Annotated in this window: 50 protein-coding genes and 1 pseudogene (1 of these 51 running past the window's edge); 27 read left to right on the top strand and 24 right to left on the bottom strand. The window is 64.4% G+C overall.

Annotated features, from left to right (window positions below):
* Positions 1-60: the beginning of a UDP-glucose 4-epimerase family protein gene (locus tag CO675_RS26745; RefSeq protein ID WP_097674830.1), read on the bottom strand. Its footprint begins 870 nt before the window's first position; 60 of the gene's 930 nt are visible here — the first part of the coding sequence; it begins with the start codon at positions 58-60; its stop codon lies beyond the left edge, outside the window.
* 36 nt (positions 61-96) lie between these two features.
* Positions 97-972, bottom strand: coding sequence for a dTDP-4-dehydrorhamnose reductase family protein (locus CO675_RS26740; protein WP_097674829.1), 876 nt, complete (start codon positions 970-972; stop codon positions 97-99).
* Between the two features lie 383 nt (positions 973-1,355).
* On the opposite strand from CO675_RS26740, the pseudogene CO675_RS41555 reads away from it, so the two are divergent.
* Positions 1,356-1,913: pseudogene (locus CO675_RS41555) on the top strand (transposase); the annotation flags it as partial.
* 250 nt (positions 1,914-2,163) lie between these two features.
* On the opposite strand, the gene CO675_RS26730 reads toward CO675_RS41555, so the two are convergent.
* A complete protein-coding gene (locus CO675_RS26730) occupies positions 2,164-2,682 on the bottom strand; it encodes a D-glycero-alpha-D-manno-heptose-1,7-bisphosphate 7-phosphatase (RefSeq protein WP_097674827.1) in 519 nt (172 codons plus the stop codon).
* Positions 2,683-2,765: 83 nt separating this feature from the next.
* Entirely contained in the window at positions 2,766-3,989 is a 1,224-nt protein-coding gene (locus CO675_RS26725) for a phenylacetate--CoA ligase family protein (RefSeq protein ID WP_097674826.1), read from the bottom strand.
* A gap of 95 nt (positions 3,990-4,084) precedes the next feature.
* Between CO675_RS26725 and CO675_RS26720 the strand changes: the two genes are divergently transcribed.
* Entirely contained in the window at positions 4,085-5,236 is a 1,152-nt protein-coding gene (locus CO675_RS26720) for an AGE family epimerase/isomerase (RefSeq protein WP_097674825.1), read from the top strand.
* Between the two features lie 64 nt (positions 5,237-5,300).
* Here the strand turns inward: CO675_RS26720 and CO675_RS26715 are convergent, their stop codons facing one another.
* The 6 genes from CO675_RS26715 to CO675_RS26690 form a co-directional block, all read right to left on the bottom strand.
* Positions 5,301-6,140, bottom strand: a complete 840-nt coding sequence (locus tag CO675_RS26715; protein WP_097674824.1) for an ABC transporter ATP-binding protein — start codon at positions 6,138-6,140, stop codon at positions 5,301-5,303.
* 180 nt (positions 6,141-6,320) lie between these two features.
* Positions 6,321-7,604: an ABC transporter substrate-binding protein gene (locus CO675_RS26710; RefSeq protein ID WP_097674823.1), complete on the bottom strand. Its 1,284-nt coding sequence runs from the start codon at positions 7,602-7,604 to the stop codon at positions 6,321-6,323.
* 53 nt (positions 7,605-7,657) lie between these two features.
* The gene (locus CO675_RS26705; protein WP_097674822.1) at positions 7,658-8,731 is read right to left on the bottom strand and encodes a branched-chain amino acid ABC transporter permease; all 1,074 of its coding nucleotides are present in this window, start codon (positions 8,729-8,731) and stop codon (positions 7,658-7,660) included.
* Positions 8,732-8,835: 104 nt separating this feature from the next.
* On the bottom strand, positions 8,836-9,729 hold the full coding sequence (locus CO675_RS26700) for a branched-chain amino acid ABC transporter permease (protein WP_097674821.1): 894 nt from the start codon (positions 9,727-9,729) through the stop codon (positions 8,836-8,838).
* A gap of 205 nt (positions 9,730-9,934) precedes the next feature.
* A complete protein-coding gene (locus tag CO675_RS26695; RefSeq protein ID WP_097674820.1) occupies positions 9,935-11,863 on the bottom strand; it encodes a long-chain fatty acid--CoA ligase in 1,929 nt (642 codons plus the stop codon).
* Positions 11,860-12,681 carry an ABC transporter ATP-binding protein gene (locus tag CO675_RS26690; protein ID WP_097674819.1) on the bottom strand — a complete coding sequence of 274 codons (822 nt, stop codon included), beginning with the start codon at positions 12,679-12,681 and terminating at the stop codon, positions 11,860-11,862. Before CO675_RS26690 ends, CO675_RS26695 begins: the two co-directional genes overlap by 4 nt.
* A 400-nt stretch (positions 12,682-13,081) precedes the next feature.
* Between CO675_RS26690 and CO675_RS26685 the strand changes: the two genes are divergently transcribed.
* The 3 genes from CO675_RS26685 (at position 13,082) to fcl (ending at position 15,921) form a co-directional block, all read left to right on the top strand.
* The gene (locus CO675_RS26685; RefSeq protein WP_097674818.1) at positions 13,082-13,756 is read left to right on the top strand and encodes a Crp/Fnr family transcriptional regulator; all 675 of its coding nucleotides are present in this window, start codon (positions 13,082-13,084) and stop codon (positions 13,754-13,756) included.
* 142 nt (positions 13,757-13,898) lie between these two features.
* Positions 13,899-14,984 carry a GDP-mannose 4,6-dehydratase gene (gene gmd, locus CO675_RS26680; protein ID WP_097674817.1) on the top strand — a complete coding sequence of 362 codons (1,086 nt, stop codon included), beginning with the start codon at positions 13,899-13,901 and terminating at the stop codon, positions 14,982-14,984.
* On the top strand, positions 14,956-15,921 hold the full coding sequence (gene fcl, locus CO675_RS26675) for a GDP-L-fucose synthase (RefSeq protein WP_097674816.1): 966 nt from the start codon (positions 14,956-14,958) through the stop codon (positions 15,919-15,921). Before gmd ends, fcl begins: the two co-directional genes overlap by 29 nt.
* 181 nt (positions 15,922-16,102) lie before the next feature.
* Here the strand turns inward: fcl and CO675_RS26670 are convergent, their stop codons facing one another.
* Positions 16,103-16,945: a uroporphyrinogen-III synthase gene (locus tag CO675_RS26670; RefSeq protein ID WP_097674815.1), complete on the bottom strand. Its 843-nt coding sequence runs from the start codon at positions 16,943-16,945 to the stop codon at positions 16,103-16,105.
* A gap of 135 nt (positions 16,946-17,080) precedes the next feature.
* On the opposite strand from CO675_RS26670, the gene purU reads away from it, so the two are divergent.
* Entirely contained in the window at positions 17,081-17,944 is an 864-nt protein-coding gene (gene purU, locus CO675_RS26665; RefSeq protein WP_097674814.1) for a formyltetrahydrofolate deformylase, read from the top strand.
* Between the two features lie 103 nt (positions 17,945-18,047).
* Here the strand turns inward: purU and CO675_RS26660 are convergent, their stop codons facing one another.
* Positions 18,048-18,404, bottom strand: a complete 357-nt coding sequence (locus CO675_RS26660) for a hypothetical protein (RefSeq protein WP_502693410.1) — start codon at positions 18,402-18,404, stop codon at positions 18,048-18,050.
* Positions 18,405-18,693: 289 nt separating this feature from the next.
* Between CO675_RS26660 and CO675_RS26655 the strand changes: the two genes are divergently transcribed.
* The 6 genes from CO675_RS26655 (at position 18,694) to CO675_RS26630 (ending at position 24,483) form a co-directional block, all read left to right on the top strand.
* Positions 18,694-19,875: an ABC transporter substrate-binding protein gene (locus CO675_RS26655; protein WP_097674813.1), complete on the top strand. Its 1,182-nt coding sequence runs from the start codon at positions 18,694-18,696 to the stop codon at positions 19,873-19,875.
* Between the two features lie 103 nt (positions 19,876-19,978).
* Positions 19,979-20,848: a branched-chain amino acid ABC transporter permease gene (locus CO675_RS26650; protein ID WP_097674812.1), complete on the top strand. Its 870-nt coding sequence runs from the start codon at positions 19,979-19,981 to the stop codon at positions 20,846-20,848.
* A gap of 7 nt (positions 20,849-20,855) precedes the next feature.
* Positions 20,856-21,887, top strand: coding sequence for a branched-chain amino acid ABC transporter permease (locus CO675_RS26645; RefSeq protein ID WP_097674811.1), 1,032 nt, complete (start codon positions 20,856-20,858; stop codon positions 21,885-21,887).
* Positions 21,884-22,636 (top strand): ABC transporter ATP-binding protein, encoded by a 753-nt coding sequence (locus CO675_RS26640; RefSeq protein WP_097674810.1) that lies wholly within the window; start codon positions 21,884-21,886, stop codon positions 22,634-22,636. The genes CO675_RS26645 and CO675_RS26640 overlap by 4 nt, the downstream gene beginning before the upstream one ends.
* Entirely contained in the window at positions 22,629-23,345 is a 717-nt protein-coding gene (locus tag CO675_RS26635) for an ABC transporter ATP-binding protein (protein WP_097674809.1), read from the top strand. The genes CO675_RS26640 and CO675_RS26635 overlap by 8 nt, the downstream gene beginning before the upstream one ends.
* A gap of 19 nt (positions 23,346-23,364) precedes the next feature.
* Positions 23,365-24,483: a cobalamin-independent methionine synthase II family protein gene (locus tag CO675_RS26630; protein WP_097674808.1), complete on the top strand. Its 1,119-nt coding sequence runs from the start codon at positions 23,365-23,367 to the stop codon at positions 24,481-24,483.
* A gap of 105 nt (positions 24,484-24,588) precedes the next feature.
* Here the strand turns inward: CO675_RS26630 and CO675_RS26625 are convergent, their stop codons facing one another.
* A complete protein-coding gene (locus tag CO675_RS26625) occupies positions 24,589-26,319 on the bottom strand; it encodes a caspase family protein (protein ID WP_097674807.1) in 1,731 nt (576 codons plus the stop codon).
* 200 nt (positions 26,320-26,519) lie between these two features.
* On the opposite strand from CO675_RS26625, the gene CO675_RS26620 reads away from it, so the two are divergent.
* The 3 genes from CO675_RS26620 (at position 26,520) to ahcY (ending at position 30,686) form a co-directional block, all read left to right on the top strand.
* Positions 26,520-27,875 (top strand): hypothetical protein, encoded by a 1,356-nt coding sequence (locus CO675_RS26620; RefSeq protein ID WP_092115496.1) that lies wholly within the window; start codon positions 26,520-26,522, stop codon positions 27,873-27,875.
* A gap of 60 nt (positions 27,876-27,935) precedes the next feature.
* The gene (gene metK, locus CO675_RS26615) at positions 27,936-29,132 is read left to right on the top strand and encodes a methionine adenosyltransferase (protein ID WP_097674806.1); all 1,197 of its coding nucleotides are present in this window, start codon (positions 27,936-27,938) and stop codon (positions 29,130-29,132) included.
* A 126-nt stretch (positions 29,133-29,258) separates the two neighbouring features.
* Entirely contained in the window at positions 29,259-30,686 is a 1,428-nt protein-coding gene (gene ahcY / locus CO675_RS26610; protein WP_092115494.1) for an adenosylhomocysteinase, read from the top strand.
* A 315-nt stretch (positions 30,687-31,001) separates the two neighbouring features.
* Here the strand turns inward: ahcY and CO675_RS26605 are convergent, their stop codons facing one another.
* Genes CO675_RS26605 through CO675_RS26590 form a run of 4 tightly spaced genes read right to left on the bottom strand, consistent with a single transcriptional unit; the run spans position 31,002 to position 35,527 of the window.
* The gene (locus CO675_RS26605) at positions 31,002-31,808 is read right to left on the bottom strand and encodes an IclR family transcriptional regulator (RefSeq protein ID WP_097674805.1); all 807 of its coding nucleotides are present in this window, start codon (positions 31,806-31,808) and stop codon (positions 31,002-31,004) included.
* A 29-nt stretch (positions 31,809-31,837) separates the two neighbouring features.
* Positions 31,838-32,602: an SDR family NAD(P)-dependent oxidoreductase gene (locus CO675_RS26600; RefSeq protein WP_097674804.1), complete on the bottom strand. Its 765-nt coding sequence runs from the start codon at positions 32,600-32,602 to the stop codon at positions 31,838-31,840.
* Positions 32,599-34,317, bottom strand: coding sequence for an FAD-dependent oxidoreductase (locus CO675_RS26595; RefSeq protein WP_198964752.1), 1,719 nt, complete (start codon positions 34,315-34,317; stop codon positions 32,599-32,601). Before CO675_RS26595 ends, CO675_RS26600 begins: the two co-directional genes overlap by 4 nt.
* Positions 34,318-34,327: 10 nt before the next feature.
* Positions 34,328-35,527, bottom strand: a complete 1,200-nt coding sequence (locus CO675_RS26590; protein WP_097674945.1) for an ABC transporter substrate-binding protein — start codon at positions 35,525-35,527, stop codon at positions 34,328-34,330.
* 360 nt (positions 35,528-35,887) lie between these two features.
* Here CO675_RS26590 and CO675_RS26585 point away from each other — a divergent pair, with 360 nt between their 5' ends.
* Complete coding sequence (locus CO675_RS26585; RefSeq protein WP_097674802.1) at positions 35,888-36,817, top strand: aspartyl/asparaginyl beta-hydroxylase domain-containing protein; 930 nt, start codon at positions 35,888-35,890, stop codon at positions 36,815-36,817.
* Between the two features lie 91 nt (positions 36,818-36,908).
* On the opposite strand, the gene CO675_RS41110 is transcribed toward CO675_RS26585, so the two are convergent.
* On the bottom strand, positions 36,909-37,064 hold the full coding sequence (locus tag CO675_RS41110) for a hypothetical protein (protein ID WP_198964751.1): 156 nt from the start codon (positions 37,062-37,064) through the stop codon (positions 36,909-36,911).
* 293 nt (positions 37,065-37,357) lie between these two features.
* On the bottom strand, positions 37,358-38,695 hold the full coding sequence (locus CO675_RS26580; protein WP_245452928.1) for an MFS transporter: 1,338 nt from the start codon (positions 38,693-38,695) through the stop codon (positions 37,358-37,360).
* Between the two features lie 397 nt (positions 38,696-39,092).
* On the opposite strand from CO675_RS26580, the gene CO675_RS26575 reads away from it, so the two are divergent.
* From CO675_RS26575 to CO675_RS26560, 4 genes are all read left to right on the top strand, one after another.
* Positions 39,093-40,790, top strand: a complete 1,698-nt coding sequence (locus tag CO675_RS26575) for an NAD-dependent malic enzyme (RefSeq protein ID WP_097674800.1) — start codon at positions 39,093-39,095, stop codon at positions 40,788-40,790.
* 310 nt (positions 40,791-41,100) lie between these two features.
* Positions 41,101-42,783, top strand: coding sequence for a gamma-glutamyltransferase (gene ggt, locus CO675_RS26570; RefSeq protein ID WP_097674799.1), 1,683 nt, complete (start codon positions 41,101-41,103; stop codon positions 42,781-42,783).
* 186 nt (positions 42,784-42,969) lie between these two features.
* Entirely contained in the window at positions 42,970-44,307 is a 1,338-nt protein-coding gene (locus CO675_RS26565; RefSeq protein ID WP_097674798.1) for an MFS transporter, read from the top strand.
* A gap of 25 nt (positions 44,308-44,332) precedes the next feature.
* The gene (locus CO675_RS26560; protein ID WP_245452927.1) at positions 44,333-44,710 is read left to right on the top strand and encodes an SPW repeat protein; all 378 of its coding nucleotides are present in this window, start codon (positions 44,333-44,335) and stop codon (positions 44,708-44,710) included.
* Positions 44,711-44,713: 3 nt separating this feature from the next.
* On the opposite strand, the gene CO675_RS41550 is transcribed toward CO675_RS26560, so the two are convergent.
* Entirely contained in the window at positions 44,714-45,142 is a 429-nt protein-coding gene (locus tag CO675_RS41550) for a hypothetical protein (protein ID WP_245452926.1), read from the bottom strand.
* Between the two features lie 50 nt (positions 45,143-45,192).
* Between CO675_RS41550 and CO675_RS26550 the strand changes: the two genes are divergently transcribed.
* Together CO675_RS26550 and CO675_RS26545 are read left to right on the top strand one after the other, a co-directional pair.
* Complete coding sequence (locus CO675_RS26550; protein ID WP_097674796.1) at positions 45,193-45,426, top strand: hypothetical protein; 234 nt, start codon at positions 45,193-45,195, stop codon at positions 45,424-45,426.
* Positions 45,427-45,605: 179 nt separating this feature from the next.
* Positions 45,606-45,872 (top strand): hypothetical protein, encoded by a 267-nt coding sequence (locus CO675_RS26545; protein ID WP_097674795.1) that lies wholly within the window; start codon positions 45,606-45,608, stop codon positions 45,870-45,872.
* 59 nt (positions 45,873-45,931) lie between these two features.
* Here CO675_RS26545 and CO675_RS26540 read toward each other — a convergent pair whose 3' ends face one another.
* Positions 45,932-46,633 carry a fumarylacetoacetate hydrolase family protein gene (locus CO675_RS26540; RefSeq protein ID WP_097674794.1) on the bottom strand — a complete coding sequence of 234 codons (702 nt, stop codon included), beginning with the start codon at positions 46,631-46,633 and terminating at the stop codon, positions 45,932-45,934.
* Between the two features lie 153 nt (positions 46,634-46,786).
* Here CO675_RS26540 and CO675_RS26535 point away from each other — a divergent pair, with 153 nt between their 5' ends.
* Positions 46,787-47,974 carry a dipeptidase gene (locus tag CO675_RS26535; protein WP_097674943.1) on the top strand — a complete coding sequence of 396 codons (1,188 nt, stop codon included), beginning with the start codon at positions 46,787-46,789 and terminating at the stop codon, positions 47,972-47,974.
* A 3-nt stretch (positions 47,975-47,977) separates the two neighbouring features.
* Here CO675_RS26535 and CO675_RS26530 read toward each other — a convergent pair whose 3' ends face one another.
* Complete coding sequence (locus tag CO675_RS26530) at positions 47,978-49,789, bottom strand: ABC transporter ATP-binding protein (RefSeq protein WP_097674793.1); 1,812 nt, start codon at positions 49,787-49,789, stop codon at positions 47,978-47,980.
* A 108-nt stretch (positions 49,790-49,897) separates the two neighbouring features.
* Entirely contained in the window at positions 49,898-50,911 is a 1,014-nt protein-coding gene (gene galE / locus CO675_RS26525) for a UDP-glucose 4-epimerase GalE (protein ID WP_097674792.1), read from the bottom strand.
* A 137-nt stretch (positions 50,912-51,048) separates the two neighbouring features.
* Between galE and CO675_RS26520 the strand changes: the two genes are divergently transcribed.
* On the top strand, positions 51,049-52,089 hold the full coding sequence (locus CO675_RS26520; RefSeq protein ID WP_097674942.1) for a glycosyltransferase family 4 protein: 1,041 nt from the start codon (positions 51,049-51,051) through the stop codon (positions 52,087-52,089).
* Here the strand turns inward: CO675_RS26520 and waaF are convergent.
* The gene (gene waaF, locus CO675_RS26515) at positions 52,071-53,135 is read right to left on the bottom strand and encodes a lipopolysaccharide heptosyltransferase II (protein ID WP_097674791.1); all 1,065 of its coding nucleotides are present in this window, start codon (positions 53,133-53,135) and stop codon (positions 52,071-52,073) included. The genes CO675_RS26520 and waaF overlap by 19 nt on opposite strands.
* A 135-nt stretch (positions 53,136-53,270) precedes the next feature.
* Here waaF and rfaD point away from each other — a divergent pair, with 135 nt between their 5' ends.
* Genes rfaD through CO675_RS26500 form a run of 3 tightly spaced genes read left to right on the top strand, consistent with a single transcriptional unit; the run spans position 53,271 to position 57,010 of the window.
* Positions 53,271-54,251, top strand: a complete 981-nt coding sequence (gene rfaD / locus CO675_RS26510; protein ID WP_097674941.1) for an ADP-glyceromanno-heptose 6-epimerase — start codon at positions 53,271-53,273, stop codon at positions 54,249-54,251.
* A gap of 18 nt (positions 54,252-54,269) precedes the next feature.
* Positions 54,270-55,742, top strand: coding sequence for a D-glycero-beta-D-manno-heptose-7-phosphate kinase (rfaE1, locus tag CO675_RS26505; protein ID WP_097674790.1), 1,473 nt, complete (start codon positions 54,270-54,272; stop codon positions 55,740-55,742).
* A complete protein-coding gene (locus CO675_RS26500; protein ID WP_097674789.1) occupies positions 55,739-57,010 on the top strand; it encodes an O-antigen ligase family protein in 1,272 nt (423 codons plus the stop codon). The genes rfaE1 and CO675_RS26500 overlap by 4 nt, the downstream gene beginning before the upstream one ends.
* Positions 57,011-57,083: the final 73 nt, after the last annotated feature.

Here is a 57,083-nt window from a genome sequence, read left to right as displayed (position 1 = left end):
TAGTGCCCCAAGCAAGGGGAGACCGACAAATCCTGTTGCTCCGGTAATCAGGATGTTCACTGTCGTCCGCTTATTGTTTTGAGAGGGATTTAATCGTTAGCCAAACTTCGCCATTGTTTCGATCAACTCCTGCCATGTAGGAGGAGAGTAACCGGTTGCCGTGCGAAACCGATTCGAGTCAAGCGAGCGGTCGATCACAAGGCTATCGTCAGGAACAATCTCGATCCTCTTGCGATAGATATCAGCCACAAGTCGAAGCAGATCGAATTTGGCAATGGGTTCGGCGGAAACATGATAGACCCCGCGCAGTTCTGGCCGCGGTAACACGTAGTCACCGATGACACGCGCCAGCTCGACGGTCGGCAGTCCCGAGAAGATAGCCCTGGTGAATCCTTTCACGCTACCCTCTTGGGACAGAAACCAACCAATCAGAGCATGCGCGCTGTCGAGTTCATGTCCAATGATCGACGTACGCAGCGTTACCGCATGCGGGTAATCAACCTCGCCCAGATATTTGCTGCGGCCATAGAGATCCTTGGCATCCGACAATTCTTCCTCGCGATAGAGACCTTTGGCTCCTGAGTAGACACAATCGGTACTGATGTGGACCAATCTCGCCTTGGCGACTCCGCAAATATGGGCGAGCCGATGCGGCAGTTCCGCATTTATCGGTAGGGCCACCAGTGGGTTATTGGCCTGCGCCAACTGCTTGACGAGGCCAATGCAATTGATCACGGCGTCGGGCCGAGCAGTGGAAAAAGCCGAAAGCAAGCTATCGACGTTCTCCACGTCCACGCCCGGTAGGATACTCTCATGCAATTCCGGGACAAAGAAACGGCGTGTCGCGGCCGAGCGCGCGGTCCCAGTCACGTGGAACTCCATGGGCCTACTGGCCAGATAACGAAACACGGTGTTGCCGAGCATACCCGAGACACCGAGCACCATGACCCGTTTGGGTGATGTTGTCGTCATGCTTCCTTCGTCCTCCGGCAAAAACGTCGCTGCATATGACAGCGCATTCCAGGAAGCTGCCCATCGTGCCACCTTTGGTTCGCATCCTGTTAAGGCGTACGCATTCTCCTGGTCGCAGGGTGCGCACTGACAGTACGCTTGCGCCTTTGTCAATGGCCGAGCTTCGACGGAGGTTGGGATCAAATCACAGCTGAAGCGTATTTAAGTCTTTGTTCTTGATATATTTTTTTGATTCGTGCTCTCGCTGCAATAGGAGAGAAGGTCAGGTTGGTGGCTTGATCTCCGAAAAGTGGTTTCGCCTTATATGGAAGGCTGAGCGGAGTGAGCTGCTGCCGGTTTGATGGACACCGAGATTGGTTGTTTCATGAAGCCGGAGGTGGGCGATGAAGAGACGGAAGTTCAGTCGCGAGTTCAAGCTCGGGGCGGTCAAGCTGGTCAGGGAACGTGGGGTGTCGGAGACGCTTGCCGGCCGTGATCTGGATGTTCACGACAATGTTCTGCGCAAATGGGTGAGGAGTTCGGCTCCGACCCGGTGCAGGCCTTTCCTGGGATGGACAGATGAAGCCGGAGCAACAGGAGATCGAACGAACGACAGCGTCGTGAGGTCGCCAAGCTAAAGGCCGAGCGGACCATCCTAAATAGGCCGCAACCTACTTCGCGAAGAAGCGACATGAAGTTCCTCTTCATCGCGAAGCACCGGGCGATCTGGCCGGTGGCATGGCTATGCAATGTGGGGGTGTCGCGGTCGGACTTCCATGCCAGACTGAATCGCTCGCCCAGCGTGAGATCCCGCAGCGAAAAAGAGCTCGGTGGCAAGGTAAATGGCCAGCTTCATGGTCAGCGACCGCGCCTATGGTGCGCGCCAGGTGTAGAGTGATCTGCTCACCGACGGAGCGAACTGTGGCCTGCACCGGATCGAGCGACGCATGCGTTCGCAGGCTTGCGGGCGAGGGGCGTTGCCTGCGATGTTGGTCACCAGTTTCAGCCTATCGCGTTCGTTTCGCGCGAGACGATGAGGTCCGATCGTCCGAGCAGGGATGTTACATGCCGACGCCGGGACGTTTCGGGATTCTTGTGCCGCGTCCGACGCTGCTGCAAACGTACAAGCTGTGGCAGTCGCCTCGAAACTGCGAAGTTGTTTTCGGTCCTTGATGACCATTCTAAGGCTGAGCGCGGCTCGATCACCCACGTTCAAAGCAAGCTGAGCGCTTGGCGCACGAAGGTCTCGAGATTGCCTGTCCGGAACAGCAACCCGCGGATGCCGGCGGCGCGCGCCGCCTCTAGGTCACGCTCCTGATCGCCGATTAGAATGCTCCTGTCGGCTGCGACGGGAAAGCGCACCATCAGCTCGGTGATCATGCCTGGACCGGGCTTGCGCCGGTGGCTATCGCGACGATAACGCTCGATGGGCGCCTCGGGATGGTCGGGGCAATACTCGAACGCATCGATATGCGCGCCCACCGCAGCGAGATTCTCCGCCATCCAGCGGTGGAGCGCATCTACGTCGCTCTCCTCATAGAAGCCGCGGGCAACACCAGACTGGTTAGTCACGACGAAGGCGAAATAGCCCGCCTCGTTCACGAGCCTGACCGCCTCGCGCGCGCCATCTATCCACCTGAATTTGGCCGCCTCGAAGAGGTAGCCTGCGTCGTGATTAAGGACGCCATCGCGATCGAAGAATACAGCAGGGCGCGTTAATGTCGTCGTCATGGAGGCCGCAATAGGTCGTTGCGGCCTTTGTTCACCGGTCTACTGGTGGCTTGTCAAGGGTGAGCACATCACCAAACCGTACCTCATCGCTCGTCCGCAATCACCTTGCCATCGTTTGGTAGTGCGCCCAGGTCGACGAACTCGACATTGCCGCCGAGCTTTGTCACAGCGCGGAGGCTGGCTGCGATCTCGTCCTGTAGCCCCTCGTCCGCGGCCGCCGTTTCCGCTTTCAATGTCATCGCGTCGGCCTCTCCTTGGCGCGTGACCACGAGGCGCAGCCGTCCGAGCTTGGGATGGCGTTTGCTGATTTCCGCGATCTGCTCGGGGCGCACGAACATGCCCTTCACCTTGGTGGTCTGGTCGGCGCGGCCCATCCAGCCCTTGATGCGCATGTTGGTGCGTCCGCATGGGCTCGCGCCCGGCAGGGCGGCGGTCAGGTCGCCGAGCGCGAGGCGGATCCAGGGATGGTGCGTATCGAGCGAGGTCACCACGATCTCGCCGACGTCGCCCGGCGCGACGGGATCGCCGGTGCCGAGCTTGACGATCTCCAGGATCAAATCCTCATTGACCGTCATTCCCTCGCGCGCCGGCGTCTCGAAGGCGATCAGGCCGAGATCGGCCGTGCCGAAGGCCTGGTAGGCTTCGACGCCGCGGGCCTTCATCTCCTCCTGCAACGATTTCGGAAATGCTGCGCCCGAGACCAGGGCGCGCTTGATTGAGGACACGTCGCGGCCGGCGGTCACGGCGGCGTCGAGCAGGATTTTGAGGAAATCAGGCGTGCCGCTGTAGCCGACCGGGCGATAGGCCTCGATCAGCTCGAATTGCTGCTCAGTGTTGCCGGGGCCGGCCGGGATCACCGCGCAGCCGAGCGCCCGCGCCGAGGCATCGAAGATGAAGCCGCCGGGCGTCAGGTGATAGCTGAAGGTGTTCAGCACCACGTCGCCCTCGCGAAAGCCGGCCGCAAACAGCGCCCGCGCGCCGCGCCAGGGGTCGGCCTGGCGGCCCTCCGGCTCGAAGATCGGCCCGGGCGAGGTGAACAGACGGGCGAACGAGCCGGGCTTGTCGGCCACGAAGCCGCCGAACGGCGGGGCGGCCTTGTGCAAGGCCGGCAGCTCCGATTTGCGCAGCACCGGCAGCCCCGCCAGCGCCTCGCGGCTGCTGATGGAGGCCGGATCGATGCCCCGCAGCAAATTGGCATAGGCGGGCGCCGCCATCGCCTTGCGCAGCACGTCCGGCAGCCGGGCGAACAGGGCGGCCTCGCGCTGGGCCGGATCGCGCGTTTCAAGGGCGTCGTAATGGTCGGTCATGGCAGGTCCTTGAGAGGATTTGCGCAGGTGGCGTGCCGGTCCGCCCGTGCTATCAGACGGTGACCGCTGACATTGGGACGGTTCCAGGGAGCACGATGGCTGAGGCAGAAAGCGTTGCGGCGGACGGGGCCGCCGACGTCGTCGCGAGGTTGAAGCGCCGTATCATCGACCACGCCTTGCCGCTGTGGTCGACGGTCGGCTGGGACGGCTCGGCCGGCGGCTTTGTCGACCGGTTGGATCAGGATGGGACAGCCGATCACGCCGCGCCGCGCCGGACCATGGTGCAGGCGCGCCAGATCTACTGCTACGCCAAGGCGGCCCAGATGGGCTGGTATCCCGAGGGCCGCGCGATCGCTCTGAAAGGGCTGGACTACCTGCTGGCCAAGGCCAAGGCGCCGGATGGCCGGCCGGGCTTCGTGTTCAGCCTGACGCCGGACGGCGGCGTGCATGACCCGCTGCGCGACACTTACGGCCATGCCTTCGTGCTGCTCGCGTTGGCGACCGCCTACGGTCTCGATCAGGACGCCCAGATTCGCGCCGAGATCGACGCGCTGCTGTCGTTCCTCGATACGCAGCTGCGCTCGCCCCATGGCGGTTTCCACGAAGGCCTGCCGCCGTCGATGCCGCGCCGGCAGAACCCGCAGATGCATCTGTTCGAGGCGATGATCGCGTGCTTCGACGCGACCCACGATTTGTCGTTCCAGAATCGCGCCGGCGATTTCTTCGCGCTGTTCCTGGCCAACCTCTACGACAAGCAGACGCACACGCTCGGCGAATATTTCGAGGAGGACTGGTCGAAGATTCCGCCGGTCAGCGTCGAGCCCGGGCACCTCGCGGAGTGGGTCTGGCTGCTGAAGGGATTTGAACGGATCACCGGCTGTCCCACGGGACGCCCGCGCGGCGAGCTGCTGGCCTCTGCGCTGCGCTATCGCGACGCGGCCACCGGCTGCCTGATCGACGAGGGCGATGCCGAGGGCAACATCCGCCGCCACACGAGGCGGCTGTGGCCGCAGAGCGAATTGGCGAAGGCCTGGATCGCGCAGGCGGAGTCGGGCGAAGCCGGCGCCGCGGACGAGGCCCGCGCGGCACTGCTGCTGCTGGAGCGGCACTATCTCAGCCATCCCGTGCGAGGGGGCTGGTACGACCAGTTCGACCATAACGGCACGTCGCTGGTTGCCACGATCCCGGCGTCGTCGTTCTACCATGTGCTCTGCGCGGTCACTGAAGCCGAGCAGGTGCTCGGATAGAACCGCCTTCCTGGTCTGACGCGTTTCCTGCACACGCAACTCCGCCCGAAAACGCCCGCTATCCTCACAGCCAGCGCTTGCGCCGCTTGAAGCTCTTCAGATTCTTGAAGCTCTTGCGCTGGTCGCCGGCGCCGCCGAGGTAGAACTCCTTGACGTCCTCGTTGTCGCGCAGCTCGTCGGCGGAGCCGTCGAGCACCACCTTGCCCTGCTCCATGATGTAGCCATGGCTCGCGACCGACAGCGCGGCGCGGGCATTCTGCTCGACCAAGAGGATCGTGACGCCGAGATCGCGGTTGATCTCCTTGATGATCGCGAACACTTCCTTGACCAGCAGCGGCGACAGCCCCATCGAGGGCTCGTCCATCAGGATCATCTTCGGGCGCGCCATCAGCGCGCGGCCGATCGCGAGCATCTGCTGCTCGCCGCCTGAGAGATAGCCGGCAAGGCCAGTGCGCTCCTTTAGGCGCGGGAAATATTTGAACACCATGTCGATGTCGGCTGAAACCTCGCCGTCGCGCCGGGTGAAGGCGCCGAGCCGCAGATTCTCCAGCGACGTCATGTCGGCGACGATGCGGCGGCCTTCCATCACCTGGAAGATGCCGCGGCGGACGATCTTGTCTGGATCGATGCCGTTAATGCGCTGGCCCTCGAACAGGATCTCGCCGCGGGTAACCTCGCCGTCCTCGGTCTTTAGCAGTCCGGAGATCGCCTTCAGCGTGGTCGACTTGCCGGCGCCGTTGGCGCCGAGCAGCGCCACGATCGCGCCCTTCGGCACTTCGAGGCTGAGGCCGCGCAGCACCAGGATGACGTCGTCATAGACGACCTCGATGTTGTTGACGCTGAGCAGTGGCGGCGGCGGGACGGCCGTCGGCACCGGGCGGGTCGCTTCGAGGGTTTCGTTCATGGTCTCGATCACTCTCCACTGTCGTCGCCCGCGTTTCGTGCGCAACTGCGCACTCGAGCGGGTGACCCGGGATTCCAGAGGCGCCGGCGATCAATCGAGAGGCCGCGGCGTACTGGATCCCCCGCTTTCGCGGGGGATGACGATTGTTGTCGAGGCTGCGCTGGGTGGCAGCCCACGACCTCACCAGCCAAACCATTCGGGTTTGCGCGGCAGTTCGACGGTCTTCACCTTCTCGAGCTTGATCGTGCCCTTCGCCATTAGGTCGTTGATGTCACCATCGGTCGCGCCGGAAACCTTGGCGCGATAGAGGTCGACCTTGGTCGTCGGGCGATGATCCTTCTCGGTCCAGTTCGATGGATTGCAGACGCCGTCCATGCCCGCCGGCACCCAGTCCTTCTTCTGGTAGAAGCCCTTGGCGACGTTCTCGCCGGTGGCGCTGCCGTTCTTGGCGGCCCAATCCAGCGCTTCCTTCATGTAGAGCGCGCTGCAGACCGCGGCGATGTAGTGCACCGGCCGATAGACCTTGCCCGATGGATCGGACATCTTCGAGATCTCCATCACCGTCTTCATGCCGGGCGCATTGCCGCCCCAGCCGACCGCCGTGCGCAGCGGGAAGATCACGCCATCGGCGGCATCGCCCGCGGTCTTGGCCGCGTTCTCGTCCATGCCCCAGACGTTGCTGAGGAACTGGACGTCGACGCCAGCGGTCTTGCAGGCCTTCATGACCGAGATGTTGGAGGCCGCGGTGTTGCCGAGATAGGCGTAGTTGGCGCCGGAGCTCTTCAGGCTCAGGCACTGCGCCGAGTAGTCGCCGGGCGACAGCGCGAACACCAGCGGCGGCAGCACCTCGAAGCCGAGCTCGGTCGCGAGCGCCTCACCGGCCGCCTTCGGCGCGTTCGGATAGGGGTGGTTGGCGCCCATGTGGACGAACTTCGGCTTGCCGGGCTTGCCCTTCGCCTTCCAGTCCTCGGCCGCCCAGGTCAGCTCGGCGCGCAGTGCGTCCGAGTAGCTCGGGCCGTAGAAGAAGTTGTACGGCGCGGGCTTGGCCTTGCCGCTGGTGCCTTCGGGATCGGTCAGCGCGGCGGCATAGGAGCCCGACATGTCGGGGATCTTGTCCTGCGCGAGGAAGCCGGTCAGCGCCTCGGTATCCGCCGTGCCCCAGCCCATGATCGCCGCGACCTTGCCGTCGGGCGCCGACCATTTCTTGTACAGCGCGATCGCGCGCGGCACCTGATAGCCATAGTCGTTGCTGTCGGCATTGATCTGCTTGCCGCCGACGCCGCCGTTCTTGTTGATCCAGGCGAAGGTATCGACGACGCCCTGGCCATACGGCGTGCCGACGTCCGAGGTGCCGCCCGAGAGGTCCTGCAGATGGCCGATGGCGATCTGCGCTTGCGCAGTGACGGCCGCGCTGCTGATCAGCAGCGCGAGGGAGACCGAGCTCAAAAGGGATCTAATCGTCATTGTTGTTTCCTCCTGCTTTTATTCGTTGAACCGAATTTGAGTTGTTCCATGCCTCAGTGCGAGAACGGGTAAAGCTTCCAGTAGGCCTTGATCTGCCGCCAGCGATGCGCGAGGCCATCCGGCTCGAACATCAAGAAGCCGATGATGATCAGGCCGATCGCGATCTCGCGCAGGAAGGTGATGTTGTTGTTGAGCTGCAGCGCCTTGTCGATGGCGCCGCCCTTCAGCCATGCGCTCAGCCATTCCATCGATTCCGGCAGCAGCACCACGAAGGCCGTGCCCATCAGCGTGCCCATTACCGATCCGGTGCCGCCGATGATGACCATGGCGAGGAACAGCACCGAGCGCTCGATGCCAAAGCCTTCCTGGGAGACGACCAGCTGATAATGCGCGTAGAGCGCGCCCGCGATGCCGGCAAAGAAGGCGGCAAGCCCGAACGACAGCGTCCGGTACTTGGTCAGGTTGATGCCCATGATCTCGGCGGAGAGATAGTGGTCGCGGATCGCGACCAGCGCGCGCCCGTCGCGGGTGCGCATCAGATTGGTGACGAGCAGGTAGCTGATCACCATGTAGGCGAGCACGACGTAGAAATACTGCCGGTCGCCGCGCAGCGTGTAGCCGAAGATCGAGAACGGATTGGCGCTGGCCGGCACCGAACCGCCCGAGAACCATTCGGCGCGCGAGAAGAAATCGAGCAGGATGTATTGCGCGGCGAGCGTCGCGATGACGAGATAGAGCCCCTTCAGCCGCGCCGCCGGCACGCCGAACACCAGGCCGACCAGCGCCGTGATCACGCCGGCGAGGGGGATCGCGAAGAACACCGGGATCGGCGCATTGTTGGAGATGTAGGCCGAGGTGAAGGCGCCGAACAGGAAGAACGCGGCGTGGCCGATCGAGATCTGGCCGGTGAAGCCGACCAGAACGTTGAGGCCGAGCGCTGCGATCGCGAAGATGCCGATCTGGATCGCGATCGAGAGCAGGTAGTTCGACAGCAGCATCGGCGCGAAGCAGGCGAGGGCGATACCTGCGATCGCGAAGTTGCGGCTGGTCGCGGTCGGGAAGATCGTGGTGTCGGCCGCGTAGCTGGTGCGGAAATCGCCCGACGGAATGAGGGTGCTCGTTGCCATGGGGCTCTATAGTGCTCCCTGCCGGGGTGAAGTCATCGTCACGCCCCTTTTTGTCTGGGCATGATCGTTTCCGAAAACCGGTTTCCACTTTTCGGCGATCATGCCTAAACCCGCTCGATGTCCTTGGTGCCGAACAGCCCGTACGGCTTGATCATCAGGATGATGATCAGGACGTAGAACGGCGCGATCTCGTAGAGATTGCCCCAATGCAGATATTCGCTGTCGACATACTGGGCGACGTTTTCCAGCAGCCCGATGATGATGCCGCCAAGCACGGCGCCGCCGACCGAGTCGAGCCCGCCGAGGATCGCGGCCGGAAACACCTTAATGCCGTAGGCGGAGAGGCCGGACGACACGCCGTTGACCACGGCGACCACGACGCCGGCGACCGCCGAGACCGTGGCCGAGATCGCCCACGCCATCGCAAACACGCTCTTCACGGAGATGCCGAGCGACTGCGCGACCTGCTGGTTGAAGGCGGTGGCGCGCATCGCCAGGCCGTACTTGGAGGCGCGGAAGAACCAGGCCATGCCGACCATCATGGCGAGCGAGACCACGAGGCTCATGACATAGACGGTCTGGATCTGCAGCCCGAACAGGCTGACCGACTGGCTCTGGAATATGCGCGGGAACGGCTGCGGGTTGACGCCGAAGATCCATTTCAGCGCGGCCTGGAACACGGTCGAGAGGCCGATCGTCACCATGATCACCGAGATGATCGGTTCGCCGATCATCGGCCGCAGGATCACGACCTGGATCGCGACGCCGAAGATGAACATGAACACCAGCGTGATCGGCATGCCGACCCAGAACGGCACCTGGTACTTCGTCAGCAGCGCCCAGCACACCCAGGCGCCGACCAGCAGCAATTCGCCTTGCGCGAAGTTCACGACCTGCGTCGCCTTGTAGATCAGCACGAACGACATCGCGACCACGCCGTAGAGCGTGCCGACCACGAGGCCGTTGACGATCAGCTGGATCAGGAACTGGGTGTTCATGGGGTGTGGCAGCTCCCAGTCCCCTCTCCCCCGGTGGGAGAGGGTGGCTGCGCGAAGCGCGGCCGGGTGAGGGGTTGTCTCCGCGTCGGGATCGCTGAGAGAGGACCCCTCACCGAAGCGAGTTCGTGTCGACCAGCGGTGTAGCCCTCTCCCACAAGGGGAGAGGGCACACTGATGCGCACCGCGCCCTGTTCTCGCAAAGCAGTCATTCCGCGGCCTCCGCGATGGCGGCGCGGCCGAGATCGACGACCTCGAGCGTGGTGCGGACCCGCTGCGTGGTACCGTCCTGGAAGCGGATCACGGTGTCGACGGGGATGCTGGCCTTGCCGCGGTAGATCGCCTCGATGATGTCGGCGTATTTCTCGTTGATGACGCCGCGGCGGACCTTTCGGGTCCGCGTCAGCTCGCCGTCGTCGGCATCGAGCTCCTTGTAGAGCAGCAGGAAGCGAGAGATGCGCTGCGCGGGCGGCAGGGTGGCGTTGACCGTCTCGACCTCTTTCTTCAGCAGCGCGTAGACCTCCGGCCGCGAGGACAGGTCGGTATAGGTCGTGAACGAGATCCGGTTCTTCTCCGCCCATTTCGAGATGATCGAGTAGCGGATGCAGATCATCGCGGCGAGCGCGTCGCGGCCGGCGCCAAGCACCACCGCCTCGGCCACATAGGGCGAGAACTTCAGCTTGTTCTCGATATATTGCGGCGAGAAGCGCTCGCCGCGCGAGGTCTCGGCGAGATCCTTGATGCGGTCGATCACCACGAGCTGCCGGTTGTCATTGTAGTAGCCAGCATCGCCGGAATGCATCCAGCCGTCCTTGATCTCGGCGACCGATGCTTCGGGGTTCTTGTAGTAGCCGTGGAACATGTTGGGGTGCCGCACCACGATCTCGCCGACGCCGTTGACGTCGGCATTGTCGATGCGGATCTCGATGTTGTCGGCCATCGGCACGCCCGTGGTATCGGGATCGACCTTGCCCTCGGGATGCAGCGTGTAGGCGCCGAGCAATTCGGTCTGGCCGTAGAGTGTGCGCAGCGGCACGCCCATCGCCTGGAAGAACTTGAAGGTATCCGGCCCGAGCGCCGCACCGCCGGTTGCCGCCGAACGCAGCCGCGTGAAGCCGAGCCGGTCGCGCAGCGCACGGAACAGGAGCTGGTCGGCGAGCATCGAGTGCTTGCCTTCGGCGAGCGCCGCAAGCCCGGTCTTCATGCCGAGATCGTAGAGCCGCTGCTTGAACGGCGAGGCATCCATCACCCCGGCGCGGACGTCGGCCGCGATCGATTCCCAGACCCGCGGCGCGAACAGCACGAAGGTCGGCGCGATCTCGCGGAAGTCGTGCATCATGGTGTCGGGCTCTTCGACGAAGTTGACCTTCATTCGGGAGAGCAGCGCTTTGCCCAGGGCGTAGATCTGTTCCATGATCCAGGGCAGTGGCAGCACCGAGACATACTCGTCGTCCGGCCCCTTCGGATCGAAGGCGAGATAGGTCGCGCAGTGCCGCAGCACGCGCCCGGCCGAGAGCATCGCAAGCTTCGGGTTGGCGGTCGTGCCCGAGGTCGTGCAGAGGATCGCGACGTCGTCGCCCTTGGTGGCGTCGACCAGCCGCTCGTAGAGCCCAGGCTCGCGCGCAGCGCGGTCGCGGCCGAGTGCGACCAGCTTGCTCGCCTCCATCAGGCGCGGATCGTCGTATTTCCGCATGCCGCGCGGATCGGAATAGACGATGTGTTTCAGGTGAGGCACCCGGTCGGCGAGGCCGAGCAGCTTGTCGACCTGTTCCTCGTCCTCGGCGAAGACCAGCTTGGCCTCGCCATAGGTCAGGAGATAGGAAGCTTCCTCGTCCAGCACGTCGCGGTAGAGGCCGAGGCTCATCGCGCCGATCGCGTGGGCCGCGATCTCGGCGGCGACCCAGTCCGGCCGGTTGTCGCCGATGATGCCGATCACGTCGCCGCGGCCGAGCCCGAGCTCGACCATGCCGAGCGCGAAATCATGGGAGCGGGTCTGGTAGTCGTTCCAGGTGAATTCGCGCCACAGCCCCAGATCCTTCTCGCGCAGCGCGATCTCGCTGCCGTGCTCCCTGGCGTTGAGGCGCAGCATCTTGGGAAAGGTGTCGGCCTGCGCGGCGCGACCGGCGTAATCCATCATGCCGCGCTCTCCCGCACGGCCGGCTTGTCGTCGGGATCGACCAGCGCCTCGTCCTCTTCGCCGAGATAGGCGCGCTTGACGTGGGGATCGGCGAGCACGGCCGCCGGATCGCCCTCGGCGATCTTGCGGCCGAAATCCAGCACCATGACGCGGTGGGAGATGTCCATCACGACGCCCATGTCGTGCTCGATCATCATCACGGTCATGCCGAACTCTTCGTTGAGATCGACGATGTAGCGCGCCATGTCCTCCTTCTCTTCGAAGTTCATGCCGGCCATCGGCTCGTCGAGCAGGATCAGTTGCGGCTCCAGCGCCATCGCGCGGGCGAGCTCGACGCGCTTGCGCAAGCCGTAGGGCAGGGTGCCCGCGGTCGCCTTGCGCACCAACTGCAGGTCGAGGAAGTCGATGATCTCCTCGACCTTGCGGCGGTGTTCCAGCTCCTCGCGGCGCGCGCCGGTCAGCCAGTACAGCGATCCCGTGATGAAGTTGTTCTTCAAGAGGTGATGGCGGCCGACCATGATGTTGTCGAGCACGCTCATATGGTGGAACAGCGCGAGATTCTGGAAGGTCCGGCCGATGCCGAGACGCGGGCGCGCGTTCGGGGTGAGGCCGGTGATGTCCTGGCCGCGATAGAACAGCTGGCCCTCGGTCGGCCGGTAGCGGCCGGAGATGCAGTTGACGATCGAGGTCTTGCCGGCACCGTTCGGGCCGATGATGGAGAACAGCTCGCCCTCGTTGACGCCGAAGCTCACTTCGGTCAGGGCGCGGACGCCGCCAAAGCGCAATGAGACTCCGCGCACCTCGAGACTATTAGCCACCCTGTTCCCTCCAGATACGGGCGCTTCGGCGCGCTCTTTATCTTCGCTTCGATCCGACTTCGATCTTACGTTTCGATCTTACATGGGCCGCCGGAGGGAGACCATCCGACTAATGAAGCCGGCGTTCGGAGCATCGCTCGCCCCTTCGCCCGCGTCATGCGCGGTAACGCCGCACCCCGCCTGCAAGCCCGTCTCTCGCATCCTCCGCCTGCAGCGATCCATCGAAGCGCTACGCGCGGCGTTACGCGAGGTGGCTCTGAATACGAGAAAGCGATAGGTTGAATTGTCATGTGCCCGACAATTGGTCAGGAATTTTCGCTGGCATTCCAGGCCGCGGGTCCATGGCTTCGCGCACGGCGTTGCTGCGGTGCAATATGTTGGGTGGGATGCCGTCGCTAGAATGATCGCTGCTGATTACCTGAAGCGCATCGCGGCCTGGTCGCGCGAATTGAGCGAGCAAGAAATCGAGATCGCGCGCGCCGGCATTTCCGAGAAGTCCTACCGCGCCAACGAATTCATCTTCATGCGCGGCGACAATTTCCAGTATTGGACCGGCATCGTCACCGGGCTGGCGCGGATGGGCATCGTCTCGCGCGGCGGCAAGGCCGCGAGCTTCGCAGGCCTGACGGCGGGCGCCTGGTTCGGTGAGGGCAGCGTGCTCAAGAACGAGCTGCGGCGCTACGACGTGGTCGCGCTGCGCGACACGCGCCTTGCGATGATGGATCGCCGGACCTTCGTCTGGCTGTTCGAGAACAGCGTCGGCTTCAACCGCTTCCTGGTGGGGCAGCTCAACGAGCGGCTCGGCCAGTTCATCGCGCTGCTCGAGTATGGCCGCACGCTGGACGCCACCGCGCGGCTGGCGCGCTCGATCGCCTCGCTGTTCAATCCGATTCTCTACCCGGAGCTCACCCTGCACCTGGAGGTCACCCAGGAGGAGATCGGGGCGCTGTCGGGAATCTCCCGGCAGAACGCCAACCAGTGCCTGAAGCGGCTCGAGCGCGAAGGGCTGCTGCGGCTCGAATATGGCGGGGTCACGATCATCGAGCTCGACCGGTTGCGCCACTACGGGGAATGACCGGTTCCGCGCCGATTGGCGGTTTTTCAGCGACTCTAAGGGGCTGATTTCAAACCGATTATCGTATTAGACTTAGAGGAAGCCGTCTGCTACAGACCGGCCTCGTCGGGAACGCGCGGTTTTCGCGCTCTCTGGAGATGATATGGCGGCTCAGGACTCAAAGCGGCGCGTTGCGCTGATCACTGGCATTACTGGACAGGACGGCGCGTATCTCGCCGAATATCTGCTGAACCTCGGCTATACGGTGCATGGGGTCAAGCGTCGCTCGTCGTCGCTCAACACCGCGCGCGTCGATCATCTCTATCAGGACCCGCATGTCGGCAACGTGCCGTTCCTGATGCACTACGGCGACATGACGGATTCGACCAATTTGATCCGTCTGGTGCAGCAGATCCGGCCGACCGAGATCTACAACCTCGCGGCTCAGAGCCACGTCCAGGTCAGTTTCGAGAGCCCGGAATACACCGCCAATGCCGACGCGATCGGCGTGCTGCGCCTGCTGGAGGCGATCCGCATCCTCGGGATGGAGAAGGAGACGCGGTTCTACCAGGCCTCCACCTCGGAGCTTTACGGCCTCGTGCAGGAAGTGCCGCAGAAGGAAACCACGCCGTTCTATCCGCGCTCGCCCTACGGCGTCGCCAAGCTCTACGGTTACTGGATCACGGTGAACTACCGTGAGGCCTATGGCATGTTCGCCAGCAACGGCATCCTGTTCAACCATGAGAGCCCGATCCGCGGCGAGACCTTCGTGACGCGGAAGATCACGCGCGGGGTCGCCCGCATCGAGCTCGGACTGGAGAGCAAGCTCTATCTCGGCAATCTCGATGCCAAGCGCGACTGGGGCCATGCCCGCGATTATGTCGAGGGCATGCACCGTATCCTGCAGGTCGACGAGCCCGGCGACTTCGTGCTCGCAACCGGCGAGACACGGTCGGTCCGTGAGTTCGTCGAGCTGGCGTTCGCGGAGATTGGCCGCAGCATCGAATGGCGCGGCAAGGGCGTCGAGGAGGTGGGGGTCGACAGGACGTCCGGCAAGACCTTGGTGCAGATCGATTCGAACTACTTCCGTCCGACCGAGGTAGATCTCCTGATCGGTGACGCCAGCAAGGCGCGCGCCAAGCTCGGCTGGGCGCCGAAAACCCCGTTCGCGCAACTGGTGAAGGAAATGGTCGCCAGCGATCTCATCGAGGCCAGGCAGGATGCGGCCAATGGCAAGCGCGGCGTTTGAACTGAAGGGCAAGACGGTTTTCGTCGCCGGCCATCGCGGCATGGTCGGCTCGGCGCTGATGCGCCGGCTGGCGCGCGAGCAGGCCGATCTCTTGACGGTGTCGCGCAGCGAGGTCGACCTACGTGACCAGGTTGCGGTCAATTCCTGGTTTGCCGCGAAGCGGCCGCAGGCCGTCTTCCTCGCCGCCGCCAAGGTCGGCGGCATCGTCGCCAACAACACGCTGCGCGCCGAGTTCCTCTACGACAACCTGGCGATCGCAACCAATGTGATCCAGGCGGCCCACGCCAATGGCTGCGAGAAGCTGATGTTCTTCGGCTCGTCCTGCATCTATCCGCGCTTGGCGCCGCAGCCGCTGCGCGAGGATTCGATGCTGACCGGGCCGCTGGAGCCGACCAACGAGCCTTATGCCATTGCCAAGATCGCCGGCATCAAGATGGCCGAGGCCTATCGCAGCCAATATGGCGCCGATTTCATCAGCGTGATGCCGACCAACCTCTATGGTCCCGGCGACAATTATCATCCCGAATACAGCCACGTCGTGGCCGCGCTGATCCGCCGCTTCCACGAGGCCAAGGTTTCCGGCGCCGGCAATGTCGCGGTGTGGGGCACCGGCACGCCGCGCCGCGAATTCCTCTATGTCGACGATCTCGCCGACGCCTGCATCCATCTGATGAAGACCTATTCCTCACCGGAGCTGGTCAATATCGGCACCGGCGAGGACATCACCATCGCCGAATTCGCCCGCGTCGTCGCCGCCGCCGTCGGCTATCGCGGCGGGACCAGCTTCGACACCGCTCGTCCCGACGGCACCCCACGCAAGCTGCTCGACGTCGGCCGGCTCGCCAAGCTCGGCTGGCGCGCCACCACCTCACTCGAGGATGGCATCAAGCTCGCGTATCAGGCCTATCTGAACGAGACGAAGCAGGCGGCGGAGTAGCGTTCCACTGCTTCCACGCCGTCATTGCGAGCCAACGGGTCGGCGCGAAGCGCCGCCCGATGACAGGCTCCGCGAAGCAATCCATCATACCGCTTGTGACGAAATGGATTGCTTCGCCGCTTCAGCGCAGAATTGCTTTGCAATTTTGTCGCGAGCTCCTCGCAATGACGGTTTCTAGCAACTACTGTGCCGCCGCGCGCGGCGGATTTTTCGTAAGCGCCGCCGCCATCGCCGATATCAACGGCCGCATGAAGAAGGCGTCTTCCGCCGGATAGATATCGGTGCGCAGGCCATGGGACTTGAGCTCGTCCGATACCGCCGGTCCGACGGACGCGATCGGCGTACGCTCGAACCCCTGGCGCAACCTGTCCTCGCAGCCGCGCGCCCGGGCCACCTCGATGAGGCGGCGGACCTGGCCGAGATTGGTCAAGGCGATCGCATCGATGCGGCCTTGCGCCATCTCCTCGATCGCAGTGACGATGTTGGCGTCGGCGGCTTGCGCGTCGTAGACATAGGGCAGCACCGTATCGACCTCGGCGCCCTGCGCCTTGATCACGCCGATCAGCGCGGCGTGGTCCTTGTCCGGATAGAGCTGCAACCCGAGCCGATGGCCGCTCAAGTCGAGCTTCGACAGCATCTCGGCAACGCCTTCCGAGGTCGGCTTCTCCGTTGTCATTTGCGGCTCAAGGCCGATCTCGCGCAGCGCGCGGCCGGGCTTGGGACCGCGGGCGAATTTGCGCGCCTTGCCGAGGCTGCCGACAAACTCCGCCTCGACCCCGATCCGGCGCACCACCTTCATCAGCCGGCGCAGGCCTTCGCCGGTCATCAGCACGAGGTCGTCGAGCGGCCGCTCGATGGCGCGGCGAATCCAGGCCTCGATCGGCGCCGGATCAGGCGCGTCGTGGATGGAGAACATCGGACATTGCAGCACGTCCGCCCCCTGCTCGGCGAGCAGGCGGGAAAACTGCGCCCCCTCGCGCGTCTCGAGGATCAGGATGCGGTAGCCGTTCAGCCGGTCAGCCATGATGGTCCCTAACAAACATTGTCGTCATTTGGCCGATTTGACCCCCGTGCCGGGATTGGCGCAAGGCCGCCTGCGGTGTAGACGAGGGCCGAAAATGATCGTTCCACATATCTGCTCAAGCTTTGGTCAATTGGCATGCCCGACCATCAATTCGTTCTGACCCTGTCCTGTCCGGATCGACCGGGGATCGTCTCCGCGGTCTCGACGTTTCTGGCGCATAACGGGCAGAACATCCTGGACGCCCAGCAGTTCGACGACATCGAAACCGGCAAGTTCTTCATGCGCGTGGTTTTCACCGCGGCCGATCTTGCGGTGGAGCTGGCTGCGCTGCAGACCGGCTTTACCGCGATTGCCGAACGCTTCGGCATGGAGTGGCAGATGCGCGATCGCGCCAGCCGCCGCCGGGTGATGCTGCTGGTGTCGAAGTCCGATCACTGCCTGGTCGACATCCTCTATCGTTGGCGCACCGGCGAGCTCGAGATGATCCCGACCGCGATCGTCTCCAACCATCCACGCGAGAGCTACGGCTCGCTCGATTTCGGCGATATCCCGTTCCATCATCTGCCGGTGACCAAAGAGACCAAGCGGCAGCAGGAAGACGCGGTCTGGAAGCTCGTCCAGGACACCAACACCGACCTCGTGGTGCTGGCCCGCTATATGCAAATCCTGTCCGACGAGATGTCAGCGCGGCTGTCGGGCCGCTGCATCAACATCCATCATTCCTTCCTGCCGGGCTTCAAGGGCGCCAAGCCCTACCACCAGGCGCATGAGCGTGGTGTCAAGTTGATCGGCGCCACCGCGCATTACGTCACCAGCGATCTCGACGAGGGCCCGATCATCGACCAGGACGTCGAGCGCATCAGCCATCGAGACACGCCGGAAGATCTCGTGCGCAAGGGCCGCGACATCGAGCGCCGCGTGCTCGCGCGGGCGATCCGCTACCATCTCGCCGATCGCGTCATCCTCAACGGGCGCAAGACCGTGGTGTTCGTGGACTGATCCGAAGGCTCATCCGGTTGTCGTGCTGACTACGTCACCGTTCATATGGTGGAGTTCGGCTGCTGCGGCGAAATCCTCAGCGAGGATTCGCCGGGCTAAGCGGTCATTGGGTGGCGCTCTGCGCCGGCGCTGCCGGCTTGGCGCCGTCGCCACGCTCCGCCGCGGGCATCAGGCGCTTGCGTTCCCGCTCCTGCATGAACTTGTCGTATTCGGGGGTGCCCGCCCGCGGCGGTGCGTCTGCAGGCAGACCGCCGGCCCAGGCTGGAATGGTGTCGGCCAGTCCGGCCGAGAGTTTTTGGGAGCTGCATCCCCCGAGCGCGCAGGCCGCGAGCGCGAGGGCAGTCAGGACAGGGATGTGGCGTGTGAATATCGGCATTGGCGGCAGCATACAGCCCTGGTCTTTATGGATGATGATCTTGGGCGCGACCGTTCGGCTGCAATTGTGCTTGTTTATTGACATTGGCGCTTGATTTGTACGATCGTACAAATGAATTGAGCCTGCGACGGCTGAGCACCCGAGAGCGGTTCATGTGGGGCGTTGAGTTTCGGGAAATAATTCTGGTATCCTGATACTTGTTTCTGCGGCTGGGCCAATCGCAGTGCGCGACACACGTCCATCGTCCGATTGACAGAAGGCGCGGGGAAACGCCTTGTCGCGTTACGGCTCGGCTGTGACTTGGTTGAGTTAAGATAAGGCAAGGGCCGGGCACTCGGCTCGACGCAGAACAATGGAAGGGGGAGGGACGTCGATGTTCAATCGTCGCAAGATGTTGCTGTGGGGCGCCGCTTCGGCCGTGCTTCCGGGGTTGTGCGCCAGCATGACGGCGTGGGCGGACGACGCCGTCAAGATCGGCCTGATCCTGCCGATGACCGGCGGGCAGGCCTCGACCGGCAAGCAGATCGATAACGCCATCAAGCTCTACATGCAGCAGAAGGGCGACACCGTCGCCGGCAAGAAGATCGAGATTATCCTGAAGGATGACGCCGCGGTGCCCGACAACACCAAGCGGCTCGCACAGGAACTGATCGTCAACGACAAGGTCAACTTCATCGCCGGATTCGGCGTGACGCCCGCGGCGCTGGCCGCGGCGCCGCTGGCGACGCAGGCCAAGATCCCGGAAGTCGTGATGGCGGCCGGCACCTCGATCATCACCGAGCGCTCGCCCTATATCGTGCGCACCAGCTTCACGCTGGCGCAGTCCTCCACCATCGTCGGCGATTGGGCGGTCAAGAACGGCATCAAGAAGGTCGCAACGCTGACCTCGGACTACGCGCCGGGCAATGACGCGCTGACCTTCTTCAAGCAGCACTTCACCGCCGGCGGCGGCGAGATCGTCGAAGAGGTCAAGGTCCCGCTCGCCAATCCCGACTTCGCACCGTTCCTGCAGCGCATGAAGGATGCCAAGCCCGACGCGATGTTCGTCTTCGTGCCGGCCGGGCAGGGCGGCAACTTCATGAAGCAATATGCCGAGCGCGGGCTCGACAAGAGCGGCATCAAGGTGATCGGCCCCGGCGACGTGATGGACGACGACCTGCTCAACAACATGGGCGATGCCGCGCTCGGCGCGGTGACCGCGCATCTCTATTCGGCCGCGCACCCCTCTCAAATGAACAAGGATTTCGTCGCGGCCTACAAGAAGGCGTTCGGCAACCGTCCGGGCTTCATGGCGGTCAGCGGCTATGACGGCATCCACCTGATCTACGAGGCGCTGAAGAAGACCAATGGTGCGACCGACGGCGACAGACTGATCGAGGCGATGAAGGGCATGAAGTGGGAGAGCCCGCGCGGCCCGATCTCGATCGATCCGGAAACCCGCGACATCGTGCAGAATATCTACATCCGCAAGGTCGAGAAGGTCGACGGCGAGCTCTACAACGTCGAGTTCGCGACCTTCGAGGCCGTCAAGGATTCCGGCAAGACCAAGAAGTGACGCGCGAAAGCTCCGCTCGCTGCACGTCATGGCCGGGACGAGCCCGGCCGTGACGATCCTGTTGACGTGGTGTCGTTTGCGCCCTCTCGCTTAAGCTGAGTTCATGGCCTCTATCCTCACCAATCTGTTCGACGGCGTCGCCTATGGCATGCTGCTGTTCGTGCTGGCCTGCGGGCTGGCGGTGACGCTCGGGCTGATGAACTTCGTCAACCTCGCGCACGGCGCCTTCGCGATGGCCGGCGGCTATATCTGCGCCGTGCTGGTGAACAATTCCGGCTGGCCATTTTTCGCGGCGCTGCCGCTCGCCTTTGTCGGGAGTGCCGTGATCGGCGTCGTGCTGGAGCGCACGCTGTACCGCCATCTCTATAGCCGCAGCCATCTTGATCAGGTGCTGTTCTCGATCGGCTTGGTGTTCATGTCGGTTGCGGCGGTCGACTACATCATGGGATCGTCGCGGGTCTTCATCAAATTGCCGGCGGCGCTGGAGGGCCAGATCGATCTGTTCGGCGTCGGCATCGGCCGTTACCGGCTGATGATCGTCGTGATCTGCGGCCTGCTGACGCTGGCGCTGCAGCTGATCCTCGCCAAGACGCGGTTCGGCAGCCGCCTGCGCGCCGCGGTCGACGATCCACGCGCCGCGATCGGGCTCGGCATCAACGTGCCGCAGGTGTTCGCCTTCACCTTCGCCTTCGGCTGCGGCCTCGCCGGGCTCGGTGGCGCGCTGAGCGCGGAGATCCTCGGGCTCGATCCGTATTTCCCGCTCAAATTCATGATCTACTTCCTGATCGTGGTGACGGTCGGCGGCTCTTCCTCGATCACCGGGCCGTTCCTGGCATCGCTGCTGCTCGGCATCGCCGACGTCGCCGGCAAATATTATGTGCCCAAGGTCGGCCCCTTCGTGATCTACACCGTGATGATCGTGATCCTGCTCTGGCGCCCCAACGGCCTGTTCGGCCGCACCGCGGCGCGGTGAGGCGGGTATGACCGCGCTGTCCGACGTCTCCACTCACGCGATGGCCAGCGCCCGCTGGCGCATCAGCGAGGTCGCCTTCTGGGTCCTGGCGCTCGCCTGCGCGTTCCTGTTCCCGTCGCGCTATCTGATCATGACCGACATCGTGCGGCTCGGCCTGTTTGCACTCTCGCTCGACCTGATCCTCGGCTATGCCGGCATCGTCTCGCTCGGCCATGCGGCGTTCTTCGGCGTCGGTGCGTATTCAGCCGGCTTGCTGGCGCTGCACGGCATCATCAACGAGCCTGTCATCGCGCTGGTTGCTGCCGGCCTCGTTGCGGCCGTGCTCGGCTTCCTGACCAGCTTCCTCGTCATCCGCGGCGTCGATCTGACCCGGCTGATGGTGACGCTCGGCATCGCGCTGCTGCTGGAAGCGCTCGCCGAACGCTTCTCTGACATCACCGGCGGCACCGACGGCCTGCAGGGCATCGAGATGCAGCCGATCCTCGGGCTGTTTGCCTTCGACATGTTCGGCAAAACCGGATTGTTCTACTCGTTGATCGTGCTGTTCATCCTGTTCCTGTTTGCCCGTCGCGTGGTGCATTCGCCGTTCGGCCTGTCGCTGCGCGCGATCAGGAACAACCCGCTGCGCGCGGCCGCGATCGGCATACCGGTCAACCGCCGCCTGATCGCGGTCTATACGCTTGCCGCCTTCTATGCCGGGATCGCCGGCGCGCTGTTCACCCAGACCACGGCACTCGCCTCGCTCGACGTGTTTTCCTTCGAGCGCTCCGCCGACTTGATGTTGGTGCTCGTGATCGGCGGCACCGGCTATCTCTATGGCGGCCTGATCGGCGCTGTGGTGTTCAAGATGCTGCAGGAGCTGTTTCAGAGCATCACCCCGCAATACTGGCTGTTCTGGATCGGCCTCGTGCTGGTCGTGATCGTCATGGTCGGCCGCGCGCGCATCCACAGCTGGGTGCTGGTCGTGCCGAATCTGGTCATCCGCCAGTTCGCCGGCCGCGAGGCCGCCGTCACCGTGCCCAAGGCCGATGCGTCATGACGATCGCGCTGGAAACCCGCAATCTAGAAAAATCCTTCGGCGGCCTTCGCGTCACGCGCGACCTCTCGCTGAAGGTGATGCAGGGCGCCCGGCACGCGTTGATCGGACCGAACGGCGCCGGCAAGACCACCGTCATCAATCAACTGACCGGGGTGCTGACGCCGAACAGTGGACGCATCCTGCTCGAAGGCAGCGACATCACCGGCCTCTCCGTGCACAAGCGGGTGCTGCGCGGGCTGTCGCGCACCTTCCAGATCAACCAGCTCTATGCCGACCTGACCCCGCTCGAGACCATCGGGCTTGCGGTCTCCGAACGGATGGGCCGCGGCGGCGACTGGTGGCGGCGGATGGGAACCCGCGACGACGTCAATGCCGAGATCGCCGAGATCCTGTCGCGTTTCCATCTGCTCGACGTGATGACCGAGCTCACCTCGACATTGCCCTACGGCAAGCAGCGCCTGCTCGAGATCGCGGTCGCGATCGCCGCCAAGCCGCGCGTGCTGCTGCTCGACGAGCCCGCGGCCGGCGTGCCCGAAAGCGAGCGCCACGATATCCTGGCGGCGGTCGCGGCGCTGCCGCGAGATGTCACTGTGCTGCTGATCGAGCACGACATGGACCTCGTGTTCTCCTTCGCCGACCGCATCTCGGTGCTGGTCAATGGCGGCCTGCTCACCGAGGGTGCGCCCGACGAGGTCGCGCGCGATCCGCAGGTGAGGGCGGTCTATCTCGGCGAGGCCGCCGATGCCTGATCTGCTCTCCATCCAGGGACTGCGCGCCGGCTACGGCGAGGCGGTGGTGCTGCCCGACATGTCGCTGGCACTTGCCGAGGGCCAGGTGCTCGCGCTGCTCGGCCGCAACGGCACCGGCAAGACCACGCTGATTAACTCGATCGTCGGCATCGTCAGGCGCCTCAATGGCAGCGTCGCGCTCGCGGGCCACGACATCACGGCACTGCGGCCCGACCAGCGCGCCCGCGCCGGGATCGGCTGGGTGCCGCAGGAGCGCAACATCTTCCGCTCGCTGACGGTGGAGGAAAACATGACCGCCGTGGCGCAGCCCGGGCCGTGGACGGTCGAGCGAGTGTACGAGATGTTTCCGCGGCTGAAGGATCGACGCGGCAATTTCGGCAACCAGCTGTCGGGCGGCGAGCAGCAGATGCTGGCGATCGGTCGCGCGCTGACGTTGAATCCGAAAGTGCTGCTGCTCGACGAGCCGACCGAAGGCCTCGCGCCGATCATCGTTGAGGAATTGTTAAAGGCGATCGGAACCATCACGCGCTCGGGCGGCATCTGCTCGATCATCGTCGAGCAGAATGCACAAAAGATTCTCGGGCTCGCCGACCGCGTTGTGATATTGGAACGCGGGACGATCGTGCACGATGCCGCAAGCAGCGCGCTGAAGGCCGATCCCTCCGTCCTCGAACGCCATCTCGGCGTCGCCGGGACCAAAAAACACTGACGCGCTCAGGGAGTTCACCATGCAGCGAACCAAGCCACCGTTCCGCGCCGACGAGGTCGGCAGCCTGTTGCGTCCGCCGAAGATCAAGGAAGCGCGCGCCAGGCTGGAGAAGGGCGAGATCTCGGCCGACGAGCTGCGCAAGATCGAGGACATGGAGATCGAGAAAGTCGTGCACAAGCAGGCCTCGGTTGGCCTGAAGCTTGCGACCGACGGCGAGTTCCGCCGCTCCTGGTGGCACTTCGATTTCCTCAGCCATCTGACCGGCTGCGAGCTGTTCCACCCGGACATGGGCATCCAGTTCGCGGGCGTGCAGACCCGGCACGACGCCATCCGGGTGATCGGCAAGCTGGATTTCTCCGATCATCACCCGATGCTCGATCACTTCAGGTTCCTGAAGAAGTACGCCGACCAGGCGCATGTCACGCCGAAGATGACGATCCCGTCACCGGCGGTGCTGCACTTCCGCGGCGGCCGCAAGCTGATCTCGAAGGAGGTCTATCCGGACCTCGAAGAGTTCTACCAGGATCTCGGCAAGACCTATCGCAAGGCGGTGAAGGCGTTCTACGACGCCGGGTGCCGCTACCTGCAATTCGACGACACGGTGTGGGCCTATCTGTGCTCGCAGGAGGAATTGCAGAAGTCGCGCGACCGCGGCGACAATCCCGATGGTCTGCAGGAGATCTATGCCCGCGTCATCAACTACGCGCTCGCCGACCGTCCATCCGACATGGTGATCACGACGCATGTCTGCCGCGGCAATTTCCGCTCGACCTGGATTTCCTCCGGTGGCTACGAGCCCGTCGCCGAGACCATGCTGGCCGGCACCAATTACGACGGCTATTTCCTCGAATATGATTCCGATCGGGCCGGCGGCTTCGAGCCGCTGCGCTTCCTGCCCAAGGGCAACAAGGTCGTGGTGGTCGGCGTCATCACCTCGAAGTTCGGCGAGCTCGAGAAAAAGGACGACATCAAGCGGCGGCTCGAGGAGGCATCGAAGTTCGCTCCGATCGAGCAGCTCGCAGTGTCGCCGCAATGCGGCTTCGCCTCGACCGAGGAGGGCAACATCCTCTCCGAGGAAGAGCAGTGGGCCAAGCTGCGGCTCGCGGTCGAGGTCGCGAACGAGGTATGGGGGAAGTAGGCTTAGCTGTTTCGTCATTACGAGCGAAGCAGTCCACGTCCGCGCGAGGACAGAATGGATTGCTTCGTCGCTTCGCTCCCCGCAATGACGGGTGAGGCGGCCTCTTCACTGCTCCGCCAGATAGACCTCGCCGAGCAGCGAGGAGTTCGACCACGGCACCTGCTTGCCCTTGGTCGCGGCGACGACTTCGGCGCGGACCCGCGTCAGCATCTGCTGCACTTCGAGGCCGGGCGTGCCGACATGGCGTGACAGCGCCGCCGAGAACGGGCTGTTGGCGCCTTCGCCGTCGAGTGCGACCTGGCCCGGCGCGGTCGCGAACGCGATCAGCGTGCCGGCGCCAAGCGTCGAGCCTGATCCGAGCGAGGTGGGCGCGGCAAGGCCTGAGCCGGCCTCGATGCCGCGGCTCGGGCCTGTGGATGCCACCTGCGGCGCCATCGGATTGTTGCGGCAGGCATCGAGGATCAGAATGTTGGTCCGGATCTGATCGTCGAGGCCGGCCATGATGGTGTCCATGTCGACCATCGCGTCGGTCGTGCGGCCGCCCGCCTTGAACTCGATATCGACCGGCACGAGGTAGTTGCGGCCGTCGACCTGCACGCCATGACCGGCGTAATAGACCACGGCGATCTGCGACCGCGCCGCCTCGCGCAGGAAGTCATGGATCGTCCGCTGCATCGTGTCGCGATCGAGATCGAGACCTTCCGAGACGGTGAAGCCGATGTCGCGCAGGCTCCTGGCGATGGCACGGGCATCATTCGGTGGATTGGGCAGAGCCTTCACATGCGCATAGGCGCCGTTGCCGATCACCAGCGCGACGCGCCGGCCGGTTGCTGCGGCCTGCACACGTGCCGCTGGCGCGGCCGGAGCTGCTGACGCAGGCGCCGGCGGTGCAGGCGCAGGGCTGCTCTCGGCGGCAGGCGCCGCCGCGGCCTTGCGGGGGGCGGCGTCGGCCTCCTTCAGCAGCGCGAGCCGCACCTTGGCGGTGGCCTGGTTGGCCTTGCTGCCGGCATCGGAGGCCACGCCCTCGAGCACCGACGCGTAATCTTCCTTGGCGTGTGCGGCATCGCCCTTGGCCTCATAGGCGAGGCCACGCTGGGTATAGGCCGAGATCAGCACGCTGCCCGGCGGCGTCATGATATTAGCCGGCGCTTTCGCCTTCGCGAGCCGGATCGCTTCGGTCGTATCCGCGATCGCGCGCGCGATGTCGCCCTTGGCGCGCCAGATCACGGCGCGGCCGATCAGCGGCTGCGGCAGCGACGGGTCGATCCTGACCGCCTCGTTGATGTCCGCGAGCGCGCCGTCGAGATCGCCGAGCGCCTGCTTCGAGGCGCCGCGGTTCTGATAGGAGAACGCCGACTTCGGGCCGGCCTTGATCGCGGCGTCGTAGTCAGCAATCGCCTTGGCGTAGTCGCCCTTGCCGCGATAGGCATTGCCGCGGTTGTGATAGATGATGCCGCTCGGCGGCCCCATGCGCAGCGCGTCGTTGAAGTCGGCAATCGCGATGTCGTACTCGCCCTTGTCGTAATAGGCCGAGCCACGCAGATTGTAGACGGCGGCGCTGGGCTTGAGACGCAGCGCCTCGGTGGCGTCAGCGATCACCTGCGGGTAGTTGCCCTTCTTGTTCCAGCCGACTGCGCGCCAGAAATAGATGGTCGCGAGCTTCTCGCCGGAAAACACCTTCAGCGCGATGATCTTGGTGCAGGCGTCGATCATCTGGTCGGCCGGCGTGGTGTCGGTCGTACAGAGTGGGCCGAGCTGGGAGCGCGGCTGGGCGAAACAGGGCGCCGACCACAGCATGATCGCGAGCAGGCAGGGGATCAGGAGCAGGCGGCGCATCGGTCATCCACGGGGTAAGGCCGTCACGGTGATCGGCGACGGCGCGGCAATCCAAAGGGCGGTTCCAGGAGGCTGTCCATGACTGTTTGGTGATCGGCCGCGGAGGGGGGGTTCAACTGGTGGGAAAATGATGATAAGACCTCGCGGCATTCTATTTCTGCCCACTCATGTCCCACTCACCGCTGCCCACTCCAGGCGCCATGAAGAACGACGAAATCCTCAGCCAGATCACGGATTTCTGCCGTCACTCCGACATGGCGGAGACGACGTTCGGCCGCCGTGCCGTCAACGACGGCAAGCTGGTGCACCGGCTGCGCGAGGGCAAGCGCATCACCATCGATACGCTCGACCGCATCAATGCGTTCATCGCGACCTCGACGCCGGGCGGCGTGGCGCCGCCGCGCGGCCTCGTGGTGCCGCCGGAAAAGCGCGATCCGAGGGGCAATTTCCGCTTTTTCGAGAACCGTCAGCGCTATCTGCTGTTCGTGCACACCTGCAGCGAGAAGCGGGTGATTGCCGACCGGGTCGCGCTGGAACTGGCCGCGATCCACCCGCGGCCGCCGGCGCTGCGGGTGTTCGATGCCGGGATGGGCGACGGCACCGTGCTGGCGCGGGTCCTGCGTGCCATGCATGGCCGCTTCCCACATATGCCGTTCTATGTCGCCGGCAAGGAACTGAGCCTGGAGGACGTCCGCCTCACCCTCGATAAGGTCCCCGACCGCCTGTTCGAGCACCCGGCGAGCGTCTTCGTATTCACCAACATGTATTACGCCGAAGCGCCCTGGCTGACGCCCAAGAACTCCGCGGCGGCCGCCAGCATGATCTGGCACGAGGTGGCCCTCCGCGGCGCGTCCTCCGGCGAATTCGAGACCCAGATCGCGGAACTCGGTCCATTCCTCGAGCAGAACTGGCGGGCCAATCTCAGCCCCGGCAATGCGATGCCGATCTATGAGCGGCCGGTGGCGCTGGTGCTGTACCGCGACGATCACCGGTTCCTGCTCGATTCCATCATTCCCCGCGCCGGCCGGACCGAGGCGAATTTCGACCTGGTGATCGCCTCGCAGCCCTATCGCGCCAAATCCTCGGTGAATTTCCGCGCCAAGCGGATCATCGCGCCGCTGGCCCGCGCGCTGCGCGGCGGTGGGCGGCTGATAGGAATCCACTCCCACGGAAGCGATCCCGGACTTGAAATCATTCAAGCCGTCTGGCCCGGAGAAAATCCTTTCGCCGTCAGCCGTCATGAGATACTGCGCGCGGTGAAATACGAGCTGGGTTCGGCCGGCCGCGAGCTGAACTTCAACGCTTACGCCGATAACCGTTCGATCTTCCGATATGATATGGAAGCGCTGCCTAATGAGGTGACCGGCTCGATCGGAACCTCGACGGCCTTCGCCGCGTGGAACGCAGCCGTGTATGTCGCGCAGATCGAAGATGAGCGGTTGACTGAAACGACCGAAAACGGGCGAGCTCTCGAGGCCACGCGCGAGGTTCTCCGCAAACACAACGGGCTGTGGTTCTACGACGAATCCTACGTCATATCGCGGCGACGAGACTGACATTCCGGGGACATATTCACCAACCAACGTCGGACTTCGACGAAACAAGGGGTTTGCTTGATGCGCGCGTCTTATCTCTTCACCAGCGAGTCGGTCTCGGAAGGCCATCCGGACAAGGTCTGCGATCGCATCTCGGACGAGATCGTCGATCTGTTCTATCGCGAGGGGCCGAAGGCGGGCATCGACCCGTGGCAGATCCGCGCGGCGTGCGAAACGCTCGCGACCACCAACAAGGTGGTGATCGCCGGCGAAACCCGCGGGCCGGCCTCGGTCACCAAAGACCAGATCGAGAGCGTTGTCCGTGGCGCGATCAAGGACATCGGCTACGAGCAGGACGGCTTCCACTGGAAGACCTGCGACATCGAGATCCTGCTGCATCCGCAGTCGGCCGACATCGCGCAGGGCGTCGACGCACTGCAGCCGGGTGAGGTCAAGGAAGAGGGTGCCGGCGACCAGGGCATCATGTTCGGTTACGCCACCAACGAGACGCCGGACCTGATGCCGGCGCCGATCTTCTACGCTCACAAGATCCTGCGGCTGATCTCCGAAGCGCGCCACTCCGGCAAGGAGAAGGTGCTGGGTCCGGACTCCAAGAGCCAGGTCACCGTTCAGTACGAGAACGGCAAGCCGGTCGGCGTCCGCGAGATCGTGGTGTCGCACCAGCATCTGGTCGAGGATCTCACGTCCAACCAGATCCGAGACATCGTCGAGCCCTATGTCCGCGAGGCGCTGCCGAAGGAGTGGATCAACGGCAAGACGATCTGGCACATCAATCCGACCGGCAAGTTCTTCATCGGCGGTCCCGACGGCGACTCCGGCCTGACCGGCCGCAAGATCATCGTCGACACCTACGGCGGCGCGGCTCCGCATGGCGGCGGCGCGTTCTCCGGCAAGGATCCGACCAAGGTCGACCGCTCGGCCGCCTATGCCGCGCGCTACGTTGCCAAGAACATCGTCGCGGCCGGTCTCGCCGACCGCTGCACGCTGCAGCTCGCCTACGCGATCGGCGTGGCGCGTCCGCTGTCGATCTACATCGACACCCACGGCACCGGTAAGGTGTCGGAGGATGAGCTCGAGAAGGCGGCAGCCAAGGCGATGGATCTGACGCCGCGCGGCATCCGTACCCATCTCGATCTCAACCGTCCGATCTACGCGCGCACCTCAGCCTATGGGCATTTCGGCCGCACGCCGGATAATGAGGGCGGCTTCTCCTGGGAGAAGACCGATCTCGTCGAGCCGCTGAAGCGCGCGCTCTGACGCTTGCTACACGCCGGGACGCTCGCGACTGCGAGCGAACCGGAGACCTTCCTTCATCCCATCGAGATTCCGGGTTCGCCGCTGCGCGGCGCCCCGGAATGACCAGTTCAACAACAGGACGCTCAAATGAACGCCCCCACGAAGCCCGGCTTCACCGACTACATCGTCAAGGACATTGCGCTCGCCGACTTCGGCCGCAAGGAGATCTCGCTGGCCGAGACCGAGATGCCCGGCCTGATGGCCACCCGCGAGGAGTTCGGCCCCAAGCAGCCGCTGAAGGGCGCGCGCATCGCCGGCTCGCTGCACATGACGATCCAGACCGCCGTGCTGATCGAGACGCTGGCTGCGCTTGGCGCCGACATCCGCTGGGTCTCCTGCAACATCTATTCGACCCAGGATCACGCCGCCGCCGCGATCGCCGCCGCCGGCATTCCGGTGTTCGCCGTGAAGGGCGAGACGCTGACCGAGTACTGGGACTACACCGCAAAACTGTTCGACTGGCATGGCGGCGGCACGCCGAACATGATCCTCGATGACGGCGGCGACGCCACCATGCTGGTGCATGCCGGCTACCGCGCAGAGCAGGGCGACACCGCCTTCCTCGACAAGCCGACCTCCGAGGAAGAGGAGATCTTTTACGCGCTGGTCAAGCGCCTCCTGAAGGAGAAGCCGAAGGGCTACTTCGCCGAGATCGCCAAGAACATCCAGGGCGTCTCGGAAGAGACCACCACGGGCGTGCATCGGCTGTACGAGATGGCCAACAAGGGCACGCTGCTGTTCCCGGCGATCAACGTCAACGACAGTGTCACCAAGTCGAAGTTCGACAACCTCTATGGCTGCCGCGAGTCGCTGGTCGACGGCATCCGCCGCGGCACCGACGTGATGCTGTCGGGCAAGGTCGCGATGGTCGCCGGCTTCGGCGACGTCGGCAAGGGTTCGGCCGCTTCGCTGCGCCAGGCCGGCTGCCGCGTCATGGTCTCCGAGGTCGATCCGATCTGCGCGCTGCAGGCGGCGATGGAAGGCTATGAGGTCGTGACCATGGAAGACGCGGCGCCGCGCGCCGACATCTTCGTCACCGCCACCGGCAACAAGGACATCATCACCATCGAGCACATGCGCGCGATGAAGGATCGCGCCATCGTCTGCAACATCGGTCACTTCGACAACGAGATCCAGATCGCTTCGCTGCGCAATCTGAAGTGGACCAACATCAAGCCGCAGGTCGACGAGATCGAATTCCCGGACAAGCACCGCATCATCATGCTGTCGGAAGGTCGCCTCGTGAACCTCGGCAATGCGATGGGACACCCGTCCTTCGTGATGTCGGCCTCGTTCACCAACCAGACGCTGGCGCAGATCGAGCTGTTCGCCAACAACAAGGACGGCAAGTACGCCAAGAAGGTCTACGTGCTGCCGAAGACGCTCGACGAGAAGGTCGCGCGCCTGCACCTCGCCAAGATCGGCGTCAAGCTGACCGAGCTGCGCAAGGACCAGGCCGACTACATCGGCGTCAAGCAGGAAGGTCCGTACAAGTCGGATCACTACCGCTACTGATCTGCGCTCGCAGCCATCGATCAAGTGAAGAGCCCCGGCATCGTCCGGGGCGTTTTGCCGGGCTGACTTGCGGGCGGCTCTCTCCATTCGTGTCGTCCCGGCGAAGGCCGGGACCTATACGCCGCGGCGGATGTTGTGGGCGGGACTCGTCATTCCAGCATCGCACGACAATGAACTTCGGTGGTTAGGGGTCCCGGCCTTCGCCGGGACGACGATGAGGATGGCTCTGGGTTCATGATGTGAAACAGCCAAGCTCTCGGTGTCATCACCCGCACATGCACATGCGCATGAGAGGCTGGCGGATGAACACCCTGATCACTTCATCGCAATATCGACACCCCGCACCGTGCCGTGCCCGAGTTGCCGCGAGATGTCGCTCGCGCAATCACGCAGCGCGGCTGCGATCGCGCTGTCCCAGCCGGCGTCGAAGGTGCCTTCCGGCCCCATCGCAGTGATGACCAGGGCGACATGGCCGGCGTGATCAAACACCGGTGCGGCGAAGGCGTTGACGCCGGGCAGGGGATCGCCGATCGCGCGCGCAAGGCCGCGGCTCTGAACCTCGGCAAGCATCTCCGTGGTCTTCGCGGTGATGGTCTCGCGTTTCGGATTATAGCCGACGCCGAGGCGGTCGAGGCCGCTCTCGAGCGCGGTCTTGACGGCGTTCGGCGGCATGAAGGCGGCGAAGGCGCGGCCGGTCGCGGTCTCGAGCAGCGCCACCACCGATCCGACGCGCATCGCGATATGCACGGGATGGCTCGGCTCCTCGAGCCGCACCACGGTCGCGCCGTGGGTGCCCCACACCGACAGCGACACCGCATGATTGATGCTGTCGGCGAGCGCGGCGATCCGTGGCGTTGCGATCCGCACCGCGGACTGCCGGCGCAGGCTGATCAGGCCGAGTTCGAGCGCCAGCGCGCCGATCTCGTAACGGCCGGTGGTCTCGTCCTGCTCGATCAGGCCGATGCGCGAAAAACTGACGAGATAGGGATGCGCCTTGGCCGGCGGCATGCCGGCCTCGCGGGCGAGATCGCGCAGCATCATCGGTTCGCCGCTGCGGGCGAGCGCGCGGAGCAATTCTCCGCCGACCTCGATCGATTGGATGCCGCGGCTTTCTCTCGTCATGTCGCCCCGTCGGTTCTTCGACAATTTGCTTATACGGCGAGAAACCCTCCGTCGACCGGCAGGGTCACGCCGTTCACATAGGATGCCAGCTCGGACGCGAGGAATACCACCGGACCGACCAACTCCTCCGGCTGTCCGACGCGGCCGAGCGGCGTGCGGCCCAGAAAACCGGCGAGCCGGACAGGGTCGTTGCGGGTCGCTTCGGTCATCGCGGTCTGGATCACGCCGGGTGCGATCGCATTGACGCGGATGCCGTCGGCGGCAAGCTCGCGGGCAAGCGCCTGGGTGAGGAGCTTCACGCCGCCCTTGGATGGCGCGTAGCCCAGCGTATCGGCGACGCCGAGGAAGGAAGCGATCGAGCCGAGATTGATGATCGCGCCGCGCGTCTCGCGCAGCGCCGGCAGGAAGGCATGGGTGACGTTAAACGTGCCGGTCAGGTTGACGTCGAGCACCCGCCGCCAATTCTCCTGCGCGCGCGGCGAACAGATGCCCTCACGGATGATGATGCCGGCATTGTTGACCAGGATCGCGATCGGCCCGACTTCGCGCGCTACGTTCTGCGCGAGAGTGTGACAGGCCTCGGCATCGGTCACGTCGAGCTCGAACGGCCACGCCGCGCTGCCGCGCTGGCGAATGTCGGCCGCGGTCTGCTCGGCGCCGGCGCGATCGATGTCGGCGACCACGATTTCGGCGCCATGCGCTGCGAGGCCGAGCGCGATGGCGCGTCCGTTGCCGTGCGCGGCGCCGGTGACCAATGCGCGCTTGCCCGCAAGCAGGGTCGCCATCGTGCTCATGCCGCGCTGCTTTCTGCCGCCGCGCCGGCGATGTGCTTGCCCGCGATGTAGCCGAAGGTGAGAGCAGGGCCGAGCGTGATGCCGGCGCCGGGATAGTTGCCGCCCATGATGCTTGCCATGTCGTTGCCGGCGGCATAGAGGCCGGCAATCGGCTGGCCGTCGGCGTCGAGCGCGCGGGCATTGGCGTCGGTGCGGATGCCGGCATAGGTGCCGAGATCGCCGACCACCATCTTGATGGCGTAGAACGGGCCGTGCTGGATCGGCGCGATGCACGGATTGGGGCCGTGCAGCGCGTCGCCCTGGTAGCGGTTATAGGCGCGCGAGCCTTTGCCGAAGGCGGGATCGCGGCCCTCTGCCGCGGTTGTGTTGAACGTCGCAACCGTCGCCTCGAGCGCTTTCGCATCGATGCCGGTCTGCGCGGCAAGCTCGGACAGCGTCGCGCCGCGCTTGAGATAGCCGGTCTTGAGATGGTGGCCGAGCGGCATTGGGCGCGGCGGCACGCAGCCGAGGCCGTATTTGCGCAGCGTCTCGTGATCGCAGACGAGGTACGCCGCGATCTCCTCGCCGGGCTTCGCCGCCTTGATCATCTCCTGCACGAAGTCGTGGTAGGAATTGCCTTCATTGGCAAAGCGCTTGCCGTCGCGCATCACCGCGATCACGCCGGGTTTGGCGCGGTCGATGAAATGCGGCATCACGCCCTTCGAGCCGTCCTTGCGGGTGGTGACCGAGACCGGCACCCAGGCCGCGGCATTGGGCAGCGAGTCCTCGACACGGCCGCCGGCGGATTCCGCGAGGCGCAGGCCGTCGCCGGTGTTGCCGACAGGACCCGGAGAGTAATGTTCCTTGCCGGTCGGCGCATGCGGAAACATCTTCTGCCGCCGCGCGACGTCATGCGGAAAGCCGCCGCAGGCGAGCACGACGCCACGCGTCGCGTTGACGCGGATGGTGCGGCCTTCGCGCGCGATCACCGCGCCGCGCACCACGCCGTTCTCGACGATCAATTCGCGTACCGGCGAATTGAGCCAGAGCGGGATCTTGAGGTCGAAGGCGGATTTCGCCAGCCGGCCGGCCAGCGCATTGCCGTTGGTCAGCGTCATGCCGCGGCCGTTGCGCATCACGTCGATCGCGTGCTTCGACAGCCGCTTGGCGACATAGGCCGCCGAGGTCAGCGACCGCGTCGCGCGCATGAAGTGGACGATCTCCTTGCCGGAGCCGAGCATCATGCCGAACACGGTGAGCTCGGGCAGGGGGCTGCCGAGATCCTTGATGGCATCGCCCAATTCGTGGCCGTCGAACGGCCGCGTCACCATCGAGCGGCCGCCCTGCGCGCCGCCGGGCGCTTCCGCGTGATAGTCCGGGAAGGTCAGTGGCATGTCGAACCGCACGGCGGTCTTCGTCGTGAAGAAGTCGACCGCCTTCGGCCCTTCGGTCAGAAACGCATCGACGCGCGCGGCGTCAAAGCTGTTGCCGGCCTCATGGCGCAGATAGGTTTTGGCCTGATCGGGGCTTTCCGCGATGCCCCAGGCCTTCGCCAGCGAGGTGCCGGGAATCCACAACCAGCCGCCGGAGCGGGCGGTGGTGCCGCCGAAGCGCGGCTCCTTCTCGACCACCAGGACCTTGAGGCCGTGATGGCCGGCGGTGACCGCTGCCGACAGCCCGGCGCAGCCGGAGCCGACGACGAGCGCGTCGCACTCATAAGTTTCTTCGTTGGCCACGCGATCGATCCTATTTCTTGAGCAGCGGGCATTTGGACTCGGACACCGGACGGAAGGCGTCCTCGCCCTTCACCGTCTTGATGATGTCGAGATAGTCCCACGGCTCCTTGGATTCCGAGGGCTTCTTCACCTTCGCCAGATACATGTCGCGGATGACGCGGCCGTCGTCGCGCAGCCTGCCGCCATGCACGAAAGTGTCCTCGATCGGCAACTCGCGCATCTTGCCCATCACCTTTTGCGGATCGTCGGTGCCGGCAGCCTGGATCGCCTTGAGATAGTGCAGCACCGAGCCGTAGACGCCGGTCTGGATCATGGTCGGCATCACATTGGTGCGGGCGTAGAACTTCTTCGACCAGGCGCGGGTCTTCTCGTCCATGTTCCAGTACGACGCCGTCGTCATGTAGGTGCCTTGCGCGGCGTTGAGCCCGATTGCGTGTACGTCGGTGTCGAACATCAAAAGGCCGACCAGCTTCTGCCCGCCCTGCACGAGGCCGAACTCGCCGGACTGCTTGATCGAATTGTCGGTGTCCTGGCCGGCATTGGCGAACGCCACCACGTCCGCCTTCGAGCTCTGCGCCTGCAGCGCGAACGAGGAGAAGTCGGCGGTGTTGGTCGGATGGCGCACGCTGCCGAGCACCTTGCCGCCCATCTCGTTGATGAAGCGGGTCGCATCCTTCTCGAGCTGCTGACCGAAGGCGTAGTCCGCGGTGATGAAGTACCAGGACTTGCCGCCCTCCGCGATCACGGCCGAGGCCGTCACCTTCGACAGCGCGTAGGTGTCGTAGGTGAAGTGCACGGTGTTGGGGCTGCACAATTCATCGGTCAGCGAGCTCGCACCGGGGCCGGACAGCAGCGCGATCTTGTTGCGCTCGCGCACCATGTTGTGCACGGCGATCGCAATGCCGGAGTTGGGGATGTCGGCGATCGCGTCGACCTTGCCGTTGTCGAACCAGCCGCGGGCGATCTGAACGCCGACGTCGGTCTTCATCTGGTGGTCGGCGGAGATGATCTCGATCGGCTTGCCGAGCACGGTGGGGCCGAATTCCTCCACCGCCATCTTGGCCGCCTCGACCGAGCCCGGGCCGGAATTGTCGCGCCCCCAGCTCGACAGGTCGGTCAGCACCCCGATGCGCACGACGTCATCGGAAATCTGGGCGTGCGCGGCCGTGGTCATTGCCGCGAGAATGGCTGCCGCCAACAAATGTCTCATCATTCCTCCCTCTGGATGTCCGCATTCTCAGGCGGAGCATCCCGCGATTAGGAATTATCTAATCAGTTTGTCAATGGCGAATTAGATGTGTGGGAATGCTGCCACACGATTGCCTCCTCGAATGTGGCGGTGCTTCACATTCGGTGAGTAAGCGCTTACATGGCTCATCCGGGATGACACTGCGGTTGGGTTTCGGGCTCGCGCCAGAATTCGGCAGCAGTGCCAAGTCACTATGAAACAGGGGAATTTTCGCGGACGGCGTTGCGTTTCGCCGCCCGGGGCTAAGCCGCCCATCGAGGGTCTAGGCTGCTACGGGGCGGTGCATGGAGAGCATCGGCGAGCCGCGATCATAGACGGATTATGTTGAGACAACTCTTCGCGCCGCAGCTCGTCATTCTCTACGTGCTGGTGGCCTCTACGCTCTACGTCCACTTCCGCGGCAAGCAGCGGCTGCGCTTCGCCCGCCAGCTCGGCGATCACTCGACCTACCTCGCGCCCTACAATGTGCTGATGTATGCGGGCTCCGCCGTGCCGAACACGCCGGTGATCCCGGTCGAGCAGTTTCCCGAGCTTAAGATGCTCTCCGACAATTGGGAGGCGATCCGCGACGAGGCGACGCGTTTGTTCGACGAGGGCTTCATCCGTGCCGCCGCCAAGAACAACGACTGGGGCTTTTATTCGTTCTTCAAGAGCGGCTGGAAGCGGTTCTATCTGAAATGGTACGACGACTTCCTGCCGTCGGCGCGCACGTTGTGCCCGAAGACGGTGGAGCTGCTGAATTCGATCCCCAACGTGCACGGCGCGATGTTTGCGATGCTACCGCCCGGCGGCAAGCTCGGGGCGCATCGCGACCCCTTCGCCGGCTCGCTGCGCTATCACCTTGGTCTGGTGACGCCGAACTCGAACGCATGCCGCATCCTGGTCGACGGCGTCGAATGCGTCTGGCGCGACGGCGAAGCCTTCATGTTCGACGAGACCTTCATCCACAGCGCCGAGAACAAGACCGACGTCAACCGCATCATCCTGTTCTGCGATGTCGAGCGCCCGATGAAATACGGCTTCATGACCCGGATCAACCGTTGGGTCAGCCACAACATCGTCAAGGCGTCGGCGACCCAGAACGTCGACGGCGAGCATGTCGGCGCGCTGAACAGGGTATTCGGCAAGCTGTACGAGATCCATCTCGCCAGCCGCAAGGTCAAGGAGTGGAATCGGAACGTGTACTACACGCTGAAGTACTCCGTGACCGCGCTGATCCTCGGCCTGATCGTGGTGTCGGCGCTGCGCTGAAGGCCGTGGCCGCGCCGCGTTGAACGCAAAAGCCCCGGAGCGAACCGGGGCTTTTTGTGTCTGGGGCGTGAGCTGTGGGGGCGCAACCGCATCAGTCGCGTTCGAAAACCTTGGCGCCGGGGTAGACCCGCCGGGCATAGGCGACAACCCACTCCCGGTTCTGGGTTTCCAGGAACGGCGTGCGGATCGTGCACGACCCGACGATGAGGTGCCACAGGCCGTTCAGCTTCTGAATGTTGACGATCATGTGAGTGTTCCTCGAGAACCCGCGTTCCAGTCGACACTTGCTACGCGTGATAGTGCTGCGCTTCACGCCTCGGCGCAGTGATCCCGATCACAGAACTCAACTCGCGCCCGCTGTGGAACGAGGATCGCCATCGAGCATAAGAGTCTCGCCTCGACGCTCAACTGTACGAGCGTAAGCACAGGGCATCACAAGGAATCAGAGGGGCTATACCAAGGTATGCCGCCTTGAACGCAAAAACCTCGGAGCGAACTCCGAGGCTTTTGTTTTCCAGGACTGCGTTGCGCTGTTCGAACTTACGGTTCCCGATTGGCGCCGACGCCGAGCGAATCGATGGCGTCGGAAGCGGCATCCATGTCGGCCGCCGTGATCGGCTGGTCGACGATGAACAGATAGCATCCCGCCGAGACGACGCCGATCAAGGCCCCGACGACCAGCGCCGGCACGAACGAACCGGTCTTCTGCACGATCAGGCCGGTCACGGTCGGCGCCAGCGCTCCGCCGAGATATCCGCCGAAGTTCTGCACCGAGCCGATCGAGGCGGTGCAATTGGTCGGGACTGCGACCGAACTCAAGGCCCAGGCGCAGGTGCTGGTCACATAGACCAGAAACAGCGAGATCGAAATGAAGGCGATCGCCAGTGCGTTGCTCTCGACGTAGGCGGCAGCTACCGTGCAGGCGGCCGTTCCAAGCAGCGAGATCGCGGCCGGATAGCGCCGGCTCCTGAGCGGCTCGACGCCGCGCCGCACCAGGATGTCGGCGATGTATCCGCCGACGACACCGCCGACGACCCCGCAGGCGAACGGCACCGCGGCGGCCCATCCGGTGTATTTCACGCTCATGTGGCGTTCGATCTCAAGATAACCCGGCAGCCAGGCGGTGTAGATCCAGGTCAAATAGATGCAGCCGAAATAGCCGAAGATCATGCCCCAGGTGGTGCGGAAGCGGAACAACAGCGACCAGTCGCGGAACGTGACCTTGGTGCGTTGCCCGGGTGGATCGCCTTGTGTCCGATAGGCGTTCTCGTGCGTCGTGAGCGCAACCTGCTCGGGGTTGCGATAGAGCGCATACCAGCAGGCGGCGACGACGAGGCCGGCGATGCCCATGATCACGAACATGACGCGCCAGCCGAATGTCAGCATCAGATAGGTCAGCAGCGGCACGGCGATCGCCGTACCGAGCGATGACGCGCAATTGAACACGCCGGTCGCAAGGCCTCGGTCGCGCTGATTGAACCAGTCGCGGACCACGCGCGCACCGGTCGGAAATTGCGGGGCTTCGCCAATTCCGAGCAGGACGCGGGCGCCGAAGAATTGGCCGAAATTCTGCACCAGCCCGCCGATGAGCTGCGCGAACGACCACAGGCTGAGGCCCATGGTGAGAAGAAGGCGGGGACCCAGTCGGTCGACCATCGCGCCGGTGGGCAGTTGCGAGAACGCATAGGCCCAGAGGAACGCAGAAAGCAGATAGCCCATGTCCGCGATGGACAATCCGAGTTCCTCGCGGATCAGCGGATTGGCAACTGCGAGGGTCGCGCGATCGATGTAGTTGACGACCCCTGCAACGACCAGCAAAGCCAGCGCGACGCGCTGAATCGATTTCAGACGTGGCGTCGCAAGCTCCATTTCCGGCATGATTCGTTTTTCCTCACCTGTAATTTTGCCGGACAGTATCGGCGCGCGTCGCGTCGAACCAGAACGCAAGTTGCGCAGCCTGCGTTGCGATTTTGACATGGACCGGGTGTCGGTTCCTGATCGCTGTTGCGCGACGGGGATGCACATGGAGCGTCGCCGCGTCATCCATGGATCACGCTCTCGCGATGTGGTTGGTTTGACGATCCAGAGCGGCTGCGTGGCCGATGCAAGCCGGACACCGGCACTGGCGTCATCGCGCTGTCACCAACGGCTGCGAGGCAATCGATCCGGCCTCATGGGCCGATAAGAACTTGGCGAGAAGGGCGGGGTTCGGGTTCCGGTCGCTCGCACCCAAGTGCTAAAGTCTGGCCGGGATTCCGTATCGAAAGGCCCTCTCATGTCCGAGACCACTGCAGCTTTTGCCACGACTGCGCTGAGCGGTTACGAGCTGTTGGCCGATCCGCAGTTGAACAAGGGCACGGCGTTCTCCGAGGCCGAGCGTGAGGCGTTCGACCTGCACGGCCTGCTGCCGCCCAATATCCTGACGCTGGATGAGCAGGTCTCGCGCCGCCTCGAGGCGCTGCGCGGCTACGAGACCGACATCGAGCGTTATGCCTTCTTGCGCGAACTGCAGGACACCAACGAGACGCTGTTCTACGCGCTCCTGGTCGGCAATCTGGAAGAGCTGTTGCCGATCGTCTATACGCCGACCGTCGGCGAGGGCTGCCAAAAATTCAGCCGGCTGTTTCGCAAGCCGCGCGGGCTGTTCCTGAGCATTCCGCACCAGCACCGGATCGACCGCATTTTCGCCCATCCGCGCTTCGATCACGTCGAGGCGATCGTCGTCACCGACGGCGAGCGCATCCTCGGCCTCGGTGACCAGGGCGCCGGCGGCATGGGCATCCCGATCGGCAAGCTCGCGCTCTACACCGGGTGCGGCGGTCTGCATCCGGCGACGACGTTGCCGATCCTGCTCGACGTCGGCACCGACAATCCGGACTGCCTGGCCGATCCGCTCTATATCGGCTGGCGCAACGAGCGCATTCGCGGTGAGGCCTATGACGATTTCATCGAGGCGTTCGTCGCGGCGGTGGTGAAGCGCTGGCCGCGCGTCCTGCTGCAATGGGAGGACTTTGCCAAGAACAACGCAACGCGCATGCTCGAGCGCTATCGCGACCGGCTCCTGACCTTCAATGACGACATTCAGGGCACTGCAGCGGTCGCGACCGGCGCCTTGCTGTCCGCCATCAACGTCACCGGCGTGCCGCTGACCGAGCAGCGCGTCGCGGTGTTTGGCGCGGGCTCCGCCGGTTGCGGCATCGCCAGCCTGATTCGCGCTGCGATGATCGATGCCGGCCTGTCCGAGAGCGAGGCGGCGAAGCGCTTCTTCATGGTCGATCGCGATGGGCTGCTGCTCGAGGGCATGGGCGGGCTCGCCCCGTTCCAGCTGCCTTTCGTCCAGAGCAAGCAGGCGATCGCGGGCTGGCAGCTCAGCCATCCCGACAAGATCGCGCTGCTCGACGTCGTGCGCAACGCCAGGCCGACCGTGCTGATCGGCGTCTCCGGCCAGGCCGGTGCGTTCTCCGAGCCGATTGTCCGCGCGATGGCCGAATGCAACAAGCGGCCGGTGATCTTCCCGCTGTCCAACCCGACCTCGCGCGAGGAGGCGACGCCTTCCGATATCGAGGCGTGGACCGAGGGGCGGGCGCTGATCGGCGTCGGCAGCCCGTTCCCGCCGATCATGCGCGAGGGCGCGCGCTTCAAGGTCGATCAGACCAACAACTCCTACATCTTCCCGGGCGTCGGCGTCGGCGCGCTTGCGGTCGGCGCCAGCCGGGTCAGCGACGGCATGTTCATGGCCGCCGCCAAGGCGCTGGCCAGCGTCTCGCCGGCGCGCAGCAACCCGAAGCACAATCTGCTGCCGCCGGTCAGCGCGTTGCGCGATGTGTCGCTGACGGTTGCCTTGGCGGTCGCGCTGCAGGCGCACAAGGAAGGGCTTGCCAAGGACATCCCGATCGACGAGGTCGAGGCGCGCATCCAGGCCAAGGTCTGGACGCCGCGCTACGTGCCGTATCGGCGCAGCGATCGGACCTAGAGCCGCGCGTCGGCTGGCCTCGGGCGGCAGCTTCCGCTCGGTCAACAGTGTCGTCCGGCCCGTTGCAGGCGGCATCTCCGCTTCGGCGACCTGCGCATCGGTCGACCGGTGCCAGGCAAGACCGTCGCTGACAGGGTCGGGAGGGCCGGGTACCTCCTCCGCGCTGCGGCTTGACCGAAGTAAGAGTTTCCTTCAATATTGGTATACCAAATACCAAGCGTTGTCCTTCGGGATCTCGGCGTCGTGCGGTCTCCGCAGCGCGCGGCCGCAGAACGATGTCGACGCAACAAGGAAAACGAGGGGAGGACAAATGGCCAATCTTGGCATGTCGCGCAGGGAGTTGCTGGTCGGGTCGATGCTCACGGCCGTTGCTGCGGCGGCGCCGAGACCGCTCTGGGCCCTCGACACTGCGGGTGCGCTGGCGCGATCGAAGACCGGCATGGTGACGAGCCCGCACGAGCTTGCGACGCAAGCGGGGCTCGAGGTGCTGCGCAAGGGCGGCAATGCGATCGAGGCCGTCATCGCCATCGGCGCCACGCTGTGCGTGACCTATCCGCATTTCAGTGGCCTCGGCGGCGACAGCTTCATGGTGATCAGTGATCGCAAGGGCAATGTGCGGACGCTGTCCGGCGTAGGCCAGGCCGCGCTGAACCTGCCGAACTACAGCGGCTCGGTGCCGGTCCGTGGCCCGGGGGCGGCGCTGACCGCGGCGACGACCGTCGACGTCTGGGACCAGGCGTTCGATTTCAGCCGCAAGTCCTGGGCAGGAAAGCAGAGCTGGGCGTCGCTGTTCGCGCGCCCGATCGAATACGCCAGCAAGGGATTCCCGGTCACGCCGTCGCAACGCTTCTGGCAGGACATGGAAGCGAACAATCTGAAGGACTGGCCCGACATCCGGCGCATCTTCATGCCCGGCGGCCGGATGCCTGAAATCGGCGAGCCGCTGCTCCAACCCGAACTCGCGAAATCGCTGGAGATGCTGGCGGCGAACGGCGGGCGTGATTTCTATGAAGGAAAGCTCGCCGCACGCGTCGCGGCCGGACTGAAGCAGATCGGCTCGCCGCTGACCGCCGACGATTTGGCGCGCTGCCGCGCCCGCGACGAGACGCCGTTGCGGATCAGCTATCGCGGCGGAGAACTGCTCGGGCTGCGCCCGCCGACGCAAGGTCTCACGACGCTCGAAATCATGGGCATCCTCGACCGCTTCGAGCTTGCGAAATACCCGGAAGGGAGTGCGGACTACTATCACCTGCTGGTCGAAGCGGTGAAGCAGGCCTTCATCGACCGCAACCGCTACATCGGCGATCCGGAATTCGTCGACGTTCCGGTCAATCAGCTGCTGTCGGCGAACTACCTCGATGCCCGCGCCAAGGCGATCAGCCTGGAGAAGGCGATGCCGTGGCCGCACGTGTTCAAGAAGGGCGACACGGTCTATCTCGCAGCGACCGATCGCGACGGCAATTGCGTCAGCATGCTGCAAACCGTCTACTACGATTGGGGAAGCGGCATGGTAGCCGGCGACACCGGCATCATCTGGCACAACCGCGGCGCCTCGTTCAATCTCGACCCGGCCAGCCCCAACTGCCTCAAGCCGGGCAAGCGGCCGTTCCACACGCTCAATCCCGGAATGTACCTCAAGGGCGGACGGCCGCATCTGCTGTACGGCACACAGGGGGCCGACGGCCAGCCTCAGACGCTCGCGGCAGTGCTGACCAGGCTGATCGACTACAACATGGATCCGCTCACCGCGCTGTCGCGACCGCGGTTCCTCCTCGGCAAGACGTTCTCCGATTCACGCGACAGCCTGAAGCTGGAGAAGGATGCCGGTGAAGAGGTCTTCAAGGTGCTCGCCGAGCGAGGCCACGAAATGAGTCCGATTCCGGCCCAGAGCCCGCTCGCAGGGCATCCGGGCGCGATCCGGATCGACGCCGACGGAAGCATCACCGGGGCGCACGATCCGCGCAGCGACGGTCGCGCCCTCGGGCTGTCATGAGACGAAGCGCGACACGTTGACGAACCTGCCCGGCGGCTGACAGGCGCATCCGGCGCCCGGGCCGACTAAAGTTCTAGGCGCTCCGTTCCATTCTGATGGAACCTTCTGCGCGACCATGTCGTTCGTACTCAAACGACCCGAACGGTCAAAATCCACCCGGGGGGCTTGTCCGAGGGAGACGTCCCCATGACGACACTTGGTCTCGACGCCAACCATCTCTCGCCATCCGAGCATCAGCTCCAGCTGCGCCGCGCGGTCATCGCCTCCACGGTCGGGACCGCGATCGAATGGTATGACTTCTTTCTCTACAGCACCGTCACTGGCCTCGTGTTCGCAAAGCTGTTCTTTCCGCATTCCGACCCCTGGGTCGGCACGCTGGAGGCTTTTGCCATCTATGCGGTCGGCTTCATCGCGCGGCCGATCGGCGCGGCGATCTTCGGCCATTATGGCGATCGCATCGGCCGCAAGTCGACGCTGATCGCGACGCTGCTGTTGATGGGACTGGCGACTGCGGCGGTCGCGTTGGTGCCGACCTATTCCAGCATCGGTATCTGGGGTGCGGTGATCCTTACCGTGCTGCGCTTCATCCAGGGCGTCGGGGTCGGCGGCGAATGGGGCGGCTCGGTGCTGATGTCGATGGAATGGGCGCGCAACGATCGCTCCCGCGGCCTGATCGCGTCTTGGCCGCAATTCGGCGTGCCCTGCGGACTGTTCCTCGCCAACCTTGCGGTGCTGGCCTTCAGCCAGATGTCGGGCGACCAGTTCCTGGCATGGGGCTGGCGCGTTCCGTTTGCGCTCAGCATCATCCTGGTCGGCGTTGGCCTCTATATCCGGCTCGGCATTCTGGAAACGCCGGTCTTCGCCAAGCTGGTGGCCGAGCGTCGGCTCGACCGCACGCCGATGCTGACCGTGATCCGCGACCATCCGAAGGAGATCCTGCTGTCCGCCCTTGCGCGGATGTCCGAGCAGGCGCCGTTCTACATCTTCACCGCCTTCGTGTTCTCCTACGGCATCGGCACACTGCACATGTCGCGGGATATGTTGTTGACGGCGGTGCTGTCAGCTTCGGTGGTCTCGTTCGTGTCAATCCCGGTGTTCGGGCATCTATCCGATCAGATCGGCCGCAAGAACATGTACATGATCGGTGCGTTGGTGACCGGCATCTTCGGCTTCATCTACTTCGCGATGCTCAATACCGGATCGGCGTCGATCATCTTCCTCGCGATCATTCTCTCGCTCATTCCGCACGACATGCAGTACGGGCCGCAGGCCGCGCTGATCGCCGAAAGCTTCACCGGACGTCTGCGCTACAGCGGTGCCTCGCTCGGCTACCAGCTTGCGTCGGTGATCGCCGGCGGTCCGGCGCCGCTGATCGCAGCCTGGCTGTTCGGGACCTATCATTCGTCGACCGCAATCGCGATCTACATCGCGCTCTGCGCCGTCATCACGCTGGTCGCAACCGCGCTGATGACCGACTACACCGGCAAGGACATCAATGCCGCGGCCGCGCATCAGCAGCGGTGAGTTGAACGCAGCATGGGAGAAGCAGATGGTGAAATGGCGAAAAGAATCCGCGCTCGATCTCTACAACCTCGTCGCAGCGATCTTCCTGCTCGCCGCGCCGTGGCTGTTTGCGCACGCCAACCCGACGGCGGCGATCGATCTCAGGATCAGCGGTGCCGCGATCGCGATCATGTCGCTGGCGGCGATCGTCGCGTTCTCGATCTGGGAGGAATGGATCAATCTGTTCGTCGGATGCTGGCTGATCGCCTCGCCCTGGCTGCTCGGCTTCACGCACACCCGCGCGATGCATTTTGCCATCGCGGCGGGTGCGGTGGTCGCATTCATGGCCCTGCTCGAGCTGTGGCTCGAGTACGAAAAGACGCATCTCGGTCCGGCGGCACCGCAGGCCGCAGCAAAGCACTAGAAGTTAGCAGCCGCGGCAAATGCCCTTGATCTTGCGGTCGACGATCGCGTCTTCCTGATCGATGATCTGCTGCGATGACACCGCCGCTGCCGGAATGTCGGCGGCGCGCGGCTGGCGATGACCGACCGGCGCCAACCATGGTCGCGTCGCGGTTTCATTTGATGCAAATGCACTGGGCTCCTGCGCCGCCGGCTGCGCGAAGCAAGAGGTCGCCATGGTCGCGGACAGGATTGCAGCCAAGCCAAATTGTCCGCCAAGTCGTCGAAGATCGCTCATGAGAATCTCCATGCCATCATCGCCGCGTTGGTGCGCGGCCTTGACGAAATGGAGTGCCTCTCGCGTTCCCGTATTCCCCGGTCCGTCTGATGTGATCGGGCGCTCGCGGTTCGGTGATCGCGCGTGATGAAATAATTTTTCGGCATCCACAGTCATTGGTCACAGGAGCCGAGCTTGTCGGCTTCATCCACGTGCGGAGAAACCCGATGACCAAATTGACCTTCGTGACGCTTGCCCTGGTTGCGGCAGCTGCGTATTCGGCTCAGGCGTCCGCCGCCAGCAACAATGCTGCGGTGCGGCGCGCCCATGCTTCGATGACGACAACGACGACGACACCGGTCAGCAGCAAGACCACCGATTGCGTGCGCGCGCCGAACGTCGGATCGTTCGCAACCGCGCCCTTCACCGAGCCGCCCTGCATGCCCGGCACGATGCGCTGACCACACGCAGCGGAAAGCCCCGGACCTCTGGTCCGGGGTTTCCCGGGCGATGCGATGTCGCCGGAAGCGGCCGCGGAATGGGCGTGACCCACATCACAGCCGGGCCAGTGCGATCGTGCGAAGCGTGCGGCGTCGGAGCTGGCGCATGGTGCCCCGGCCCGAGTTCAAGGAGACGTCGCATGACACGCAATTCGCTTGTTGCCTTCGCTGCCGTTGTCGCGTTCGGCGTTGCCGCGCTGGGCTCCGCGCAGGCTGGCGGACTTCACATGGCGCCGCCGAAGAATGTCGGCGCGAAACTGCCCCCGGGCGGTTCGGGCGGCCCGCATCGCCAGCCGGTCGATCCGCCGCCCTATCTCGGAACTGATTACAGTGGTGACAGTGCGGGCGGCAGTGGAGGTGGCGGATACTTCGGCGACCCCAACCATCCCGGCCACGAGCAGTTCTGAAACGGCAACGGCCCCGAATCTGGTTCGGGGCCGCAGTCTGCGGTGGATCGGATCCGGAGTTACTCCGGCTTGCCGATCGAAACTTTCAGCGTGCCGATGCCGTCGACGCCGCATTCGAGCTTGTCGCCCACTTGCAGCTGCGAGACGCCGGCGGGCGTGCCGGTCATGATGATGTCGCCGGCGGCGAGCTTCACCTGCTGCGAGAGCTGCCAGATGATTTCAGGCACGTTCCAGATCAATTCGGTGAGGTCGCCCTTCTGCGCTTCCTTGCCGTTGACGGTGAGCCAGATCTTGCCGCTTGAGGGGTGGCCGATCTTCGAGGCCGGCTGGATCGCGGAGCAGGGTGCGGAATAGTCGAACGACTTGCCGATCTCCCAGGGCCGCTCCTTCTTGCGCGAGGCGATCTGCAGGTCGCGGCGGGTCAGGTCGATGCCGACGGCATAGCCGTAGACATGCTCGAGCGCCTTGTCGGCGGGAATGTTGAGCCCGCCGCTCTTCATCGCCACCACCAGCTCGACCTCGTGATGCAGGTCCTTGGTCAGCGGCGGGTAGGGAATCGTCGCACCATCAGGCACCAGCATGTCGGCATGCTTGCCGAAGAAGAACGGCGGCGCCCGCTCGTCATTGCCCATCTCCCTGATATGCTCGAGATAGTTGCGGCCGACGCACCAGATGCGGCGGACCGGATAGGTGCCGGATTCGCCGACGACGGGGAGCGAGGGCTGCGGGGGAAGCGGAATGACGGTGGAGGCGGCGTTCATGAACGGGTCCCGGAGGGTTGAAGGAGGGAGCGCGGGCCGTATTTACGCGGTTACGGCGCTGGGGGCTAGGGGCTGCGGCTGCACCAGGCGCAGACGTGAGGCCAACTTTCCGCCGAGCGCGACCGCCTTTGGCCGGCGAAAGCGGTGATGCCGATGCGCAGATGGCTTTCGATCGGCCTCGCGCTGGTTGCCGCCGTCCTGTTCGCCTCGGGTGTTCGCTTCTTTGTGGTCACCCCGGAACGGATCGACCGGGGACAGAACAAGGTCCAGCGCGTGGCGCTGGAGATCACGCCCGCCGCGCAGGCCCTGCAGGCGACGCTCGATGTGGCGGACATGCACGCGGACAGCTTGTTGTGGAAGCGCAACCTGATCGCGCGGTCCGATCGCGGCCATATCGACCTGCCACGGCTGATCGAGGGCCGCTACGCGCTGCAGGTATTCTCGTCGGTCACCAAGTCGCCCAAGGGCCAGAACTATGATGCCAATGCCGGCGATACCGACACCATCACGAGCCTCGCCATCGTCGATCTGCAGCCGATGCGGACATTGTTCTCGTTGCTGCAGCGCTCGCTATGGCACGCCGAGAAACTGCACAGCTTCGCCGACAAGTCCACCGGGCGGCTTCGCGTGATCACGACACCGGCCGACATCGATCGCCTGCTCGCGGATCGCAAGAGCGGCATGACCGTGGTTGGCGGAATGCTGTCGATCGAAGGCCTGCAGGATCTCGAGGGCAACATCGACAATCTCGACGTGCTCTACGCCGCCGGATTCAGGATGGCCGGTCTTGCGCACTTCTTCGACAATGATGTCGCAGGCTCGATGCATGGCGTTGCGAAAGGCGGACTGACGCCGCTCGGCCGCCAGGTGGTGCAGCGGATGGAGGCCAAGGGGATGATCGTCGACCTCGCCCATGCGAGCCATGCCGCGGTCGCCGACGTGCTGGCGATGGCGACGCGACCGGTGGTCTCGAGCCATGGCGGCGTTCAGGCGACCTGCAAGGTCAACCGCAATCTCACCGACGATGAGGTCAGGGGTGTGGCGCGGACCGGCGGCCTCATCAGCATCGGCTTCTGGCAAGGCGCGGTCTGCTCGCTCGATCCGAACAATGTGGCGCGGGCGATTGCCCATGTCCGCGACCTGGTCGGGATCGACCATGTCGGCCTCGGTTCGGATTTCGACGGCTCGATTACCACGGGCTTCGACGCGAGCGGGATTGCCGCCGTGACCCAGGCGCTGATGTCGAACGGGTTCTCCGAGGACGATATCCGCAAGGTCATGGGCGGCAACGTCCTGCTTGTGCTGCGTGCAGGCATTGTCGCCAAGGACGAGAAGGGATAAACCTCAGCCGGTTGCGCTGATCGGCGCCAATGCCAGCAGCGACGGGTCGTGGTGATGCTGCAGGCGGAAGAACGAGGCGTAGCGGCCGCCGCGGCGCAGCAGATCCTCGTGACGCCCGCGCTCGACGATCTCGCCGCCCTCGACCACCAGGATCGCATCGGCATGCATGATGGTGTGCAGGCGGTGCGCGATCACGATCGTGGTGCGGCCCTGGCAGAGATGCTCGATCGCCTCCTGCACCTGCTTCTCGGATTCCGAGTCGAGTGCGGCGGTGGCCTCGTCGAGCAGGATGATCGGCGCGTTCTTGATCAGCGCGCGGGCGACCGCGATGCGCTGGCGTTGTCCGCCGGACAGTTGCGCGCCGTGCTCGCCGACCGGCGTGTCGTAGCCGAGCGGGAAGCTCATGATGAAGTCGTGCGCGCAGGCGGCCTTGGCGGCGTCGACGATCTCGGCCTCGGTAGCGCCGGGCTTGCCGAAGGCAATGTTGGCGCGGATGGTGTCGCGGAACAGATAGACGTCCTGGCCGACATAGGCGGTCTGCCGGCGCAGCGACTTGCGCGAGACCGACAGGATCGACTGTCCGTCGATCAGGATGTCGCCTTCGCGCGTCTCGTAGAAGCGCAGCAACAGGGCGAGCACCGTCGATTTGCCGCCGCCGGACGGACCGACCAGCGCGGTGACCTTGCCTGGCTCGGCCATGAAGCTCAAGCGGTTCAGCACCGGCTCACCGGGCCGATAGGCAAAGCTGACGTCGCGCAATTCGATCCGCGCATCGGAGAGTTTGAGCGCCGGCTTGTCGTCGTCGGCCTGCTCGCTGGCTGGACTGTCGACGACCTCAAGCAGCATCCGCGCGCCGACCAGCTGGCTGTTGAGGTCGATGTTGAGCCGCGCCAGGCGCTTGGCCGGCTCGGTCGCCATCAGAAAGGCGGTCAGGAACGTGAAGAACTGGCCCGGCGTGGAGCCGAGCGCCACCACGCTGTAGCCGCCATACATCAGGCAGCCGGCGACCGCGAAGCCGCCGAGCATCTCCATCAGCGGGTTGGAGCGGTTGGCGACATGCGCCATCTTGTTGGCGTTGCGCTCGACGATGGCGATGTTCTCGTCGATCCGCTGCTGCATGGCGCCTTCCAGCGTGAACGCCTTCACGGTGCGGATGCCCTGCAACGATTCCTGCATCGTCTCCATGATGTCGGCGGTGCCGGTGAACTGGTTGTAGGCGAGGCCCTTGATCCGCTTCACCAGCTTGCGCAGCACCAGCATCGCCGGCGGTACCGCAACCAGCCCGATGAACGACATCAGCGGGTCCTGCCAGACCATGACGGCGACCATGCTGATCAGCATCAGGAAGTCGCGGCCGATCGCATTGACCAGCATGTTGAGCACGTCGGTGATCGACTTGGCGCCGGCGGTGAGCCGCGCCAGGAATTCCGACGAGTGCCGCTGCGAGAAGAAGCCGATGCTTTCGCTCATCAGCTTGGCGAACAATTGCCGCTGGTTCCGCGCCAGGATGGCATTGCTGATCTTCGACAGGATCACCATGTGGCCGTAGGTCGCCACGCCCTTGATGAACAGCAGCACCACCGTGACCCCGGCAAACATCGCGATGCCGGGGATGTTCTTGTCGACATAGGCCTGGTTGATCACCTGGCCGAGCACGTAGGTGGCGCCGGCCGTCGAGCCGGCCGCAACGGCCATCAGGGCGAACGCCGTCAGATAGCGCCGCCAATAGGTGATCCCCTGTTCCGTGACCAGACGGCGAATCAGGATCGCCGCGCCATAGGGATCGTCGGTAATTTTCTTTGGAAACTGAGCCATCCGCGTTCCATTGACGGCGGGCAGCGCCGGCCGTCAGGGTTGCGGACCTCCTTGCCCGCTTGGCGGGGCTTTTTCAAGCACAATAACAGCTTGATAACGGCTTGATTTTTAGGCCGATTCTGCCGGTCGCGCGGCGCCACCGCGCTCCCGGAACAACTTCTCCTCCCAGGCCAGCGCGTGGCTCGCGATGGTCTCGAGATCGTCGTAGCGCGGGGTCCAGTCGAGCAGCGAGCGGATCCGGGTGGTGTCGGCCACCATGGTCATGATGTCGCCGGGCCTGCGCGCGGCATAGGCGACCGCGAAATTGCGCATCGAGACCCGGCGCACCGCCTCGATGGTCTCGAGCACGGAATAGCCGCGGCCGTAACCGCAGTTCATCGTCACCGATTGCCCGCCGCCGCGCAGATAGGACAGCGCCGAGCGATGCGCCTCGACGAGGTCGCTGACATGGATGAAGTCGCGCACGCAGCTGCCGTCCTGGGTCGGATAGTCGGTGCCGAACACGTCGATCTTGGCGCGCTGGCCGGTCGCGGCCTCGACCGCGATCTTGAGCAGATGGGTGGCGCCGATGGTGGCGAGACCGGCGCGGCCCTTCGGGTCGGCGCCGGCGACGTTGAAGTAGCGAAGCACGGCGTAGCTCATGCCATGGGCGGAGGCGACATCATGCAGCATGATCTCGGTCATCAGCTTCGACGAGCCGTAGGGTGACAGCGGACGCGTCGGCGCGATCTCCGGCACCGGCACCTGGTCCGGATTGCCGTAGACGGCCGCGGTCGAGGAGAAGATGAAGCGGTTGACGCCGCCCTTCACCGCCGCGTTGAGCAGGCTGCGCGTCGTCATGGTGTTGTTGCGGTAGTAGCCGAGCGGATCGCGCATCGAATCCGGCACCACGACCGAGCCGGCGAAATGGATGATGCTGTCGATGCCGTGCTGTGCGATCACGCCCTCGACGAGGTTCTCGTCGCCGGCATCGCCAATGAACAGCGGAACACCTTCGGGCAGGAACGCGGAGAAGCCGCTGGAAAGATTGTCGACGACGACGACGCTCTCGCCGGCATCGACCAGCGCATGAACCATGTGACTTCCGATATAGCCGGCACCGCCGGTCACAAGCACGGTCATGGATAGAGCTCTCCCGATATCCTTAACTGATGATGCTAGCGGGAGTGCGGTGAAGAGGGGGTTTCGCCGCGGCCGAACTGGCCACTATGCTTAATGTTGCGTATAGGAACTGGCACGAAACGGAGACTTGCGTGCCGATCGAGAACACACCTGCCGGCGAGCTCGTGCTCATCGTGCCCAATCTGCACCGACGCTATTCGGGTGTCACCGCGACCAACCGCATGGTCGCGCCGAAGCTCGCCAAGATGTTTCACGCAGGCTGGCTCGGCTCGCATCGGCCTGACGGCATCGACGCGATCGGACTTGCCGATCTGATGCGGCTGTGGCGGCGCGCGCGGCCTGTGATCTGGCACGCGCGGCGCAATGACGAGATGATTGTCGGGCTTGCGTTGCGCGCGCTGGGCTGGCCGCTGAAGCTGCTGTTCACGTCAGCCGCGCAGCGTCATCACACCTGGCTGACGCGCTGGCTGATCCGCAACCAGGATGCGATCATCGCCACCAGCCCGCTGTCGGCCTCCTACCTGAAGCGCGACGCCACCGTGGTGATGCATGGCGTCGATACCGACCGTTACGCGCCGCCGGCCGATCGTGCGAGCGCCTTCGCCGAAAGCGGATTGCCGGGGCGCTATGCGATCGGCTGCTTCGGACGGGTGCGCGCCCAGAAGGGCAGCGACGTGTTCGTCGAGGCGATGTGCAGGCTGCTGCCGCGCTATCCCGATTTCACCGCCGTGATCGTCGGCGCGGTGGTGCCGGAGCAGCTGGCCTTTGCCAATGAGCTGAAGCGGAAGATCGAGGCCGCCGGCCTGCAATCGCGCATCATCATCACGGGTGAGCTTCCGATCGAGGATGTCGTGCGCTGGTATCAGCGGCTGACGATCTACGCCTTCACCTCGCGCAATGAAGGTTTCGGCCTGACCTTGATCGAGGCGATGTCGGCGGGCGCGGCGCTGGTGGCCACGCGCGCGGGCGCAGCCGAGTTCGTGGTCGAGGACGGTACGACGGGCGTGCTGACCCCGCCGGGCGATGTCGACGCCCTGGCGGCTGCGCTCGAGCCCCTGATGCGCGATCCGGCGTCGGCAGCAGTGATGGGCGCGCGGGCACGCCAACGAGTTGTGGATAAGTTCAGCCTCGATGCGGAGGCGAACGCGATCGCCGCGGTCTATCGCACGCTGATCTGAGCCAGCACGCGCTCGGCGATCCCGACGACCTCTTCGGGGGCGATGTCGCGCATGCAGCGATGGTCGTTCATGGTGCAGACCGTGCGCTGGCACGGCTGGCACGGCAGCTTGCTTTTGGTCTGCCGCACCGTCGCGGCGAGCTCATTGAGCGGGGCCCAGAGATAGGGGTCGGTCGGGCCGAAGATGCCCATGGTCGGCGTGCCGATCGCGGCGGCGATGTGCATCAGCCCGGAATCGTTGGCGATGGCGACGCTGGCCGCGGCCATCGCCAGTACCCCGTTGCGCAGATCGGTGCCGGTGAGATCGCGGACCCGCGCACCGCCGGCGGCCGCGATTTCCTGCGCCAGCGCCTTCTCGCCGGGGCCGCCAACCACCCAGACGTCGAAGCCATGCTCGGCGAATAGCCGCGCGGCTTCCGGGTAATAGGTCCAGCGCTTGGAGGCGCCGACCGAGCCGGGCCCGAGCGCGACGGCACGGCCGGTGCCGAGGCCGTTGGACTGCCGCCAGCGCTCGGTCTCGTCCGCGGGAACCCGGAGTTGCGGCACCGGCCATTCGGGCGGGCGGGGGGCGCCGTCAGGCAGCGCCAGCACCGCGTTCTTGTCGATGAAGCGCGGCAGCTTCTTTTCGCCCCAACGCATCGCATTGATCAGGCCGAACCGCGCCTCGCCATAGAAGCCGACCCGTTCGGGAATCCCCGCCAGCGCCGGCGCAATGCCGGACTTCCAGGTGCGCGGCATCACCAGCGCGGTGGCATAGTTCCGCTTCCGAAGCTCGGCGGCCAGCGCCCGCTGCTGGGCCAGCGCCAGCCGGCTGCGTGGTAGGTCGAAAACGACCCCGGCACGGACGCCCGGCATATAATCGACCAGGGGAGCGCAAAGACTTGAGGTCAGAAGGTCGACCGGCCGGTTGGGCCAGCGCTTGCGAAGCACCCTGACCACGGTGTGGCCGCGCACGAAATCGCCGATCCAAACATAGGGCACGATGAGGATGGGTCTGGTATCCTCGGTATCCTGTGTTTCGATGTCAGATATTGAATCAATATTCATTTCTAAACAGGCCAAAGCCGGATCGGTGCGGCCAAGTCGGTAACCGGTTCGCGGTGTGAGGTAAAGCCGTCGTTGCCTGTGGCGCAGGAGTGGGGCAAAGCTGGCGGCTGCAAAGGAATCTGGCAGGATTTCATCATGTTTCTGGTAACCGGGGGCGCCGGTTTTATCGGATCGAACGTCGTGGCCGCGTTGAATGACGCCGGTCGTAGCGACGTGGCGGTCTGCGACATTCTTGGGGACGACGGCAAGTGGCGGAACCTGGCAAAGCGCCAGATCGCCGACTTTGTGCCGCCGGCTGAGTTGATGGCTTGGCTGCAGGGCCGGCGGCTGGATGCCGTCCTCCATCTCGGTGCCATCTCGGAGACCACCGCGACCGACGGCGATCTTGTGATCGAGACCAATTTCCGTCTCTCTATGCGGTTGCTCGACTGGTGTACCGCGACCGGAACCCCGCTGATCTATGCCTCGTCGGCCGCGACCTATGGCGACGGCGACCAGGGCTTCGACGACGATGGTTCGGTGGAGGCGCTGAAGCGCCTGCGACCGATGAACCTGTATGGCTGGAGCAAGAACCTGTTCGATCTCGCGGTCGCCGAGCGCGCTGCGAAAGGCGAGGCTCTGCCGCCGCAATGGGCGGGACTGAAGTTCTTCAACGTGTTTGGCCCGAATGAATATCACAAGGGCCAGATGATGAGCGTGCTGACGCGCCGCTTCGACGACATCAGAGCGGGCCGCGTCGTGCAGCTGTTCAAGTCGCATCGCAAGGGCATCGCTGATGGCGATCAGCGCCGCGACTTCATCTATGTCGACGACGTCGTACGGGTGATGATGTGGCTGATCGCGACGCCGCGGGTCTCCGGGCTGTTCAACGTCGGAACCGGCACCGCGCGCAGCTTCAAGGACCTGATTTTGGCGGCCTATGGCGCGCTCGGCGCGCGGCCGAACATCGAGTATGTCGATATGCCTGAGGAGATTCGCGGCAGTTACCAGTACTTCACCCAGGGCGTTGTCGATCGTCTCGCGCGCGCCGGATACAATGGCGGCTTTACCCGCCTGGAAGACGCGGTCGGGTCCTATGTAAAGGGCTTTCTCGATCGCGCGGATCACTATCGCTAGAGCGGATGACGGTGACTGATGTTTGATTTTGAAGCGATCTCGCGTGCAATGTCCGGCCAGACCGTGCTCTGCGTCGGGGACCTCATGCTCGACGAGTTCGTGTATGGCGAGGTGTCGCGGATCTCGCCAGAGGCGCCGGCGCCGGTGATCGCGGTCAGGCGCAGCGAGATCAATATCGGCGGCGCCGGCAACGTCGCGCGCAATATCGCCGCGCTCGGCGGCCGCTGCATCTTCGTCGGCCTGACCGGCGAGGACGCCGCCGGAACGGTGCTGACCGAAGCGCTGGCGAAAGAGGCGGGGATCGAGGCCGTGCTGGTGCGCGACGCCGCGCGTCCGACCACGCGCAAGGTGCGCTTCGTCTCCGAACAGTTCTCGACCCACATGCTGCGCTCCGATTGGGAGCTCGCCGCGCCGGCCGCTCCCGCCATCGAGCAGCAGCTGATCGACGCGATCCTGCCGCGCCTTGCGCGCGCCGACATCGTGCTGCTGTCCGACTATGCCAAGGGCGTGCTGACCGCGCGCGTGATCCGCAACGTGATCGACGCCGCGCGTCAGGTGGGCAAGCGCGTGATCGTCGATCCGAAGAGCGCCAATCTTGCGATCTATCGCGGCGCGACGGTACTGACGCCGAACCGCAAGGAATTCGCCGAGGCGACCCGCAGCCGTGCCGACAGCCAGGACAGCATCGCGCAGGCCGCACCTGACGCGATGGTCCTCGCCGATTGCGAGGCGATGCTGGTGACGCAGGGCGAGCGCGGCATGACGCTGGTGACGCGGGACGGCGGTTCGATCCACGTGCCGGCGCTGCCGGTCAAGGTGCGCGACGTCTCCGGGGCCGGCGATACCGTTGCTGCGGCGCTGGCGCTGGCGCTGGCTGCCGGTGCCGACTGGGACGGCGTGCTGCGGATCGCGAGTGCCGCAGCTGCGGTCGCGGTCGGCAAGACTGGGACCGCGATCGTCAGGTCCGCCGAATTGCGCCGAAAGATCCTGCCTCACGCGTCGCTGGCAGCCGAGGAGAAAATCGTTCCGGCCGGCGGCGATATCGATGCGTATGTCGAGGAATGGCGCAGGCAGGATCTGCGCATCGGCTTCACCAATGGCTGTTTCGACATCCTGCATCCCGGCCACGTCAAGGTGCTGACCGCCGCGCGCGGCGCCTGTGACCGCCTGATCGTCGGATTGAACAGCGACGCCTCGGTGAAGCGGCTGAAGGGCATGGGGCGGCCGGTACAGAACGAGCGCGCCCGGGCCGAGGTGCTGGCGGCGCTGGAAGCCGTCGACGTCGTCGCGATCTTCGAGGAGGACACGCCGATCAACCTCATCACCAAGGTGCGGCCGAGCGTGCTGGTCAAGGGGGGCGACTATACCCGCGAGAAGGTGGTCGGCCACGAGATCGTCGAGGCCGCCGGCGGGGAGGTGGTGCTGGTCGAGATCCTGCAGGGCCACAGCACGACGTCGCTGGTTGCGCGGGCGCGCGAGGGTAAAGCATGAGCGGGAGCGTGACATCCCCGGCGGCCGCCGCAGCGTGCCCGGCCTGGCGCGACCCGGTGCGTTGGCAGACTGCTGCCGACGTAGTCGCGGTCCTGATTGCGCTGTCGCTGCCGTGGTCGACCTCGCTGGTCGGCATCTTCGGCGTAGTGTTGCTGATCGTAATAACGCCGACGGTTGACCTGAGTGCGTTTTGGGGATTGTTGAAGCGCCCCATCTGCGTGGCGCCGATCATGCTGTTCGGCGTGGCGCTCGTCGGCACGTTGTGGTCGGATGCGCCCTGGAACGCCAGACTCTACGCAGTCGGGCCGACGGCAAAGCTCCTGGTGCTTCCGGTCCTGCTCTATCATTTTCAGCGCTCGGCGCGTGGCAATTGGGTCTTTGTGGCCTTCCTCGTGTCCTGCACGCTACTGATGATGATGTCCTGGCTCATTCTGCTGCATCCTGGCCTCTCACTCAAGCCGCCGGGCCACGCCGAGCGCGGCATCTTTGTTAAGGACTACATCAACCAGAGCCAGGAATTCACGTTATGTGCGGTCGCGCTAGCTTATCCAATCATCGGGCTATTGCGTGAAAAGCGTATTCTACCGGCCGTCTTGCTCATCGCGATCGCTCTGAGCTTTTTCGCCAACATGGCATTCGTCGTGGTATCACGAACCGCACTGGTAACAGTTCCGATCATGCTTGCAGCTTTTGGATTACTGCATTTGCGCGGGCGGAGCGTTATCGTCATCCTGTGTGCCTTTGCCGCATTGGCTGCGATCTCCTGGTATGCCTCGCCGCAATTGCGATGGACCGCCGAGAAATTCACTCGCGAGTATGAACTCTACAAGCAACAAAATGCTCCGACCTCTATCGGGCTCAGGCTTGAGTTTTGGAAGAAGTCCCTCGGGTTCTTTTTGGAAGCGCCGTTGATCGGTCACGGGACCGGATCGACACGTGGCTTGTTCGAACGCGTTGCGACGGGTGGTGCGACTAAGGCATCGGGCGAGGTGATCGGAAATCCCCACAATCAAACGTTGAATGTCGCTGTGCAGTGGGGGCTTGTTGGCGTCACAATACTGTACGCCATGTGGGCGCTTCACCTCCTTCTTTTTCGAGGCGGTGGGTTGGCTAATTGGGTTGGAATTCTTGCAGTTGTGCAGAATGTCTCCACTTCCTTGTTTAATTCACATATCTTCGATTTTCACGAAGGGTGGATGTACGTGTTGGCCGTTGGAGTTGCAGGCGGAATCGCGCTGAAGAGAGACAAGGACCGGACTGGAGCTTGATTCTGTCGCTGGCGTACCGTCCTAGGGCCGATCGACATTCAGGATTCCCAAGTGGTTTGATCACTGATTCATA

Origin of the sequence: Bradyrhizobium sp. C9 (assembly GCF_002532045.1) — a bacterium.
In the GTDB taxonomy this organism is placed as follows: Bacteria; Pseudomonadota; Alphaproteobacteria; order Rhizobiales; family Xanthobacteraceae; genus Bradyrhizobium.
Note: the sequence above shows the minus strand (reverse complement) of the source record. Positions and strands in the feature narration are given on the sequence as shown.

Bases quoted from the DNA above. Each gene is read 5' to 3' on its own strand.
- CO675_RS26740 (WP_097674829.1), bottom strand. From the start codon at position 972: ATGACGACAACATCACCCAAACGGGTCATGGTGCTCGGTGTCTCGGGT.
- CO675_RS26730 (WP_097674827.1), bottom strand. From the start codon at position 2,682: ATGACGACGACATTAACGCGCCCTGCTGTATTCTTCGATCGCGATGGC.
- CO675_RS26725 (WP_097674826.1), bottom strand. From the start codon at position 3,989: ATGACCGACCATTACGACGCCCTTGAAACGCGCGATCCGGCCCAGCGC.
- CO675_RS26720 (WP_097674825.1), top strand. From the start codon at position 4,085: ATGGCTGAGGCAGAAAGCGTTGCGGCGGACGGGGCCGCCGACGTCGTC.
- CO675_RS26715 (WP_097674824.1), bottom strand. From the start codon at position 6,140: ATGAACGAAACCCTCGAAGCGACCCGCCCGGTGCCGACGGCCGTCCCG.
- CO675_RS26710 (WP_097674823.1), bottom strand. From the start codon at position 7,604: ATGACGATTAGATCCCTTTTGAGCTCGGTCTCCCTCGCGCTGCTGATC.
- CO675_RS26705 (WP_097674822.1), bottom strand. From the start codon at position 8,731: ATGGCAACGAGCACCCTCATTCCGTCGGGCGATTTCCGCACCAGCTAC.
- CO675_RS26700 (WP_097674821.1), bottom strand. From the start codon at position 9,729: ATGAACACCCAGTTCCTGATCCAGCTGATCGTCAACGGCCTCGTGGTC.
- CO675_RS26695 (WP_097674820.1), bottom strand. From the start codon at position 11,863: ATGATGGATTACGCCGGTCGCGCCGCGCAGGCCGACACCTTTCCCAAG.
- CO675_RS26685 (WP_097674818.1), top strand. From the start codon at position 13,082: ATGATCGCTGCTGATTACCTGAAGCGCATCGCGGCCTGGTCGCGCGAA.
- gmd (WP_097674817.1), top strand. From the start codon at position 13,899: ATGGCGGCTCAGGACTCAAAGCGGCGCGTTGCGCTGATCACTGGCATT.
- fcl (WP_097674816.1), top strand. From the start codon at position 14,956: ATGCGGCCAATGGCAAGCGCGGCGTTTGAACTGAAGGGCAAGACGGTT.
- CO675_RS26670 (WP_097674815.1), bottom strand. From the start codon at position 16,945: ATGGCTGACCGGCTGAACGGCTACCGCATCCTGATCCTCGAGACGCGC.
- purU (WP_097674814.1), top strand. From the start codon at position 17,081: ATGCCCGACCATCAATTCGTTCTGACCCTGTCCTGTCCGGATCGACCG.
- CO675_RS26660 (WP_502693410.1), bottom strand. From the start codon at position 18,404: ATGTCAATAAACAAGCACAATTGCAGCCGAACGGTCGCGCCCAAGATC.
- CO675_RS26655 (WP_097674813.1), top strand. From the start codon at position 18,694: ATGTTCAATCGTCGCAAGATGTTGCTGTGGGGCGCCGCTTCGGCCGTG.
- CO675_RS26650 (WP_097674812.1), top strand. From the start codon at position 19,979: ATGGCCTCTATCCTCACCAATCTGTTCGACGGCGTCGCCTATGGCATG.
- CO675_RS26645 (WP_097674811.1), top strand. From the start codon at position 20,856: ATGACCGCGCTGTCCGACGTCTCCACTCACGCGATGGCCAGCGCCCGC.
- CO675_RS26640 (WP_097674810.1), top strand. From the start codon at position 21,884: ATGACGATCGCGCTGGAAACCCGCAATCTAGAAAAATCCTTCGGCGGC.
- CO675_RS26635 (WP_097674809.1), top strand. From the start codon at position 22,629: ATGCCTGATCTGCTCTCCATCCAGGGACTGCGCGCCGGCTACGGCGAG.
- CO675_RS26630 (WP_097674808.1), top strand. From the start codon at position 23,365: ATGCAGCGAACCAAGCCACCGTTCCGCGCCGACGAGGTCGGCAGCCTG.
- CO675_RS26625 (WP_097674807.1), bottom strand. From the start codon at position 26,319: ATGCGCCGCCTGCTCCTGATCCCCTGCCTGCTCGCGATCATGCTGTGG.
- CO675_RS26620 (WP_092115496.1), top strand. From the start codon at position 26,520: ATGAAGAACGACGAAATCCTCAGCCAGATCACGGATTTCTGCCGTCAC.
- metK (WP_097674806.1), top strand. From the start codon at position 27,936: ATGCGCGCGTCTTATCTCTTCACCAGCGAGTCGGTCTCGGAAGGCCAT.
- ahcY (WP_092115494.1), top strand. From the start codon at position 29,259: ATGAACGCCCCCACGAAGCCCGGCTTCACCGACTACATCGTCAAGGAC.
- CO675_RS26605 (WP_097674805.1), bottom strand. From the start codon at position 31,808: ATGACGAGAGAAAGCCGCGGCATCCAATCGATCGAGGTCGGCGGAGAA.
- CO675_RS26600 (WP_097674804.1), bottom strand. From the start codon at position 32,602: ATGAGCACGATGGCGACCCTGCTTGCGGGCAAGCGCGCATTGGTCACC.
- CO675_RS26590 (WP_097674945.1), bottom strand. From the start codon at position 35,527: ATGAGACATTTGTTGGCGGCAGCCATTCTCGCGGCAATGACCACGGCC.
- CO675_RS26585 (WP_097674802.1), top strand. From the start codon at position 35,888: ATGTTGAGACAACTCTTCGCGCCGCAGCTCGTCATTCTCTACGTGCTG.
- CO675_RS41110 (WP_198964751.1), bottom strand. From the start codon at position 37,064: ATGATCGTCAACATTCAGAAGCTGAACGGCCTGTGGCACCTCATCGTC.
- CO675_RS26580 (WP_245452928.1), bottom strand. From the start codon at position 38,695: ATGCCGGAAATGGAGCTTGCGACGCCACGTCTGAAATCGATTCAGCGC.
- CO675_RS26575 (WP_097674800.1), top strand. From the start codon at position 39,093: ATGTCCGAGACCACTGCAGCTTTTGCCACGACTGCGCTGAGCGGTTAC.
- ggt (WP_097674799.1), top strand. From the start codon at position 41,101: ATGGCCAATCTTGGCATGTCGCGCAGGGAGTTGCTGGTCGGGTCGATG.
- CO675_RS26565 (WP_097674798.1), top strand. From the start codon at position 42,970: ATGACGACACTTGGTCTCGACGCCAACCATCTCTCGCCATCCGAGCAT.
- CO675_RS26560 (WP_245452927.1), top strand. From the start codon at position 44,333: ATGGTGAAATGGCGAAAAGAATCCGCGCTCGATCTCTACAACCTCGTC.
- CO675_RS41550 (WP_245452926.1), bottom strand. From the start codon at position 45,142: ATGACTGTGGATGCCGAAAAATTATTTCATCACGCGCGATCACCGAAC.
- CO675_RS26550 (WP_097674796.1), top strand. From the start codon at position 45,193: ATGACCAAATTGACCTTCGTGACGCTTGCCCTGGTTGCGGCAGCTGCG.
- CO675_RS26545 (WP_097674795.1), top strand. From the start codon at position 45,606: ATGACACGCAATTCGCTTGTTGCCTTCGCTGCCGTTGTCGCGTTCGGC.
- CO675_RS26540 (WP_097674794.1), bottom strand. From the start codon at position 46,633: ATGAACGCCGCCTCCACCGTCATTCCGCTTCCCCCGCAGCCCTCGCTC.
- CO675_RS26535 (WP_097674943.1), top strand. From the start codon at position 46,787: ATGCGCAGATGGCTTTCGATCGGCCTCGCGCTGGTTGCCGCCGTCCTG.
- CO675_RS26530 (WP_097674793.1), bottom strand. From the start codon at position 49,789: ATGGCTCAGTTTCCAAAGAAAATTACCGACGATCCCTATGGCGCGGCG.
- galE (WP_097674792.1), bottom strand. From the start codon at position 50,911: ATGACCGTGCTTGTGACCGGCGGTGCCGGCTATATCGGAAGTCACATG.
- waaF (WP_097674791.1), bottom strand. From the start codon at position 53,135: ATGAATATTGATTCAATATCTGACATCGAAACACAGGATACCGAGGAT.
- rfaD (WP_097674941.1), top strand. From the start codon at position 53,271: ATGTTTCTGGTAACCGGGGGCGCCGGTTTTATCGGATCGAACGTCGTG.
- rfaE1 (WP_097674790.1), top strand. From the start codon at position 54,270: ATGTTTGATTTTGAAGCGATCTCGCGTGCAATGTCCGGCCAGACCGTG.
- CO675_RS26500 (WP_097674789.1), top strand. From the start codon at position 55,739: ATGAGCGGGAGCGTGACATCCCCGGCGGCCGCCGCAGCGTGCCCGGCC.